Genomic DNA, 56,137 nt, shown 5'->3' on the forward strand with positions numbered 1-56,137 from the left:
CCGCTGCGCCTGCCGCAGTTCAGCCGGCTCGGCCTGCCGCAGGCGCATGCCGCGATCCACGGCCAGGCCGCGCCCGGCTTCGCCGGGCTGGTGGCGCCCGAGGGCCTGTGGGGGCATGCGGTGGAACGCGCCTGCGGCAAGGACACGCCGTCGGGCCACTGGGAAAGCGCCGGCGTGGTGCTGACGCAGCCGTTCGGGCTGTTCGAGCAGGCTGAGCAGTCGTTTCCGCCGGCGCTGCTGCAGGCCCTGGTGGAGCAGGGCGCGCTGCCCGGTGTACTCGGCAACTGCCATGCCTCCGGGACGGAGATCGTCCAGCGCCTTGGCGCCGAGCACGTGCGCAGCGGCCGTCCGATCGTCTACACCTCGGCGGATTCCGTGTTCCAGATCGCCGCCCACGAGCAGGCGTTCGGCCTGGACCGGCTGTACCGCCTGTGCGAGCTGGCGCGCCCGCTGCTCGACGACTACCGCATCGGGCGGGTGATCGCGCGGCCGTTCACCGGCGACGCCGCCACCGGCTTCAGCCGCACCGTGCATCGGCGCGACTATGCCTTGCCTCCGCCCGCGCCGACGCTGCTCGACGCGCTGCAGGCGGCCGGTGGCGAGGTGATCGCGATCGGCAAGATCGATGACATCTTTGCCCACCGCGGCGTGTCGCGGGTGGTGCACGCGTACGGCCACGACGCCCTGTTCGACGCCACCCTGGCGGCGCTGGCGCAGGCCGGCCCGCACAGCCTGATCGCGACCAACTTCGTGGACTTCGACATGCTGTACGGCCATCGGCGCGACGTGTTCGGCTATGCCGCGGCGCTGGAAGCACTGGACGCGCGGTTGGCGGAGTTGCTGCAGGCGTTGCAGCCCGGCGACCTGCTGGTGATCAGCGCCGACCACGGCTGCGACCCGGTCTGGCCGGGCAGCGACCACACCCGCGAGTGCGTCCCGGTGCTGGCGTTCGGGCCGGGGCTGGCGCCGCGCGCGTTGGGCCGGCGCGACAGCTTTGCCGACATCGGCCAGAGCATGGCCGCCCATCTGGGTCTGCCACCGCTGGCGGCAGGTCGCAGCTTTCTTCCCTCTGCATGATCGCCATCGCATGAGCACACCCCATCTCGACGCCGCCCCGGACATGATCGCCGACACCGTGCTGCTGCCCGGCGATCCGCTGCGCGCGCGGCACATGGCCCACGAGTTTCTCGATGACGGGCGCGAAGTGAACACGCGTCGCAACATGCTCGGCTACACCGGCTTCTATCGCGGCATGCGCGTGTCGGTGATCGGCAGCGGCATGGGCATTCCTTCCTGCGCGATCTATGCGACCGAGCTGGCTCGCGTGTTCGGCGTGCGCCGGATCGTGCGCGTCGGCACCTGCGGCGGCGTGGGCGATATCGAACTGGGCGATCTGCTACTGGCGCAGGCGGCATCGACCGACTCGAACTTCAACCGGCTGCAATTCGGCGGCCACGACCTGGCCGCGTGCGCCGATTTCGGCCTGATGCGCGCGGCCGTCGACACCGCCGCCGCGCAGCGCGTCGCCCTGCGCGTCGCCGGCGTGTTCAGCACCGACTGCTTCTACGGCGGCGACCCGCAGCTGCTCGCGCGGCTGCTGGCGCATCGCATCCGCGGGGTCGAGATGGAATCGGCCGGACTCTACGGCGTGGCCATGCGCGAAGGCTTCCAGGCACTGTCCGTGCTGACCGTCAGCGACCACCTGGAACATGACGCGCACATGCCGCCGACGCAGCGCGAACAGGGTCTGGCGCGGATGACCGCACTGGTGCTGGACAGCCTGCTGCCGGCGGCGGGTTGAGTTTCGGCCGGCGCGCCGGCCCGCTCAGTCCGGGCGAACGTCGGACGAACACAGCGCCTCGATTTGCGGGTAGCCCGTGAACGTCGCGCGGGCCGAGCATGCCGGGCAATCCGGGTTGCGCGGCAGCCGCGTCTTGTGGAACTGCATGCCCAGCGCGTCGAAGCTGAGCAACTGGCCGACCAGTGGATCGCCCAGACCCAGGATCAGCTTCAGCGCCTCGGTCGCCTGCAGCAGCCCGACGATGCCGGGCAGCACGCCAAGCACCCCCGCTTCGCTGCAATTGGGTGCGTCGGCTGCGGATGGCGGCAGCGGGAACAGGCAGCGGTAGCACGGTGAATCGTCGCGGCGCGGATCGAACACGCCGAGCTGCCCGCTGAAACGCTCCACCGCGCCGTAGATCATCGGCATCTTCAGGCGCAGCGAGGCGGCTGCCAGCAGGTAGCGCGTGGGAAAGTTGTCGGTGCCGTCGAGTATCAGGTCGTGGCCGGCGAGCAGCCGCTCCACATTGCCGGCATCCAGCCGCTCGGCCCGCGTCTCGACGCGGATGCGCGGGTTCAGCGCCTGCAGCGTCATCTGCGCCGACGTGGTCTTGGCCATGCCTACGCGCGCGTCGGCGTGGACGACTTGCCGGTGCAGGTTCGAGCGTTCCACCGTGTCGTTGTCGATCAGGGTGAGCTGGCCGACGCCGGCGGCGGCGAGGTACAGCGCTGCCGGCGAGCCCAGCCCGCCGGCGCCCACGATCGCCACTTTGGCCGCGCCCAGCCGGGTTTGCCCCTGCTCGCCGACCTGCGCCAGCTGCAACTGGCGTGCATAGCGCTCGGCGGCGTCCGGGTCGAGCGTGCCGGCCGCGATGGGCAGGCCTTCGGCTTTCCAGCGCGTGAACCCGCCGGCGACCGAGCTCACCTGGCGGTAGCCGAGGCGCTGCAGCGATTCGGCGGCGAGCAACGAACGTCGCCCGGATGCGCACAGCAGCAGCAGGGGACGTTCGCGATCCTGCTGCAGGTCCTCGATGCGCAGCTCGAGGTGGCCGCGCGACAGGCCCAGCGCATGGGCGGGCAGGCCGCCGGCGCGCTCGGCGTCCTCGCGCACGTCGATCAGCAGCGCGCCCAGGGCCTGTTGCGCCAGCGCCTGGGCCGGGGAAACCTCCGATATGCGCCGGCGCAGTTGCTCCAGCCAGGAGTCGCGGTTGGTCGGGACGCTCATGGCGGAAGTCTGTGCGCGGGGGAAGGGGTATGCAAGCCGGCGCCCGCAGCGTGGTGGAGCCGTGGCCCGGCTCAGCAGAACTGCAGCACGTGGCCTTCGCGATCGAAGGCGGCGAACTCGGCCACGCGTCCGTTGTTGATCGCGTTGACCATGAAGCGCAGCGGCTGCGCGGCTTCGTCGGTGCCCGGGGGCACGCCGGCGCGACCGGACAGGCTGGCGACGCACACGATGTCCCACGGCAGGCCGGTGGTTGCGGACTCTTCCACCAGGGCGGCGAAGCTGGCGACTTCCTCCGGCGCCTTGTCCACGCACAGGCTGGGCGACAGGTTGCCGCCTTCTCCCCGTGCCGCGCGTTCGCGCTGCGCATCGGTGGCCGCCTCCGGCAATTCGACGCGCGCGAAGACGAACAGCAGCCGTTGCGGCTCGGGCTGCCGGCGGCTCGCGTCAAGCAGATCCTGGAAGCTGGTCAGCGCCATGATGGTCGTGCGTCCCCGGGAGAAGTCTTGAAATTAGCATGCGATGCGCGAGCCGGCGCGGTGATCGTGACAACGTGCCGCACGGTGGTTTGACTCCAGTCAATGGTGCCCGCGTGCCGACACGCTAACGTGACTTGTGCGTAAACTGATGCAGATGCGGCACTCGCCTGTGGCAGCGGACACGTCGGTCGCCCGCGACGCGGCCGAAGGATCGCCGGATCGGCAAGTTTGCCAAATCGAAAGTGGAGCGGTAGTGCAGACCCTGGTTGACCATCATGGACGCTCATTTCCCTACCTGCGCCTGTCGTTGACCGAGGCGTGCAATTACCGCTGCACGTATTGCCTGCCCGACGGCTACCAGGTAAACGGCCACCCGAGCTTCCTCACGCTGGCGGAGATCGGGCGGCTGGTGTGCGGGTTTGCCGCGCTGGGCATGAGCAAGATCCGCCTGACTGGCGGCGAACCCAGCCTGCGCAAGGACCTGCCGGCGATCATCGCCGCCGTGGCCGCGGTGCCCGGCATCCGCCGGATCGCGCTGACCACCAACGGCTGCCGCCTGCCGCGGCTGGTGCGCGGCTGGCGCGAGGCAGGGCTCACCGCGCTCAACGTCAGCTTGGACAGCCTCGACGCGGCGCGCTACCTGGACATCACCGGGCATGACCGTTTCGCCGAAGTCACCGAGGGCATCGAACACGCGCTTGAGCTGGGCTTCGAGGCAGTGAAGATCAACGCGGTATTGCTGCGCGGGCGCAACGACGACGAGCTTCCCGCGTGGCTGGACTACCTGCGCGGGCGCGACGTCGCGCTGCGCTTCATCGAGCTGATGCGCACCGGCGAGAACGGCGAGTTCTTCGAGCGCCACCATGTGCGTGCCGAGGGCCTGCAGCGGCAGTTGCTGGCCGACGGCTGGATGTTGCGGCCGCGCGCGGCGGACGCCGGGCCGGCGCTCGAATACGCGCATCCGGACTATCGCGGCCGTATCGGCGTGATCGCGCCGTATGCCCGCGATTTCTGCGCCGGCTGCAATCGCCTGCGAGTCACCGCACGCGGCGACCTGCGGCTGTGCCTGTTCGGCAATTTCGGCATTTCGTTGCGGCCGCTGCTGCAGTCCGACGACGACCACCACGCGCTGGTGGCGCACATCGCCACCCAGCTCGGCCTGAAGGCCGCCGGCCACGGCCTGCACCAGGGGCTGACCGGCATCACGCCGCACCTGGCCTCGATCGGAGGATGACCTTGCCCGCTACCGAACACGTCGCCGCCTTCCACATGGCGGACATCCGCGACAAGCGCCCGACCCGACGCCGTGCCGTAGCCGTCGGCGAGTTGCAGGCCGGCCCGGTGGCTTGGCCGCTGATCGTCGAGCGCCGCCTGCCCAAGGGCGATGCGCTAGTGATGGCGGAAGTGGCCGGGCTGCAGGGCGCCAAGCAGGCCTCGGCGCTGATGCCGCTGTGCCATCCGCTGCCGCTGGAGCTGGTGCGGGTGCACTGCGAACCGGTGGCCGAGCGGCTGGCGATCCGGGTCTATTGCGAGGTGGCGACCGAGGCCCGCACCGGGGTGGAGATGGAGGCGCTGGCCGGCGTCAACGCCGCGCTGCTGACGCTGTACGACCTGAGCAAGCCGGTCGAGCCGGCGCTGTCGATCGGCGGCATCCGCCTGCTGTTCAAGGAAGGCGGCAAGAGTGGCCTGTGGCGGCACCCGGAAGGCATGAGCGAGGCGGAGCAGGCGCACTACCGCCCGCGCGACATCGCACGCCTGCAGGGCGTGTCGTGTGCGGTGGTCACGCTCAGCGACCGGGCGCACGAGGGCCGCTACGAGGATCGTTCCGGCCCGCTGCTGGTGGAAGGCCTGCGCCAGCTGGGCGCGCAGGTGGACCACGTCGACGTGCTGCCCGATGGCGTGCAGCCGCTGGCCGCGCACCTGCGCGCGCTGGCCGCGGCGCAGGTGCGGCTGTGCCTGTGCACCGGTGGCACCGGGCTGGGTCCGCGCGACCTCACGCCCGAGGCGCTGGCGCAGGTGGCCGATCGCCGGGTCAGCGGGCTGGCCGAGATGCTGCGCAGCGAAAGCGCGCGGCATACGCCGCTGGCGTGGCTGAGCCGGGCCGAAGCGGTGCAGCTGGGACGCATGCTGGTGCTGGCGATGCCGGGCAGCCCGCGGGCGGCCGGCCAGGGTATGGCGATCGTGGCGCCGCTGCTGGCGCATGCGCTGGCCATGATGGACGGCGAGGCACACCCATGATCGCCTACCACGAGGCGCTGGCGCTCATCCTGGCGCGGGCGCGCCGGCTGCCGGAGCGGTCGTGTCCGCTGGAGCAGGCGCTGGGTCGACTGCTGGCCCGGCCGGTGAGCAGTCCCGCCGAGCTGCCGCCGTTCGACAATGCCGCGATGGACGGCTTCGCCCTGCATGCCGGCGATGCCCGGCTGCCGGCCGGCAGCGAGTTTGCCGTGAGGGGCGCGCAGGCGGCGGGCGACGCCCTGGCGCGAGCCGATGGTGGCGCCTGGGAAATCATGACCGGCGCGCGCATGCCCGCGGGGATGGACACGGTGGTGCCGGTGGAACAGGTCGAGATCGTCGAGCACGATGGCGACGGCCGGCCGCGGCGCATCCGGCTGGGCGTCGCCGTCGTGGCCGGCCGGCACGTGCGCCGCCGCGGCGAGGACGTGCCGCTGGGGGCCGAGCTGATGCCGGCGGGCGAGCTGTTGCAGGCGCAGCACCTGGCGCTGCTGGCCGCCCTGGGCATCGCCGGGGTGCCGGTCGTGCGGCGCCCGCGCGTGGCCATCATCTGCACCGGGCGGGAACTGGTGGACGACCCCGGCCAGCCGCTGCAGAGCGGGCAGATCCGCAACAGCAACGGCCCATTCCTGGCCGCGCGCCTCGCCGCCGCCGGCGCGCAGGTGGTGTATCGGCAGACGGTGCAGGATGACCCGGCGGCCTTCGTGCGCGCGCTGGGCGAGGCGCTGCATGCCGGGGCCACGGTGGTGCTCAGTACCGGCGCGGTGTCGATGGGGCGCCATGATTTCGTGCCCGAGGCGCTGCGCGAGCTCGGTGCGCAGATCCATTTCCACAAGGTGCGGATCCGTCCGGGCAAGCCCTTGCTGTTTGCCAGCCTGGCGGACGGCGCATTGTTCTTCGGGCTGCCGGGCAACCCGGTGTCCAGCGCGGTGGGCCTGCGTTTCTTCGTCGAGCCGGCCCTGCGCGGCATGCTCGGCCTGCCGCCGGAGCGCCCGCTGCGGTTGCCGCTGCAGCAGCGCTTCGAGCAATGCGCGGCGTTGCGATGCTTCCTCAAGGGCAAGCTGGCGCTGGCTGCCGACGGGCGCTTGCAGGCCGTGCTGCTGGACGGGCAGGAGTCGTTCCGGATCCGGCCGTTGCTCGACACCGGCGGGTGGGTGGTGCTGGCCGAGGATGCGCAGGTGTGCGAGCCGGGCAGCATGGTCGAGGTTTACGCGCTGGGGCACTTGCAGCCGCTGGCGATCGGGAGCGGGGCATGAAGGTTGAAGTCAGCCTGTTCGGCGCGTTTCGCGACCACGAACCGGGTGCGGCGGTAACGCTGGAGGTGCCTGCGGGCGCGCGCGTGGCGGACCTGCGCAGCGCATTGGCGGCATACGGCCGCGCGCATTGGCCGGGGTTCCGGGAGGGCCTGCTGCTGCGCTCGGCCTTCGCCAGCCAGACCTGCGTGCTGGGCGAGCAGGAAGCGCTGCCCGAAAGCGGGCCGGTCGTGGTGCTGCCGCCGGTTGGTGGAGGTTGAGATGGGCGATTTTCTCCGCAGGATCGTGGATGTCGAGCACGAGCGCATCGATCCGGCCGCCGCGATGGAGTTCGTCGCCGACCCGGCCTTCGGCGGGTTCGCCATGTTCGTCGGCCGGGTGCGCGAGCAGAACCAGGGGCGGGCGGTCACCGGCGTCAGCTACGACGTGTTCGAGCAGCTGGCGCTGGTGGGCTTCGACGACATCATGCGGCGTGCACAGGAGCAGTTCGGGTCGCGCCTGAAGATCTATCTGGCCCATGCCCGCGGGCGGCTCGGCATCGGCGATGTCGCGGTGGTCGTGGCGGTGGGCACGCCGCACCGCGACGAGGCGTTTCGCGCCTGCCGCCAGGTCATCGAGGCGGTCAAGCACGGCAGCCCGATCTGGAAGCAGGAGCACTACGTGGACGGCAGCAGCGAGTGGAGCGAGGGCTGCTCGCTGTGCGAGTCACACGAACGGGACCGTGGACCGGAGTCGCGACATGACGGCCACGCGCACGGCTGAGCCGGCGCCCACGTTCGACGGCGTGGTGCTTGCCGGCGGCCAGTCCTCGCGCATGGGTACCGACAAGGCCACCCTGCCATGGCGCGGCCGCCCGCTGCTGCAGCACATGCGCGGGTTGCTGGAGCAGGCCGGCGCACAACGCGTGCTGACCTGTGGCCCCGATCCCGAGGCGCAGGGCCTGCCCGACCGGCAGCCCGGCCTGGGTCCCGTCGGCGGCCTGCTGACCCTGGCGCAGACCCAGGCGGATGGCATCTATCTGGTGCTGCCGGTGGACATGCCGCAACTGACCAACGGGTTGCTGCGGCGACTGGTCGGTGCACTGGCGGAAGCCGAAGAAACGCCCTGCGCGACGTTCGCCGGGCATGTGCTGCCGCTGTGCCTGCGCCTGGACGAAACGACGCGCGCGGCGATCGCGGCCGTCGCCGGCCAGGCCCCGCGCATGCGTTCGCTGCGCGCCCTGCATGCCCGGCTGCAGGGTGCGGAACTAGCCGTCGACGACGACGAGCGCCGCTGCCTGGTCAATTGCAACACGCCCGAACAGTGGCAGGAGGTGCAGCCGTGAAGTTGCAGATCGATGGCCAGCAATGGCGCCTGCGGATCGACGAAGACGAACTCGCGCGCCTGCGCGACGGCCGGGCGCTGGACAGTGTGAGCTACCTTCCCGATGGCGCCGCATTCGGCTTCTCGCTGGCGCTGCTGCCCGTGGCGCAGGCCGGGCTGCAGCGGCGCGGCGACAGCTGGTCGTTCGGCCTGCCGGTCGAGCGGGTGGAGGCGTACGTGCAGCAATTGCCGTGCAAAAAGGGGCTGGAATTCGCGCTGCCGGCCAGCGCCGCGGCCGAGTGGCGGCTGCTGTTCGAGGTGGACGTGCGCGACAGCCTGAGCCACCGCGGTGCGCCGCAACGCCCGCGCTGAGGAAGCCGCTGCGGCAAGGCGTCGCAGCGTGGCCGCGCCGGAGGCATGCGGCGGCCGGGGGAATGCCGTGCTCACGACGCCAGCGCAGGTGTGGTAACAGTTGTAGCGGAACTTGCGGACAGGTCGCGCCGACCGAGTCGAATCCGTACCGATCTGGTCGTGATTCCGTGCACTTGATCGGTGTCAATTTTACGGCGGCATCGCTCACCTAGGCTCCGTCCATCGGGCTGATGGAAGTGCTGCGCAAGCGCTGCTGACACGACGATGCCACCGACTGCCAAGAGGGCTTTGCATGAGTTACTTCCTTGACCGGCTGCAGTTCTTCAAGCGCAGCTCGGAGACGTTTTCGGCAGGCCACGGCACCACCCGCACGGACAATCGGGACTGGGAAAACGGCTATCGCGCCCGCTGGCAGCACGACAAGATCGTGCGCTCCACCCACGGCGTGAACTGCACCGGCTCGTGCAGCTGGAAGATCTACGTCAAGAACGGCCTGGTGACCTGGGAAACCCAGCAGACCGACTACCCGCGCACGCGGCCGGACCTGCCCAACCACGAGCCGCGCGGCTGCCCGCGCGGGGCCAGCTATTCCTGGTACCTGTACAGCGCCAACCGGCTGAAGTACCCGCTGGTACGCGGCGCGTTGCTGCGCCTGTGGCGCGAGGCGCGCAAGACGATGGCGCCGGTCGAGGCGTGGGCCAGCATCGTCGGCGACCCGGCCAGCGCGAAGTCGTACAAGAGCAAGCGCGGCATGGGCGGCTTCGTGCGCGTGCGCTGGGACGAGGCCAACGAGATCATCGCCGCGTCCAACCTGCACACGGTGAAGAAGCACGGCCCCGATCGCGTGATCGGCTTTTCGCCGATCCCGGCGATGTCGATGATCTCGTACGCCTCGGGCGCGCGCTACCTGTCGCTGCTGGGCGGCGCCTGCCTGTCGTTCTACGACTGGTACTGCGACCTGCCGCCGTCCTCGCCGCAGGTGTGGGGCGAGCAGACCGACGTGCCCGAATCGGCCGACTGGTACAACAGCCGCTACATCATCGCGTGGGGTTCCAACGTGCCGCAGACGCGCACGCCCGACGCGCACTTCTTCACCGAGGCCCGCTACAACGGCACCAAGACGGTGGCGATCACGCCCGACTACGCCGAAGTCGCCAAGCTCACCGACCACTGGCTGCACCCCAAGCAGGGCACCGATGCGGCGCTGGCGTTCGCCTTCGGCCACGTGATCCTGAAGGAGTTCCACGTCGACCATCCGACGGAGTACTTCATCGACTATTGCCGCCAGTACACCGACATGCCGCTGCTGGTGCGGCTGGAGCGGCGGGCCGACGGCCGCCTGGTGGCGGAGCGTTTCCTGCGCGCCAGCGACCTTGGCGGCTTGGGCGAATCGAACAACCCCGAGTGGAAGACGCTGGCGCTGGACGAGCACAGCGGCGAGGTCACCGTGCCCAACGGTTCGGTCGGCTTCCGCTGGGGCGAGCAGGGCAAGTGGAACATCGAGGAAAAGGACAGCCAGGGTCGGGCGACCCGCCTACGGCTGTCGCTCAAGGACGCCAACGACGGCATCGAGGCGGTCAGCTTCCCGTACTTCGGCGGCATCGAGCACGATCGCTGGACCGCCTCGAAGTTCGAGGACATCCTCGAGCGCAACGTGCCGGTGCGCCGCCTGCAGCTGGCCGACGGCAAGCAGTGGGAGGTGGCCACCGTCTACGACCTGCTGCTGGCGCACTACGGCGTCGACCGCGGCTTCGGCGGCGCCAACGTGGCGTCCGGCTACGACGACAACGTGCCGGGCACGCCGGCGTGGCAGGAGAAGATCACCGGCGTGCCGCGCGCCGAGGTGGTGGAGATCGCTCGCGAATTCGCCGGCACCGCGGCCAAGACCCGCGGCCGCAGCATGATCATCGTCGGTGCCGGCATGAACCACTGGTTCCACAACGACATGAACTACCGCGGCCTGATCAACATGCTGATGATGTGCGGCTGCATCGGCCAGACCGGCGGCGGTTGGGCGCACTACGTGGGGCAGGAAAAACTGCGCCCGCAGACCGGCTGGCAGCCACTGGCATTCGGCCTGGACTGGAGCCGCCCGCCGCGGCAGATGAACGGCACCTCGTTCTTCTACTTCATGTCCGACCAGTGGCGCTACGAAAAGCTGGAGATGAAGGAAATCCTGTCGCCGCTGGCCGACCCGGCCCGCTTCACCGGCAGCCAGGCCGACCTCAACCTGCAGGCGATCCGCATGGGTTGGCTGCCCAGCGCGCCGCAGCTGGACCGCAACCCGCTGGAGATCGTCAAGGCTGCCGAACAGGCCGGCCGTTCGCCCTCCGAATACGTGGTCGAGCAGTTGCAGCAGGGCAAGCTGGACTTCGCCTATGCCGATCCCGATGCGCCGCAGAATTTCCCGCGCGTGCTGTTCATCTGGCGCTCGAACCTGCTCGGCTCCTCCGGCAAGGGCCATGAATACATGCTGCGCCACCTGCTGGGCACGCGGCACGGCCTGCAGGGCAAGGACCTGGGCGAGCGCGGCGCGGTCAAGCCCGAAGAAGTGGCATGGCGCGACGAGGCGCCCGAAGGCAAGCTCGACCTGCTGGTGACACTGGATTTCCGCATGTGCACCACCGCGCTGTATTCGGACATCGTGCTGCCGACGGCGACCTGGTACGAGAAGAACGACCTCAACACCTCCGACATGCACCCGTTCATCCACCCGCTGTCCAAGGCGGTGGACCCGGCGTGGGAGTCGCGCAGCGACTGGGACATCTTCAAGGGCATCGCCCGCTCGGTCAGCGACATGGCGCCCGGCGTGCTGGGCGTGGAGAAGGACCTGGTGCTGGTGCCGACCCTGCACGACACGCCCGGCGAGCTGGCGATGCCGTTCGGCGTCACCGACTGGAAGAAGGGCCAGTGCGAGCCGATTCCCGGCAAGACCATGCCGTCAATCGCCGTGGTCGAACGCGACTATCCCAACCTGTACAAGAAGTTCACCTCGCTTGGGCCGCTGCTGGACAAGCTCGGCAACGGCGGCAAGGGCATGCAGTGGAACACGCAGGACGAGGTCGACTTCCTCGGCAAGCTCAACCACACGGTGACCGAGACGGGCGTCAGCCACGGGCGGCCGCGCATCGACACCGCGATCGACGCCTGCGAGGTGGTGCTGCACCTGGCGCCGGAGACGAACGGCCATGTCGCGGTCAAGGCCTGGGAGTCGCTGGGTAAGTTCACCGGGCGCGAGCACACCCATCTCGCGCGCGGCAAGGAACACGAGGCGATCCGCTTCCGCGACATCCAGGCGCAGCCGCGCAAGATCATCTCCTCGCCGATCTGGTCGGGCCTGGAGGACGAGCACGTCAGCTACAACGCGTGCTACACCAACGTGCACGAGCTGATCCCGTGGCGCACCGTCAGCGGTCGCCAGCAGTTCTACCAGGACCACGAGTGGATGGTCGCCTTCGGCGAGGGCTTCATGAGCTACCGCCCGCCGGTCGACACCAAGACCATCGAGCCGCTGCACAACAAGCGCAGCAACGGTCACCGCGAGATCGTGCTGAACTGGATCACTCCGCACCAGAAGTGGGGTATCCACAGCACCTACAGCGACAACCTGCTGATGCAGACCCTGTCGCGCGGTGGCCCGATCGTGTGGATCAGCGAGGACGACGCGCGCGAGGCCGGCATCGAGGACAACGACTGGATCGAGCTGTTCAACGTCAACGGCGCGATCGCCGCGCGCGCGGTGGTCAGCCAGCGCGTGATGCCGGGGATGGCGATGATGTACCACGCGCAGGAGCGCATCATCAACGTGCCCGGTTCGGAAATCACCGGCACCCGCGGCGGCATCCACAACTCGGTCACCCGCGTGGTGCTCAAGCCGACCCACATGATCGGCGGCTATGCGCAACTGGCCTGGGGCTTCAACTACTACGGCACCTGCGGCACCAACCGCGACGAGTTCGTGATCGTGCGCAAGATGGACAAGGTCGACTGGCTGGACGGCGAGCCGGGCCCCGCACCCTCCAGGCCGGCGGATGCCAAGGAGGTGGCGTGATGAAAGTCCGTGCCCAGATCGCGATGGTACTGAACCTCGACAAGTGCATCGGCTGCCACACCTGCTCGATCACCTGCAAGAACGTGTGGACCAGCCGCGAAGGCGTCGAGTACGCCTGGTTCAACAACGTCGAGACCAAGCCCGGCATCGGCTACCCGAAGGAGTGGGAGAACCAGGACAAGTGGAACGGCGGCTGGGTGCGCACCGGTGCCGGCAAGCTGGTGCCGCGCGCCGGCGGCCGCTGGCGCCTGCTGTCGAAGATCTTCGCCAACCCCGACCTGCCGCAGATCGACGACTACTACGAACCGTTCACCTTCGACTACCAGCACCTGCACCAGGCGCCGGAAGGCCGGCACCAGCCCACCGCGCGCCCGCGTTCGCTGATCAGCGGCGAGCGCATGCAGAAGATCGAATGGGGGCCGAACTGGGAGGAAATCCTCGGCACCGAATTCGCCAAGCGCGCCAAGGACCGCAACTTCGACAACGTGCAGAAGGAGATCTACAGCGCGTTCGAGAAGACCTTCATGATGTACCTGCCGCGCCTGTGCGAGCACTGCCTCAACCCGGCGTGCGTGTCGGCGTGCCCCTCCGGCGCGATATACAAGCGCGAGGAAGACGGCATCGTGCTGATCGACCAGGACAAGTGCCGCGGCTGGCGCATGTGCGTGTCGGCCTGTCCGTACAAGAAGATCTACTACAACTGGAAGAGCGGCAAGTCGGAAAAGTGCACCTTCTGCTACCCGCGCATCGAGATGGGCGAGCCGACCGTGTGCTCGGAGACCTGCGTCGGGCGCATCCGTTACCTCGGCGTGATGCTGTACGACGCCGACCGCATCCAGGAAGCCGCATCGGTGCCGGCCGAGAAGGACCTGTACCAGGCGCATCTGGACATCTTCCTCGACCCGTTCGATCCGGCGGTGATCGAAGCCGCACGCAAGGAAGGCATCCCCGACAACTGGCTGGAGGCAGCCAAGGGCTCGCCGGTCTACAAGCTGGCGATCGACTGGAAGCTGGCGCTGCCGCTGCACCCGGAATACCGCACCTTGCCGATGGTGTGGTACGTGCCGCCGCTGTCGCCGATCCAGTCCGCCGCCGAACGCGGCCGCGTGGGCATGAACGGCGAGCTGCCGGATGTCGCCTCGCTGCGCATCCCGCTGCGTTATCTCGCCAACCTGCTGTCGGCCGGTGACGAGGCACCGGTGGTGCGCGCGCTGGAGCGGATGATGGCGATGCGCGCGTGGCGCCGCGCGCGCAACGTCGACGGCGTCGAGGATCTGGCCGTGCTGAAGCAGGCCGGTCTGAGCGTGGCGCAGGCCGAGGACATGTACCGCTACCTCGCCATCGCCAACTACGAGGACCGCTTCGTCATCCCCTCCGGGCACCGCGAATACGCCAACGACGCCTTCGGCGAGCGTGGCGGCTGCGGCTTCACCTTCGGCAACGGCTGCAGCGGCGACAGCCCGGCTGACCTGTTCAGCGAGCGCAAGATCACCACCTTCACGGTGCAGCCGGTGCGCAAGGAAAAAGACGAGGTCGCGCCATGAGCCTGCTGAAACTGATCGGCGTGCTGCTGGACTACCCCGACGACGAGCTGTGGCGGCACGGCGACGAACTGCTCGACGCCGCTGCCGACCCGGCGCTGCCGGCGGCGCAGCGGAAGGCATTGACGGGTTTCGTGCAGGGCCTGCTCGATACCGACCCGCTGACCGCGCAGGACGCGTGGCTGCAGACCTTCGACCGCGGCCGCTCGATGAGCCTGCTGCTGTTCGAGCACATCCATGGCGAATCGCGCGATCGCGGCCAGGCGATGGTCGACCTGATCGAAGCCTACCGCAAGCAGGGCTTCGAGCTGGCGGCGAAGGAGCTGCCCGATTACCTGCCGCTGCTGCTGGAGTTCCTGGCGCAGCGCCCGCCAGCCGAGGTGCACGACTGGCTCAGCCACATCAGCCACATCGTCGGCATGCTCGCGGCGCGCGCCGGCGAGCGCGGCAGCCCCAGCCAGGTGCTGTTCGAGCTTTTGCTGGAGCTGGCCGACGGCAAGGTCGACCTGGCCGTGCTGCGCCAGCGCGCCAGCGAGGAGGCGCGCGACGACACCGTCGAGGCAATGGATCGGTTGTGGGAGGAGGAAGCGGTCCGCTTCGGCGCCGAGGCGCCTGACGACAGCTGCCGGCCGAACACGCACCGGCCCTCGCCATCCACTGCCGCCACGCAGGTGCAGCCATGAACTATCTCGACCAATTCGCCTTCCAGCTGTACCCGTACATCGCCATGGCGGTGTTCTTCATCGGCAGCTGGGCGCGCTTCGATCGCGCCATGTACACCTGGCGCACCGGCTCCAGCCAGTTGCTGTCCAGTCGCGGCATGCGCTGGGGCAGCAACCTGTTCCACATCGGCATCCTGATCGTGCTCGGCGGCCATCTGGTCGGCCTGCTGACGCCGCACGCGGTCTACGAGCTGGTGATCACCGCGCCGCAGAAGCAGTTGCTGGCGATGGTGGTCGGCGGCGTGTTCGGCGTGATCTGCCTGGCGGGCCTGCTGATCCTGCTGGTGCGCCGGCTGTTCAACCCGCGGGTGCGCGCCACCGGCACCACCGGTGACACCGTGATCCTGGTGCTGCTGTTGCTGCAGTTGCTGCTCGGTCTGTACTCCATCGTGATTTCCAGCCGCCACATGGACGGCAGCGTGATGATCGCGCTGGCCGAGTGGGCGCAGCACATCGTCACCTTCCGCTGGGGCGCGGCCAGTTACGTGATCGGCGTGCACTGGATCTACAAGGCGCACATCTTCCTCGGCATGACGCTGTTTCTGGTGGCGCCGTTCACCCGGCTGGTACACGTGTGGAGCATCCCCGTCAGCTACCTGTGGCGGCCCTACCAGGTGGTGCGCCGGCGCCAGGCGACGTTGCGCTACGGAGCGAGGGACTGAGCATGACGCTGGGCAAAGCCGGTGCGCGAGGCATCCCGCTGACCATCATCGATTCGGCCAAGCCGGTGACGCAGGAAGCGCACGAGCATCGGCAGGACAGCAAGGGCGATGGCCCGCGCACGCTGGGCCAGCCGGCGCCGTGCTACCTGTTCGTGGCCGAGCAGGCGATCAGTGAAGCCGAGATCGCGCAGGAGATGCAGCACCATCGTGCGCCGACCCCAGCGCACTCCCGCGCCGCTGCCGCCCGCGCGCTGGTGGTGCGCGAGCTGTTGCGCCGCGAAGTGCAGCGGCTCGGCCTGGCCGAGCAGGTACCGGCCAGTGGCCAGGAAACCGCGGAGGAGGCCGGCATTCGCGTGCTGCTGGAACGCGAAATCGAGGATCGCGTGCCTGCGGAAGAGGCTTGCCGGCGCTACTACGAGCAGAACCGCCAGCTGTTCCGCGCGCCCGACCTGATCCGTGTGCGGCACATCCTGCTGGGTGCGGCGGCCGACGATGTCACTGGCCGCATTCGTGCCCGCGCCGAGGCCGAGCGCCTGATCGCCGAGCTGAAGATCAACCCCGTACTGTTTGCCGATTTCGCGATGCGCCATTCCGACTGTCCGTCGAAGACGCAGGGCGGCGAACTCGGCTGGCTGCAGAGGGGCCAGGCCACGCCCGAATTCGATCGCCAGGTGTTCCGCCTGCGCGAGGGCCTGGCGGCGTTTCCGGTTGAATCGCGCTGGGGCTACCACGTGGTCAGCGTCGATGGCATCCAGCCCGGCGCCGAGCAGGCGTTCGACGCGGTCAGGGAGCGGATTTCCGACTATCTGGAATTGCAGGTGCGCCAACGCGAGCTGCAGATCTACCTGCTCGGCTTGCAGGAGCGTTACCCGGTGCGCGGCCTGGATGCGATCGAGGCACTGGCCAGCGCCTGATGCGCCGGTCGCACAGCTCCGCAACGACCACAGCCGGCCTTCCCGTGGGCCGGCCTTCAACGCCTCACATCTACCGGATGCACCCGCATGCATGAGCCCAGCATCGTGTCCCGTGGCGAGCAGCAGCGCGCCATGTGGCTAAGCACCTTCGCCTTCACCGTGTGTTTCGCGGTGTGGACGATATTTTCCATCATCGGCATCCAGATCAAGCAGCAACTCGGCCTCAATGAAACCCGGTTCGGCCTGCTGATCGCCACGCCCATCCTTACCGGGTCGCTGATCCGCCTTCTGCTCGGCATCTGGGCCGACCAGTACGGCGGCCGTCGCGTGTTCACCGCGGTGATGCTGTGTGCGGCCGTGGCCACCTGGATGCTGGGCTACGCGCACACCTACCCGCAGTTCCTGGTCGCCGCGTTGTTCGTCGGCATTGCCGGCGGCGCATTCTCGGTCGGGGTGGCCTACGTGTCGAAGTGGTTCCCGGCGAGCCGGCAGGGCACGGCGCTGGGTGTCTTCGGCGCGGGCAACGTCGGCGCCGCGGTCACCAAACTGCTGGCGCCGATGGTGATGGTCGCTGCGGGCTGGATCATGGTCAGCAAGATCTGGGCGATCGCCCTGGCGCTGACCGCCGTGCTGTTCTACCTGTTCAGTCACGAGGATCCCTCGCTGGCGCAGCGGCGCAAGTCCGGTGCCAGGCCGATGTCGTTCCGCGAACAGATGATGCCGCTGCGCAACCTGCAGGTGTGGCGTTTTTCGCTCTATTACTTCTTCGTCTTCGGTGGCTTCGTGGCGCTGGCCTTGTGGCTGCCGCACTTCCTGACCGGGGTCTACCAGCTGGATGTGAGGACCGCCGGCATTCTTGCTGCCTTCTATTCGATTCCGGCCAGCCTGTTCCGCATCGTTGGCGGGGTGCTGTCCGACCGCATCGGCGCGCGCAAGGTAATGTACTGGACCTTCGGCGTCTCCACCATCTGCACCTTCCTGCTCGCCTATCCGGACACCCACTATGTCGTGAAGGGCATCACGGGCGACATCAACCTGCACCTGGCGATCGGCGTGGTGCCGTTCACGGTGCTGGTGTTCGTGCTGGGTTTCTTCATGTCGCTGGGCAAGGCGGCGGTGTACAAGCACATCCCGGTCTATTACCCCCAGCACGTCGGCTCGGTGGGCGGCGTGGTCGGCATGATCGGCGGACTGGGCGGTTTCATCCTGCCGATCGCGTTCGGTGTATTGAACGACGTCGTCGGCGTGTGGACCAGCTGCTTCATGCTGCTGTTCGTCCTGGCGGCCGCTTCGCTGGCGTGGATGCATTTCGCGATTCGGCGCATGGAACGCCGGCACTTCCCGCAGATCGGCCGCGAGACGGATCTGCCGGAGGTCATGGATGCCGTGGCTTTGCCGCGGGATCGCTGAGCGCGTGGCGACTGCGGGGCGCGCTTGCCCCGGAACCGTGGTGGGTGTCCACGCCGGGTTGGTGGATAGGCGACCCGGCCGTCGCGTCGAAGGCGCCTGCAGGCGGAGTGCGGCGCAACGCCGGCAAACGCGGCGGACCGCGCCTGCCGGTCCGCCGCTTGCGATCAGGGATTCTTCACATACGCGTTCTTGCGCAGGTAGAACCACCAGTTGAGCAACAGGCACAGGGCATAGAACGCCGCGAAGCCGTACATCGCCATCTCGGGTGTCCCGAGTTTGATCTGCTCCCCGATCACCACCGGTGCGGCAAACGCACCGTAGGCGGCGACGGCTGAAGTCCAGCCCAGCACCGGACCGGCCTGCTGGCGGTCGAAGATCGCGCCGATGGTGCGGAAGGTCGAGCCGTTGCCGACGCCGGTAGCGGCGAACAGCAGGACGAAGAGCGCTAGGAAGGTGAAGAAATAGTCCTCGGGCGTCGCCGAGTGGTAGGCCTTCATCATCACGTAGCCGGCCGCCACCGAAGCGACGACCATCACCACGGAGACCCACTGGGTGACGATCGAGCCGCCGATCTTGTCCGAGATCCAGCCGCCGAGCGGGCGCGTCAACGCGCCGACGAAGGGGCCGATCCATGCGTAGGCGAGCACCGGCAACCCATTCGGATTCGGCTGCGTGTGGGTCATCACACCGTTCGCGTCGGGCACGTGGATGATGTCGAAGATCACCTTCATCGACAGCGGCAGCGCCATCGAGAAACCGATGAACGAGCCGAAGGTGACGATGTAGAGGATCGTCATCGCCCAGGTGTGCCGGTTGCGGAAAATCTCGAACTGCCTGGTCACGCCCTCCTTCATCGGGCCGAAGGCGGCGAGCTTCATCACCGTCAGCATCAGGATGATGTCAAGCGGGATCGCGACCCAGACGTTGAGCACGCCCAGGCCGGTCGGCGCCGGCAGGTACAGCCAGAGCATGAAAATCGACGGCACGAAGGCGAGCGTATACAGATAGGTGATCTTCGCGAACGCGACGAGCGGGTTGCCGGTGGCGGGCGAGATCGTCTTCAGGTTGTTCATGCCGAACCAGCACAGGATCGACAACGGCACCAGCGACAGCACCCAGGCGAAGCCCGAGTTCTGTATCCAGGTCGGCGTGCCGGCCGGGATCTTGCCGAAGATCCAGCCGCTTTCCTTGAGCAGGGTCTCGGGGCCGCCGCCGAGGGCGCCGAAGATGCTCACCGTCATGACCAGCGGAATGACGATCTGCATCGTCGTCACGCCGAAGTTGCCGAGTCCCGCGTTGAGGCCAAGCGCCGTGCCCTGCAGCCGCTTGGGGAAAAAGCCGGTGATGTTGGACATCGATGAGGCGAAGTTGCCGCCACCGACACCGCACCACAACGCCATCAGCTGGAAGGCCCACAGCGGCCAGTCCTTGTGCTGCAGCACGATGCCGGTGCCGATGGCCGGCGCCAGCAGCATCGTCGTGGTCAGGAAGATCGTGTTGCGCCCGCCGGCGAGGCGAATCAGGAACGATGCCGGGATGCGCATGGTGGCGCCGGCGATGCCGGCGATCGCGGTCAGCGTGAAGAGCTCGGCCTGCGTGAACGGAAAACCGAGGTTCAGCATCTGCACCGTGATGATGCCCCACATGCCCCAGATCGCGAAGCCGCACAGCAGGGCGGGGATCGAGATCCACAGGTTGCGATAGGCGATCCGCTTGCCGGTCGTCTGCCAGAACGCGGGATCCTCCGGGCGCCAGTCGTCAATGTCCGCACCGCTTGAGTGCGTGGCTGGCGCAGCGCCAGGGCCTGAATTCGTGTTCATGGTGGTCCTCGGGTCGTTTCGTGGGAATCAGCCGGCGAGGCTGAGCGTGGGGCTTGCTGCCTGTGTTTGACGTGGATCGTGGAGTCAGTGGGGTGCGTCATCGGGCAAACTGGATGAAGCGGTCACGTCGACGGCACGCGAACCGAACGCGAGGCGCCACAGGTTGCGCACGACGCCGATGAACGCGCCGAGCCAGGCGACCAGCGCGATCGCGAAAAACAGTTTCGGCAGGAAGCCGAGGAAACCGAAGCCCATCGCCCTGGTCATTTCCAGCGTGCTGGTGGCGTACATGCCCAGCGGGAAGACCGCGCCCCAGTACAGCGGGTCGTAGTGCAGCGGAAAGCGCTTGTAGATATGGCGCCACACGCCGAGCACCAGCAGCATCGGGATCCACCAGGTGCCGGTGGCCCAGTAGAACACCGTGAAACCCTTGATGAAGGGTTGCAGCGACAGCAGGTAGGGCGCATCCACCGCATTGATGCTGAGCAGCGAACCGGCCAGGGTGGAAATGGCCATCGCGCCCATGTTGATCCAGTATGGCGGCGACAGATCGGCCGGCGAGAACTCGAAGAACGTGTAGCGGTAGAAGATCAGCGACATCATCCAGATGTACAGCATGCCGCCCCACAGCCACATCGACAGTGCGAAGAAATTCAGCTCCAGCTTGTACGGCTGAGCCGTGTGCGCGGCGAGCAGGGCGCTCAGCACCGCGATCGACTGGGTTGCCACCACCGCCAGCAGCCAGCCGCCGCTGATGCCGCGGTCCAGCGTGGGTTTGCCTTCCTTGACGGTGAAGGCGGTGAACACCGTGTAGGTCAGCGCCAGCCACAGCGCGATCGCCACGCCCCACAGCAGCAGGCCGACGCGGACACCGCCGGCCAGCAGCAGGAACTGGCAGCCCAGGATGCTCGATGCGGCCACCATGGTGAAAAAGCCCGGCCCGCTCAGGTGGTCGGTCAGGTCGCCCAGGAATCGTTTCGGATAGCGCACCAGGCGCAAGGCGTAGAGCAGCCAGAGCAGTGCATAGACGCCGGTGTTGATGGCGAACAGGCCCCAGGCCAGCCGCGGCAGGCCCAGCCGCCAGGCACCGATCGAGACGATGCCGGTGGCCATGACCATGCCGAAGTAGGCCGGCGAGAGTCCTGCCAGGGCGGAAGGGGGGAAGCGCGATGCCTGCTGCATGTGGCGTTTCTCGATGGTCGCCGGCGTAGCCGGAATGGAGGGCGGGGAATCACGGTTCGACATCCGTGGTCGGTCATGGGCTGGACGCGGATCGCGGCACGGGGCGGCACCCTCGACGGCGTGCGTGCGTCCGTGTCTGCGGAAAGGTTAGGGCGGCCGGGCCGGGCACGAATTGACTGCAGTCAACCCGCCCGGCGAAGGCCGCAGGCACGATCGAATCGGGTTCGGCGCCGGGCCATGCCGCGGCGCGTTTCAGACCAGCAGTGCCACCGACTTGATCTGCGCCCACACGGCCAGGCCCTCGCGCAACTGCAGGCGCTGCGCCGACTGGTGCGAGACACGCGCCAGCAAGGGGAGGCCGCCGGCCAGCAGCTGCAACTGGAGCTGCCCGTTGGGCAGCGGCGACAGCGATTGCAGCACCGCCGGGACGATGTTCAGCACGCTGGTGTCGGTGTGCGCGCTCAGCGCGACGCTAACGTCACGCGCCTGCACGCGCAGGCGCACGCGGGTGCCGGCGGGATGGGCAGGGCCGTGGGCGTACAGCGTGCCGGCGGGCGTACCCAGCCGCAACAGGCCGTGCTCATCGTGGCCGAGCACGCTGGCCTCGATCACGGTCGCGGCGTCATCGCGCAGTGCCAGCGGCAGGTCGCCGCTGTTCAACACTTCCAGCGCCGGGCCGGCGATGCGCACCCGACCGGCTTCGAGCAGCACCAGATGGTCGGCCAGACGGGCGGCCTCTTCCACCGCATGGGTGACGTACAGCAGGGGGATGTGCGTCTCGCGCCGGATCGCTTCCAGGTACGGCAGGATCTCGCCGCGCCGCTCGACGTCGAGTGCGCTCAGTGGTTCGTCCAGCAACAGCCAGCGCGGCTGGCACACCAGCGCGCGGCCGAGCGCCACGCGCTGCCGCTCGCCACCGGACAGCGTGGCCGGCGGCCGCGCCAGCAGCGGCCCCAGCGCCAGCTTGTCGATCCACTCCTGCATGACGCTTGCCGGCGCGCCGGTGCGTCGCCAGCCGTAGCGCAGGTTGTCGTGCACCGACAGGTGTGGCAGCAGCGCCGCGTGCTGGAACACCACGCCCACCCGACGCCGGTGCGGCGGCAGACGCACGTGTGCGTCCTGCCAGGTCTCCGCGCCGACGCGCAGCAGTCCGCGGGCGCGCGGTTCGAGACCGGCGATGGCGCGCAGCAGGGTGCTCTTGCCGCTACCGGAGGGGCCGAACACCACGGCGACGCCCTGCGCGGGCAGCGACAGCGCCACGTCCAGCGCGAAATTCGTGCGCTGCAGCTGCAGGCGCAGCTCGATGTCCGGGGTCGGCTCAGTCATGCACGAGCGCCGTTCGCCGGCCCAGCCACTGCATCGCCAACAGCATGCCGAAGGAGAACACCAGCAACCCGGCCGCCAGCCGGTGGGCGTCGCCGTAGGCCATGGCCTCGACCTGGTCGTACAGCAATACCGACAGCACCCGCGTCTGGCCGTCGATGTTGCCGCCCACCATCAGCACCACACCGAACTCGCCTACCGTATGGGCGAAGCCGAACAGCGTGGCGGTGACCAGCGCCGGTTTCGACAGCGGCAACACCACGCTGATGAAACGGTCGAACGGGGACGCGCGCAGCGTGGCGGCGGCCTCCAGCACGCTCGCGTCGATCGCGCCGAAGCCGGACTGCAGCGGGTGCACCACGAACGGCAGCGAATACAGCACCGAGGCAAACAGCAGCCCCTGGAAAGTGAACGCCAGCGTGCCCAGCCCCAGTGCCGTGGTGAGCTGGCCGAGCGGTCCGTCCGGCCCCATGCCCAGCAACAGATAGAAGCCCAGCACGGTAGGCGGCAGCACCATCGGCAGGGAAACCAGCGCGCCGACCGGCATGCGCCAGCGCGAACGGGTGCGTGCCAGCCACCAGGCCAGCGGCGTGCCCAGCAACAGCAGGATCAGCGTGGTCAGCCCGGCGAGCTTGAGGGTGACCAGGATGGCGGCCAGCAGCGCCGTCATGGTCGTTGTTGCGATGCCGGTGCCGGCTCAGTCATACCCGTGGGCTGCGATGGTGCGTCGGGCGGTATCGTCGCGCAGATATGCCAGGAAACCAATCGCTGCCGGATTGCCACTGCCGTGCTCGAGCAGGACCGCACTCTGGATGATCGGCCGGTGCCAGTCAGCGGGAACCAGCCAGGTCGAACCGCCGACCTGGCGTTGCGCCTCCAGCACCAGTGAGCGCGGCAACAGCCCGGCCTCGGCATTGCCGCTCAGCACGAACTGGGTGGCCTGGCCCACGTTTTCGCCGAGCACCAGCCGCGGCTGCAGCGCGTCCCAGCGGCCGACGTGCTGCAGCACCTGGCGCGCGGCGGCACCGTAGGGCGCCAGCGCGGGGTTGGCGATCGCGAACTTGCGGAAGTCGTGCTGGCGCAGCACGCGCTCGCCGTCGGTGACCAGCGTGGCATCGCGACTCCACAGCACCAGCCGGCCGATGGCGTAGTCGTACAGCGACGAACGCACCGCCAGCCCTTCATCGACCAGGCGTTGCGGTGTGCTGTCGTCCGCCGCCAGCAGCACGTCGAACGGCGCGCCATGGCGGATCTGTGCATACAGCTTGCCGGTCGAGGCCACGCTGATGTCGATGCGGTTGCCGCTGCGGCGCGCATATTGTTCCGCCAGCAGGCGCGCCACCTCGCTGAAATTGGCGGCCACGGCGATCCGCGCCTGGGCCACCGGCGGCGTGCCCGCGGCGGCGTGGCCCGCGGGCCACGCCGCCATGCCGGCGATGGCCAGCATGGCCGGCGCCATGCGACGAACCAGCCTGTGGATGATGTCGAACTGCAAGGTCTGTCCCCCGCGTGAGTCGCGCCGGCATGCTCCGCCGATTCCGGCGCGCAGGCGGCCACCGGCATGGATGGGGTCGATTTATACACAACACCGCAGCGCGTGGGTTGACGCCGGGCAACTTGCCGCCCTCGGTTGCGTGCGGGGCGGGGCGTTCTTGCGGCGCCCCGGTATGGCTGGGGCGGTCGTTTGTCGCAGGCGCGTGCGGCATGAGCCGGATTGACGTGGGTCAGGCGCGGTGGCACCCCGGTGCGCTAGCCTTTCCCCACCCGCGGCAGCCGTGCCGCTTGCCGGAGTCTCCCGCATGAAATCGGTCAAAGCTGTTTTAGCACTGGCGTGTGGCCTGGGCCTGGGCCTGGCGGCACAGGCGTCCCCCCAGCACAGCCATGAAAGCCACCCGGCGCACGCCGCCACCGCCGCCGCGCCGGCGCCGGCACAGCGCTGGACGCCGGATGCCCCGCTGCGCGAAGGCATGCGCCGCGCGCACACCGCGGTGGCCGAGCTCGCCCACTACGAGATGGGCCACATGAGCGCGCCGATGGCAGCCGATCGCGCCGCCGAGGTGGAAAGCGCCGTGACCTACATGTTCGCCAACTGCAAGCTGTCGGCCGAACCCGATGCCGCGCTGCACGGCATCCTGGTGCCGCTGATGAGCGCGGCGCAGACGCTGAAGGCGGACCCCAAGAAGGTTTCGGCGGTAGCCGACATGCGCGCGGCGATCGCGCACTATCCGCAGTACTTCAACGACCCGGGCTGGGACAAGCCGGTCCCGGCCGAGCACGTGATGCACGACGAGCCGTGAGGCAGTGCGCTGCGGGCGGCGCGTGAAGCGCCGTCCGCAGCGCGTGCGCGACGCCGTCAGAGCCTGTGAAGAAAACCACTTCCTGTGGTTTTCTTCTATCGCTGAGCCCGGTACAGGCCCGGACTCGCTCACGCGAATCAGGCACTTGTGTGCCCGATCCGCGCCCGGCCATCCCTGGCCGGGCTTCGAGGCTGAAAAAATCACAACCTCTCAGAGTTTCACGTCGAGTTTCAGCCAGCCGGTGCGGCCTGGCTCGTTCACCCGCAGCGTGTTGACGTAGCCGACCAGTCCCGCGCTCGCCGCGTTGACGTGCTCGGCGTAGGTCTTGTCGAACAGGTTGTCGATCCCCGCGCTGAGCGTGAGCGTGCGGCTGAGGCGCCAGCCCGCGTTGAGCGAGAACACGCCGAAACCGTTGCTGGGCCCGAGGTCCTGGCCGACGATATTGCCGCTGCCGGGCGCCACCCGGTGCTGCGCCGTGGCCAACCGCCACAGCGCGCCCACCGACCAGACGCCGCTGTCGTAGGTGAGTCCGAAGCGCGCCTCCAGCGGCGGCATCTGCGGCAGTGGCCGGTGGTCGCTGCGGTTCTCGCCCCAGGCCCAGGCCAGCGTGGCGTCGCCCTTCCAGCGCGCGTCGAATGCGTAGACCAGTCCGGCCTCGGCGCCGGCGATGCGCGCCTGCACGTTGCGCGCCTGGCTCTTGCCCGCCGTACCGCTGCCGTAGTCGAGCAGGATGAAGTCGTCGACCACGCCGAGGTAGCCGGACACCCAGCCCTTCAGTCGCCTGCCGTCGCCGAACTGCAGGCCGGCGTCGAGCTGGGTGGTCTTCTCCGGCTCCAGTCCGCGGAACGCGGCGACGCTCTTGTCGACGTGCCGGCCGAACAGCTCCCAGTAATCGGGGAAGCGCTCGACATGGCCGATGCCGGCGTAGACCGTGGCCGGCGCGGCGGCCAGGTCGCGCTCGTAGCGCACGAAGCCGGATGGCAGGGTCGACGCGCGGCTGGCGGCGCCCTTCGCTGCGCCGCCCGTGCCCCCGGAGGTAGACAGGTTGTAGCCACGCGCCTGCGCGCGGTCGACGCGTGCGCCGCTGACCACGCGCTCTCGTTCGGCCACCGTCCAGCGCAGCTCGCCGAAGATGCCCACCGAGCCCATGCGCGCATCGCGCAGGCGGGGCTGCGTGCGGTAGTCCGGCAGCTTGCCGCCGGCCGGGCCGCCCATGCGGGCGGTGTGCGTGTTGGTGGAACCGTCGGCGCCGGCGACCAGCTCCAGCGACTCGTCCCAGGCGAAGCTGGCGGCGATCCGTCCACCGGACGTGCGGCGCGCCACGTCGTTGGCCATCGCCATCGACATCTTGCTGCGCGGGTCCGGGCTGCGCAGGGTGTAGTTGTCCATCACGTGGTCGGCGTAGTTGTAGTAGAGCTGGGCGTCGAGCTTCTGCAGCGCGCCGCCGGCGTAGCGCTGCTCGAACTTCAGGCCCACGCTCTCGCGCAGGAACTGCGCGCCGTCCATGCTGCTGAAGGCATAGGCCGCCTTGCCGTCGCCCTTGCCGGCGGTCAGCTCGACGCGGGTGTCGTCGTCCGGCGTCCAGCCCAGGGTGAGGTCGGTGTTCCAGCGGTCGTAGTAGGAATGCACGCGGCGGCCGTCGCCGTCCTCGTAGTCCTGGGCGTGGGTGTGGTTGGCGCTGACGCCCATGTAGACGTCCGGTGTGCCGGCGCGCAGGTCGACCATCTGGTCGTTGCGGCCGTTCGATCCGCCCAGCAGGCTGCCCTCGAACGTATGGCCCGGCTCGGTGTACCGCTTGAAATCACGCTCGAACAGCACCGTGCCGGCGGAGTTGCCCGGGCCGTACTGCACGGTCTGCGGCCCCTTGATCACGGTGACGCGGTCGTACAGCTGCGGCGAGATGTAGGCGGTGGGTGGGTCCATCCGCGACGGGCAGCCACCGCCGATCTGGCCGCCGTCGACCAGGATGTTCAGCCGCGAGCCGACCATGCCGCGCAGCACCGGATCGCCGTTGCTGCCGCCCTTGCGGATGACCGCGAAGCCGGGGATGGTTTTCAGGAAATCCGCGCCGTCGCTGGCCGGCACCGGCTGGCGCGGCGCCTTCGGGTTGGTGGTCACGGTGAGCGGTTCGTCCTGCATCACCGCGGTAACCACGATTGGCGCGAAGACCTGGACGGGCGGCTCGGTGGCCGCCGCGGTCAGCGGTGGCGCCAGCAGCAGGGTGAGCCCGATCGTGTGCGCCAGGGCGCGGCGGATGGGAAGGGGCACGGCGGGGGCGTGCGGCGACGATGGCGCAGCCGCACGGGCGCGCTCGCAAAAAATACGGGCAGACATGGCATTCCTCGATGTTCTGGCGGGGCGGCGGGCGCGGGAGTACGCCGGCCGCGGGTCAACGCAGATCAGCTGAGCAGGAAGGCCGGCGGGCCGCGCGGTACGGCGGTCAGCGTGGAACGTTCGGAGCCGCGCCGCGGTGCGGTCGGCACTACCGGGCGCGAGCTGGCCTGTTGCGGCAGCAGGCCGGGCAGCCAGGCGATGACCACCAGCAGCGGGCTGTGGCCGAGCAGGCCGCAGTAGCCGCACTGCTCCATCGGCATGCCGTCGTGGTCGTCGTGCGTGTCGCCGGATGGCTGCTCGCCGGCATCCCCGGCGGGCATCTCCATCGCCATGTGCATGGCGTGCGGCGCGTCGTGCGCGGAACTTGCGGCGACGCTGGCCAGGGTACGGGAAACTACCGGCGCGACGATGGTCAGGCCGAGCGCGAACAGCGCCAGCCAGGCAAACAGGACGCGGATTTTACGCGCGTGGCGCAAGGACTTCCCCGGCAGCCCGACGCAGGGCTTCGACAGGCGCATGCTGCCATGCGATGCCATGCAAGGCGTTGTGGCATGGCGCCGCAGCGGTTGCGGTTGGCCGGGTTCCGGCGGCGAGGCCGTGCAGCTCGCGGAGGTTCAGGCGTCGGCTTCGGGCGGCGCGGGAATCGCCAGGCTGTCGCCATCCGCATCGGCCAGCAGTTGCCGGTGCACGCGTTCGAGTTCCGCCAGCAATTGCGTGCGCGCTTCGGCCGCGAACGGGTTCTCGCGCTGGATCGCCGCGAACAGGTGGCCGGCATCGCCACGCACCGCGTCCAGCATGTGGCGCATGCTCTGGAACGAGGGCGGCGCCAGCGGCAGGCCATCGTCCACGCCGAGCTCGATCAGGCCCTTGGCGACGAAGAATGCCAGCGCGTGGGTCTTCGCCATGGCGCGGTCGTGCGCTTCCGGGTCCAGCTCGACCACCTCGCAGCCGAGTTCGGTGAACAGCTCGCGGGCGCGTACGGCGGCTGCGGGGTGATCCGCAGCGGGGCAGATCACCGTGCGCCGCGGACGCTCGTTGCGGGCCAGGCTGAGCGGGCCGAACAGCGGGTGCGTGCCGACGTGCGGAATGGCCGCGCCGAGCAGCTCGTCCATCGTGGCGCAGGGATGCATCTTGACGCTGCCCACGTCGAGCACGGTCTGTCCGGCATGCAGCAGCGGGCGCAGCGCGAGCAGGGTGTCGCGTAGCCGCGGCACCGGCATCGCCAGCACGATCCATGCTGCGCCGTCGATTGCCGCCGGCATCGACGCGGCGGCCAGTGCGGCGGGGATGTCCGCGTGCGGATCCCAGGCACGCACGCTATACTCCGCCTGCAGCAGCAGCCCGGCGAAAGCCTGGCCGAAGCGGCCGTAGCCGAGCACAGCCACCGCCGCGGCGGGTGGTGCAGGTTCGCGCGGCCTGGTCGCGCTCATGCGCTGAGCGGTGGGCGGCCGCAGGCCAGGCTGGCGCGCAGCGCGGCCGTCCATGGCGCGAGGTCGATGTCGTGGGCGGCCAGCCACGACGGATCGAACAGCGTCTGCGCGTAGCGTTCGCCGCGGTCGCACAGCAGGCTGACGATGCTGCCGCGTTCGCCGCGCGCGCGCATCGAGGCGGCCAGCTGCAGGCAGGCGACCAGGTTGGTGCCGGACGAGCCACCGTAGCGGTTGCCGAACAGGTCCTCCAGCAGCCAGGCGCCGGCGATCGAGGCGGCATCGGGCACTTCGATCACCCGGTCGACCACCTCGAAGATGAAGCCCGGTTCCACCCGCGGCCGGCCGATGCCTTCGATCAGGGTCGGCTGGCTGGCCACCGCCTGCGCGTCGCGGTTGCGCCAGCCGTGCACGTAGGCGCTGCCGGCCGGTTCGGCTACGCACAGTTGCGTGTGCAGGCGGCGGTAACGCAGGTAGCGGCCGATGGTGGCCGAGGTGCCGCCGGTGCCGGCGCCGCAGACGATCCAGGCCGGCTCGGGTTCGGCTTCCAGCACCAGCTGGCCGATGATCGACTCGGCGATGTTGTTGTTGCCGCGCCAGTCGGTGGCGCGCTCGGCCAGGCCGAACTGGTCCAGGTGGCAGGCGCCGCGCGCGGCGTGCTCGGCGGCGCGCGCATGCACCTGCGCGGGGTCGTCGACCAGGTCGCACTCGCCGCCCAGCGCCTGCACGTCGCGGATCTTGCCCGGCGCGGTGCAGGCCGGCATCACCGCGATGAACGGCAGGCCGAGCAGGCGCGCGAACCACGCCTCGGAGATCGCCGTGCTGCCGGAGGACGCGTCCACCACGGTCTGCCCGCCGCGCAGCCAGCCGTTGCACAGCGCGTACAGGAACAGCGAGCGGGCCAGGCGGTGCTTCAGGCTGCCGCTGGGGTGGGCAGCCTCGTCCTTGAAGTAGAAGTCGATGCCGTGGAAGCCGGGGAAATTCAGCTTGAGCAGGTGGGTGTCGGCCGAGCGTGCCGCCTCCTGCGCCAGCTTGGCCAGCGCGGTGTGCACCCAGCGCTGATCGCTCTCGCGTTGCGGGTTGACCAGTCGCAGGACGCTGTCCATCGGAGACTCCGTGATCATGGATGGGACTCCGCGCCAGCGTGCAGGGCGTGCACGCGCCGGGCGAGGAAATCGAAGTAGCGGTCGATGTAGCTGATGCCGTTCTCGTGGTCGATCAGGTACGGGTTCATCAACGTGTGGCGCAGGATCAGCAGGCGGTCCTCGTCCGGGTCGAGGCTGGCCGGGTCCAGACCCAGCGCGGCGAAGATGCGCGAGGTCTGCGCCGGACCCAGCATGTCCGGGCGCAGGCTGGTCACCGAGCCGAAAAACTCCTTCGTCTGCAGCGGCTGGCGCGGGTCGCAGCGCAGGCTGTCGTGCAGCTCGCGCACGAAGGCGTTCGCCGCGGCCACCGAGGTGTTGCCGCAGGGGTTGAGCGCGAGGCAGACCAGATTGCTGTCCGGCGCGAACGGCACCAGCGCATGCACGTCGTCGGCCAGTTCCAGCGCGAAGCGCTGCGCACGTGCGTGGAAGGTTTCCGCCGCGCGCACGGTGGCGCGCGGCAGGGCGCCGAAGTGGGCGTGGTCCAGCGGCAATACCTTGTGCGTCACGTACACCGCGGCCGCCGCTGCGCCGGATTTCGAGCCTTCCGGAATGAACTGTCCCAGGCTGCGGTAGCGCGCCAGATAACCGGCGGGTGTGGTGGCGTGGAACACGTAGTCGGCGCGCTCGGCCAGCAGCGCCATCGCGCGGTGGTCGCGGCAGATGAAGGCACCGCTGCCGTAGGGCAGGTAGCCGAGCTTGTGCGGGTCGACGGTGGCCGAGTCGGTGTCGCCCAGCGCGGCGAACGCCGCATGCACCGCCGGGGTGGGGAACTGCACGTAGTCGGCGGCCACCTCCTCGCGCGTGCGCAGCGAGCCGTCCTCGTGGCGGAACAGCGTGGCCAGGTAGCCGCCCCAGGCGGCGTCCACGTGCACGGCGAAATCCAGGCCGCTTGCGCGCGAGACCTGCCGCGCGGCGAGCACGGCGTCGATCGGGTCGATGGTGCCGTACTCGGTGCCGCCGAGCACGGCCACGCACATCAGCACGGGCTGGCGCTCGCGCGCGCAGCGCTCCAGCGTGGCGCGCAAGGCAGCGGGGTCCAGCCGCATGCCGTCGGTGGGCAGCAGCTCCAGCTGGTCGCGGCCGAGGCCGAGCAGCTTCAGCCCCTTGCTCCACGAGTAGTGCGCGGTGACCGGCGCCAGCACCAGCGGCACGCGCAGTTGCGGGTGCACGGCGAAGAAGCCGGCCAGGCCGCGCTGCTCGATGCGTTCGCGCTCCACCCGCTGCAGCCAGTGCGCGCGTTGCGCCGGGGCCTGCGCCGCCAGCCAGTGCTGCCAGGCTTGCAGCAGTGCGATGGCGTCGGCGGGGGCGAGGTTGAAGGCGGCCCAGTCGTCCGCCGGCAGCGCCAGCTCCGGCACGCCGGCAGCGCGCAGCGCCACCGGAAACGCCTTCAGTGCCAGCGCCAGGCGCAGCGCCTGGTAGTTGGCCAGGGTGCCGCCGGAGGTGAGGTGGCCGAACGCGCAGGCTTCCTGGGCCGGGTCATGCGGATAGCCGAGCATGCGCGCCAGCTGCAGGCCGGCCTGCACTTCCATGTCGACGGTGACCGGCGCGGCGTCCTCGCTGACGTTGTTCGGGTTGTACGGCAGGGTGAGCATCTGCGCGGCCAGTCCCGGCAGCAGCAGGTCGGAAGCCATATGGCCGATGTAGCGCGGGCTGTGGAACGGCACCGACTTCTTCAGCGCGGCGGAGAGCTGATGCAGCTCGCGGCGCATGCGCGATTCGAAGGCGAGGTAGTCCGGATGATGCGCGGCGGCGGTGGCGATCGCCGGCGGATCCTCCGGGTGGAAATTGCGCCGCCAGTAGACGTGGTCGCGCAGGAACTCGACCATCATCTTTTCGAGCAGCGTGTCGTTCTCGCCGTAGGGGCCGAGGAAGCAGGCGTCCAGCGTGTGGTCGCGCGGCTCGACGTGGTCGAACGGTTGCGCGGCGCTCATGCCAGCCACCCGTGCAGCCAGCCCAGCGGGTGATGCATGCGGGCCACGCCCAGCATGTAGACGTAAGTGGCCAGTGCTGCCATGAAGAAGCCCAGTCGTGCGCGCGGCGTGCGTGCCCGCTTCAGCGCCAGCGTGGCGAGCACCACGTAGGCCACCAGCAGCACCAGCTTGGTGGTCAGCCAGCCGTTGGCGAACAGCGCGCGGGGCAGGATGCTCAGCAGCATCAGCGCGGCGGTGAGCAAGGTGGTGTCGATGGCGTAGCTGAGCCAGCGCACCGGTTCCCATTGCGCGGCGCCGGCATGGCCGCCCTGCACCAGCAGGCCGCGCAGGGCGAACAGCGACCCGCTGGCCAGCACGCAGGCGATGTGCACCCATTTGATCTGCGGATAGAACTCGAGCATGCGGGTTCCGGAATTCGGGATTCGGGAAAAGCATCAGGGCGCGCCGTGCGGCGCGCCCTGACGTACGTCATGTGCGCGAGGAATCACGCGCTCTCGGGGACGCCTTGCGGCAATGGTGCGCCGGCCGTCCGCCGTTTCGGCCACAGCCACAGCGCAGCGACGAACACCGCGATCAGCAAGGCGCCGACGGCGAACAGGGTGTCGCCCGGCACGCGCATCCACACCAGCATGTGGATCAGCGGGCGGTCCATGAACTCGGCCGAGCGGGCGAACCAGTAGCCGTGTTCCAGCACCGCCTTCAGCTGCAGGATACCCAGCGGCAGCAGGGTCAGCACGGCCATCATCGACAGGCCGATGTTGAGCAGCCAGAACGCGCCGCGCAGCCAGCCTTCGCGCCACTCGGCCTGCGGCTTGATGCCGCGCAGGCAGAACAGCATCAGGCCCAGGCCAAGCATGCCGTACACGCCCATCAGTGCGGTGTGGCCATGCGTGGCGGTGAGGTTCAGGCCCTGCATGTAGTACAGCGCGATCGGGGTGTTGACCAGGAAGCCGAGCAGGCCCGCACCGATCAGGTTCCAGAAGCTCACCGCCACGAAGAACATGATCGGCCAGCGGTAGCGCGCCATCCACGGCGCGGCATGCTGCTTCTTCCAGGTGTCGTGGGCTTCCAGCCCGATCAGCGCCAGCGGCACCACTTCCAGCGCCGAGAAGCTGGCGCCCAGCGCGATCACCGCCGTGGTGGTGCCACTGAAGTACAGGTGGTGCAGGGTGCCGAGCACGCCGCCGGCCATGAACACGATGGTGGCGAACAGCACGTTGGTGGTGGCGCTGCCTACGCGCAGCAGGCCCAGCTTGACGAACAGGTAGCTGATCACCGCGGTGGCGAACACCTCGAAGAAGCCTTCCACCCACAGGTGCACCACCCACCAGCGCCAGTACTCGACCATCGCGATGTGGGTGTGCTCGCCCCACATCAGGCCGGCGCCGTAGAGCAGGCCGATCGCCACGGTGGAGAGGAACAGCAGGCCCACGATCGAGGCGCCTTCCTTGCCGCCGCGCATCGCCGGCCACAGCGCGCGGCCGACCAGGAACAGCCACAACATCAGCCCGATGAACAGGAAGATCTGCCAGAAGCGGCCGAGGTCGGTGTACTCCCAGCCCTGGTGGCCGAACCAGAAGTTGTACTGCAGGCCCATCTTGTCCATCACCGCGAACCACTGGCCGGCGAACGAGCCGACCACGATCACCAGCAGGCACACCCACAGGAAGTTCACGCCGAGCCGCTGGAACTTCGGCTCATGGCCGGAGATCAGCGGCGCGATGTACAGCCCGGTGGCCAGCCACGCGGTGGCGATCCACAGCACCGCCAGCTCGGTGTGCCAGGTGCGGGTGAGGCTGTACGGCAGGTAGTTGGCCAGCGCGAAACCGTAGGCCTGCTGGCCTTCCACCTGGTAGTGCGCGGTGGTGGCGCCCAACAGGATCTGCGCCAGGAACAGCGCCAGCACGGTCCAGAAATACTTGCCGGTGGCCTTCATTGAAGGCGTCGGCTTCAGCTCGGTGAGCGGGTCGCGCGAGGGGATCGGCGGCAGCGGCTCGTGGCTCACCTGGCGCGCGTGGTGCCAGCCGAGCAGGCCGATGCCGAAGATCAGGAACAGCACGCTGAACACCGACCACATGAAGTTGGCCGGCGTGGCGGTGTTGCCCACGGTAGTGTCATAGGGCCAGTTCTGGGTATAGCTGATGGTGCTGTCCGGCCGCTCGGCGGCGGCGGCCCAGCTGGTCCACCAGAAGAACGCGGTGACCATGCGGCGATGTTCCATCTCGGCGATGGTGTTCTCGCGCATCGCGTAGCCTTCGCGTAGCTTGGCGGTGGCCGGGTCGTTGCTGAACAGGCTCATGTAGTGCGCGGCCACCACTTCCATTGCCTGCGCACGCAGCGGCGACACGGTAATCGTGTCCTTGGCGGCGTCGTAGGTGTTGTGGCGCAGCTCGGGCTGGATGCGTGCCTTCAGCGCCGCCTGGCGCTCGGCGTCGAGCGAATCGAACGAAGCGGCGCCTTCGTCGCGCGCCAGCAGCTCCAGCATGGCGACCGCTTCGCGGTGCAGCCAGTCGGCGCTCCAGTCCGGTGCGAGCAGCGCGCCGTGACCCCAGATCGAACCGAGCTGCTGGCCGCCGATGCTCTGCCACACCTGGCGGCCTTCCTCCATGTCGGCGCGCGTATACAACGTGCGGCCATCGCTGCTGACCACGGCCGAGGGCAGCGGTGGCGCCTGCTGGTGGACCTCGTTGCCGACCCACAGCAACACGGCGAAGGAAGCTACCAGCAAGGCGGCGAGGCCAAGCCAGAGTTTTCGGGTGGTACTCATTGCGCATCTCCCTTGAAGGTGCGCGCATGCTCGGCGAGGCGGGCTCGGTTGATCTTGATGCAGGTCAGACGGCCCGGGCAGCGCGCCGCGCAAATTGTCGCAGCGGCGCGCCGGCGGCATGGCATGATCGGCGCAACGCGCAGCGCTGACGGAACTGCAGGCATGAACGATCGACGCCGGCCGCTGGCGAACAGCCGATTCCCGTTGCTGCTGCTGGCGGTTTTCCTGGCCGTGGCGGTGGCGCTGGGCATCGCGCCGCGCTACCGCCAGGACTGGCTGATGGAGAACGTGCTGGTGCTGCTGGCACTGCTGGCGCTGGTGCTGGGGTTTCGCCGGCTGCGCTTTTCGGATGCCAGTTATGCGGCGCTGTTCGTGTTCCTGCTGTTGCACGAGATTGGCGCGCACTACACCTATTCGGAAGTGCCGTGGGACCGCTGGTTCGCGGTGCTGAGCGGCTTCTCGCTGGATGCGGCGCTGGGCCTCTCGCGCAACCATTTCGACCGCGCTGTCCGTTTCGCTTACGGCCTGCTGGTGACGCCGGCGATGGTGGAGCTGGTGGCCGCACGCACGAGGTTGCCCGGCCTCTGGCACTGGCTGGTGCCGGTCGGCCTGATGACCGCCAGCTCGGCCCTGTACGAGTTGTTCGAATGGGCTGCCGCGGTGCACTTTGGCGGCGATCTCGGCGTGGCCTATCTAGGCACGCAGGGCGATCCGTGGGACGCGCAGCAGGACATGCTGCTCGCCCTGCTCGGCAGCCTTGCCGCGGTCGCGCTGGTCGCCACGGCCCGGCGTCGCCGTCGCCATGCCGCGGCGCCGCCATCGCGCCCACGCCGGGTGGGTCGTCCCTAGTGCTGCATCAGCACCGGGATGGTGGCTTCTTCCAGCACGCGCCGGGTGGCGCCGCCGAACACGCGCTCGCGCATGCGCGAGCGGCCGTAGGCGCCCATCACCAGCAGGTCGGCGTCGATGTTGCCGACTTCCTTCAGCAGGATCTCGCCGGCCATCGGGGAGGAGGCGCGCACGTAGCTGGGCCTGGCCACGATGCCATGGCGCAGCAGGTAGACGAACGGGTCGAAGCGCGGGCGCCCCTGGTCGCCGTCGCGCACATCGCCGTCGACCAGGGTGGCTTGCCGCGCTACCTTGAGGAACGGCAGCGCGGAGTGGATCGCGCGGATCGCCTCGAGGCTGCCGTTGCAGCCGATCACGATGCGCTCGAAGCGCAGTTCGCCCGCCCAGCGCGGCGGCAGCACCAGACAGGGTGTGCGGCAGTCGAGGATCGCTTCGCCGAGGATGTCGAACAGGCTGGACGCCTGCACCATGTCACGCTCGATCACCGCCAGGTCGTGCCGCGCGCCGAGCCAGCGCAAGGTGGGCGTGATGCCGGTGCGGGACACGACCCAGTCGGCGTTGCGCACGCCGGCATGGCGCGCGAACGAGCCGAACGCAGCGTGCTCGTCGGCCAGCTCGGCCCGCGGTTCGAGCAGCAGGCCGAGCACGGTGGGTTCGCCGCCGGTTTCGTTGCCGGCGAGTTTGCGCAGCGCGGGGTCGACGTAGCAGCCGGTCAGGTTGGCTCCCCAGCGCGCCGCGATGGCAACGCCGGCGACGGCGGCGGGACTCCACGGGGCGGTGTCGGTCACCAGCGCGAGGATGTCGCCCGGCCGCGTCACGCGCGGCATGGTTTCGGTGCTTGTCATGGCGGGTGGTCCGGCCTCGGCGGTGTTCAGAGTTCGAGGGAGTGGATGACCTGGGTGGCGTCCTGCGGATCGAGCCGGCGCTGGAAGCCCAGGAAGGCGGCCAGCTCGCGCATCGATTCGTTGGCGGCGGCGTCGATGGAGAACATGCGGCGGAATCCGTTCTTGCGCGCGATCTCGATCAGCCGCCGCATCAGCAGCACGGCCAGACCGCGGTGGCGCCAGTCGTCGGCCACGGTCACCGCGCATTCGCACTGCTTGTCGTCGCCGCTGGCGCTGTAGCGGCTGACGCCGACCAGGCGCAACTCGCCGTCATCGTGGGCGAGTGCGACGAAGGCCATGCGGTCGCGGTAATCCACGTCCATCAGGCGGTCGAGCAGGGCCGGGCTGGCTTCTTTCACCTGGCCGAGGAAGCGGAAACGGCAGGCCTGTTCCGACAGGCGGTCGATGAACTCCGCTTCACGCTGGCGATCCTCCGCGCGCAGCGGGCGTACCAGTACCGGGCTGCCGTCGTTCAGGGTCTCGATCCAGTGGGTACCCTCGATGGCGCCGAACGGTGCGGCGGAGGCGGGGGTAGGTTCGGTACGGCGGACATGCGACATGGTCTGCTCCCGCGGCGGATGAATCGTGGCTGGTGCCCATGCTGGAGCGGACGGCGATCGCGGCATGGCGGCTTGCGTGATCGAGTTCTACGCCGGCTCGCGGCGGCCCGAGTTGATTTCAGTCAATCGGCAGGAACGCAGGTGCGCGCCGCGTGCCGGCGAGCGAACCGCCGCGCGTGGCATCGGCCGGCGCAGCGCCGGGTCGTACAGGTCCGCGACGGTTCGATTTGCGGTTTTCTCAACCGGCGCCGTGCCGTTTCGTCGACGTCGTGCCGCTGTGGCAGAGGCTGGCGAGCAGGTCGGAGCGAAGTATGCGCACCGACTTGCGGTTGACTTCGAGCACGCCCATTTCCTCCAGCCGCGAGAACAGGCGGCTGACCGTCTCGACCGCCAGGCCGAGGTAGTTGGCGATGTCGTAGCGCGACATCGGCAGCGAGAGCGCGATGCCGTCGCGCTGCAACCGCTGGTAGCGGTCGGCCAGGCTCTTCAGGAAGATCGCCAGTTGCTCCTGCGCCTGCTGCCGGCCCATCATCACCAGGTGGCGGTGTTCCTCGATCACCTCGCGGCTGATCACCCGCATCAGCTGGCGCTGCAGCGCCGGCACCTCGCTGACGACCTGCTGCATCCTGCCATACGGCAGCTCGCAGATGCTGCTGCGTTCCAGCGCCTCGGCCTGGCTGACGTGCCGGTTCAGCGCCAGTGCGTCGAAACCGACAATTTCGCCGGGCAGGTGGAAACCCAGGATTTGCACGTCGCCGCTCTCGTCCTGCACGAACGTCTTGAGCGAGCCGGAGCGCACCACGTAGAGCGCCTCGAACGGGTCGCCGTCGCGGTACAGTGTGCCACCGCGGTCCAGCGTGCGCTTGTCGCGCACCGTGGTGTCCAGCCGGTCCAGGTCGGTGCGGTCGATGCCAGCGGGCAGGCAAAGCTCGCCCAGCGCACAGGAGGAGCAACTGCGCCGCAGCTGGTTCAGGTCGAATATGTTGGCTTCAGAAACCATCAACGCCCTCGCAAAGCTGGGGGAAAGGCGCCTGTGAACCGGCTTGCGACCGGGCAGGCTTGAACGTTAACACGGTGACATGCGAATTCCGCGTATTTGACTGCGGTCAAATGGCGCACGCGCGCGCCGTCGTAGGCTGTCGGCACGCCCCGGACCCGCGTGCTGGCGGGGCGGCGTCGCCCACCTTCACCCGCAGAGGTCGCCATGAACTGGAAGAACACTTCGGAGCGTTACGGCGCGCTCATGATCGGCATGCACTGGCTGACGCTGCTGCTGCTGGTTGCCGTGTATGCCTGCATCGAGCTGCGCGAGTTCTACCCGCGCGGAAGCGAGCTGCGCGAGGGGCTGAAGAGCTGGCACTTCATGTTGGGCCTCGGCGTGTTCGTGCTGGTCTTCGCGCGCCTGGCGATCCGCCTCGCGTCCGGGGCCAGGCCGCCGGTGCGGCCGGCACTGCCGGTGTGGCAGGAGCGCCTGGCCGCGCTGATGCACCTGGCGCTGTACGCCTTCCTGATCGTGATGCCGCTGCTCGGCTGGCTGGTGCTCAGCGCGGAGGGCAAGCCGATTCCGTTCTTCGGCATGCAATGGCCGGCGCTGGTGGGGCCGGACAAGGCATTCGCCGACTCGATGGAGGAGCTCCACGAGACGATCGGCACGGTGGGCTACTACCTGGTTGGCCTCCACGCGGCGGCTGCGCTGGCGCACCACTACGTGAGCCGGGACAACACCTTGCTGCGCATGCTGCCGCGACGTGGCCGGCCGGCGGCGTGAGAGGTGGTGAATTTTTCAACTTCTCAGGCCGGCCATGGCGAGGGCATGGATGCCCGAGTTGAGGCAACGCAGGAGCAGTTGCCCGATGCCCGAGTTGAGGCAACGCAGGAGCAGTTGCCCGCCGGCCGGATATGAAACAGTCACGCAAGACATGTTTCATGTGAGCGAGTCCGGGCGTGTACCGGACTCGCGATCGAAGAAGACCACAGGAAGCGGTTCGCCTCACAAGCTGTGAAACCGTGCGTAGATGCCGCCGGCATCAGCTGCGTCTGCAGGGGGAGCGGTACACGGCGAACGCGGGGATGTCGGCGGGCCGTGGAGCGACTCCGCCGCGGATGGCGCACCCCTATACCATCGCATCCGTCTGGTGGGAGGAAACCTCCAAAATCACCTTCGTGGTCAAGGATCTGGGCGACCACCCGCACCGCCTACACGAGCAGCTTCGCGTCGAACAGGCGGTGCGGGTCGAGGGTCCCTATGGGTGCTTCACGTTCGACGATGGCCGCGTCCACCAGATCTGGATCGGCGGCGGCATCGGCGTCACGCCCTTCATCGGGTGCATGAAGCACATGGCCTGGCAGAAGGAAGTGCAGGATTGGCCCGAAGGCCAGAAGATCGATCTCTTCCACAGCACCGCGGATGTCGATGACGAAGCGCTCGACCGGCTGGCGGGCGACGCCCGCTCCGCCGACGTGCGGCTGTACGTGCTGATTGACGCACGCGACGGCCGCCTGACGGGCGAACGCATGCGGGCTGCCGTGCCCGAATGGCGCGAGGCGAGTATCTGGTTCTGCGGGCCGGTGGGTTTTGGCGAGGCATTGAAGCGCGACCTGGCCAGGCACGGATTTCCGGTGGAGCGGCGTTTCCACCAGGAGCTCTTCGCAATGCGCTAGGTCGCGCCTGCCGGCGTGCCAGGACCGGTGTCGATGCGGTGGCGCAGGCGGGCATGAGCATGAGGCGGAATTCGATGACCGAGGACCAGCAAAAAGGCCGCCGGGGTTTCCCCCGACGGCCTTTTTTGTTGCTTCACATCACGGTATCCAGGGACCCGCCTGCGTTCAGGCTTGTGCGGGCAGCACTCTCAACAGTGATGGTGTGCTTGCCACGTTCGCGCGTGCCTCCATCGAGGCGAGGAAGCGCCATACGAACAGCAGGGTCACCAGCATCAGCCCCGGGTAGCCGACGCCGGCCAGCAGATAGGGCAGGGTCGGGTCGCCGGCCACGCGCACGCGCGGCAGGTTGAAGCTGAGCAGGCTGAGCGTGATGATCGCGCCGAACACCCACATCATCAGCAACCAGATGCCCGCTTCGAAGCCGCTCAGCGGGCGACCCCAGCGGGTGGCCGGGTGGATGTCAGCCGAAGCGCCGTGCACATCCGCGCCCGCCGGCACGCTGACACGACGCCCCAGCGTGATCAGGTCATAGGCCACGACCAGCGCCCCGATGGTGAAGACGACGCCGAACAGCGGCAGCAGCAGCTTGAACACGCCCATGGCGCGGGCGACGTCGCCACCGAACCAGTCCAATCCGAGGATGCGGTAGACGTAGATCTGCACGGTGCCGCCCACGTTGAAGGCGAACGCCATGCCGAGCATGCCCGTCAGCACCAGCCAGAAGCCGAGCTTGCCCAGTCGCTGGTCGTAGTTGGTGACCTTGCGCATGATCGGCACCGCGAAGTAGGCAGCCGCGATGCCCAGCATGCCGAAGGTGCCGAACAGGGCCAGGTGCCCATGCCCCGGCGTGACCCAGGTGCCGTGCGACCACACGTTGGTCAGCGCGAAGGTCATGCTGAAGCCCAGGATGCCCGCACCGATCTGCTCCAGCACCACCGAGCCCAGGATGAAGTAGAACGCGGGCGCATTCTCCAGCGGACGCTTGTTGACGTGCGCATCGAGGTAGATGTGCCAGAAGCAGAACACCAGTGGCAGCGGTTCCAGCGCGCTGAACAGCGAGCCCCAGAACTGCCAGAACTCCGGCGTGCCGATCCAGAAATAGTGGTGCGCGTTGCCGATCAGCCCGGACAGCCACACCAGCATCACGCCCCAGAACACCGCGAAGCCCACCGACTTGATGTCGACCTTGAACATCAGCACCAGCAGGAAGCCGACCAGGGTGATGTGGATCACTTCCCACACGCCCTCGACCCAGTAGTGCACCACGAACCAGCGGAAGTACTCCTGCAGGTCCAGTCGCTCCACGTAGAACAGGCCGAACACCCACACCGCCATCAGTGCACTGACACCGAGGCCGAGGCCCCAGTGGATCTCGTTCCACTGGCGCACCGGCGGGAAGGTGCGCAGCACCACGAAGGCGAGGATCGCGAAGCCGACCAGCACCAGCACACCGGCAATGCGCCCGGCCTCCAGGTACTCAAGTCCCTGCTGCAGCCACGGCTGCCCCTGCCACCAGCCGGCAATGCCGACCTGGGCCAGGCGCAGGGTGAAGAAGTTCCACAGCGCGATCACGATCAACGCGTAGAACAGCAGCTTGATCAGCCACGGTGCGACCATCTCGCGTTTGGCCAGCAGCGGCCCGACGAACAGGATCGCGCCGATGAAGCCGCACAGGATCCACAGGATGCCGAGGTTGAGGTGCTCGGCGCGGGCGACGTTGAAGTTCACCGTGCCGGCGAGCACGGTCGGATCCACCTGCTGGGTAGCCAGCAGCAGGCCGTAACCGACCTGGATGATGAACAGCACCAGCATCAGCATGAAGAAACGCATGCTCAGCCGTTGGGTCTGGTATTCGATCTGCATCACTGCTTCTCCAGGGAGTGGAGGTAGGCCACGATGGCGTTGACTTCATCGTCCTTGAGCAAGGTGCCATAGGCGGGCATCACGCCGGTCGGGTAACCCGCCACGATCTTCGCATTGGGTTGGAGTATCGATTCCCGCAGGTAGGCGTCGTCGGCGGTGACCGTGCTGCCATCGGCAAGGCTGACCTTCGAGTTGTACAGGCCGCCCCAGCCGGGTCCGACCAGCTTCTTGTCGTCGGCGGCGTGACAGGCCACGCAGCCGTTGTCCTTGACCAGTTGCGCGCCGTGCGCCACGGGGTCGGCGGCGGGTACCGGCGCCGCCGTCGTCGGGGCCGGAGCCGCCTGGGCGGTGGCGACGACGCCGTGCGCAAGCTGCACGCGGCGGTCGAAACCGTCCACTTCCACCTTCGGTGGCCAGCCTTCGGTATTCATCGCCGAGGTGTACTTCAGGTAGGCGATCAACTGGCCGATCTCGTCCTTGGTCAGCGGCAGGTTCGGCATCATCGTGGTGCCGCCGCCGCGTCGTTCGATGCGCTCGGCGGCGCCCGGGAACTTCTTCAGATAGGCATCGATCGAGTCCGTGCCGGCGTCGGCCGACTGGTTCGGGTCCTGCAGCTGCGCACGTACCGCCGCTGTCGTCGGCCAGCCACCGGCCGATGGCAGGAATGCAGCCAGCCAGGCGGGCCCGGCGTGCTTGTATTCCTCAGTGAGATCCGGCCCCAGATAGGCGCCGTTGCCGACCATGGTGTGGCAGCCCATGCAGTTGTAGGCCTGGAACACGCGCTTGCCATCGGCCGCCTGGTAGGGGCCGAAGGAAACCGTGTCCGGGGTGACCTGGCCACGCGACTTCAGGAAGGAGAAGATCGACAACACGATGAAGATCAGGGCCAGGATGGCCAACACCACAAATGCACCCCGGCGCCGGGGCGTCTCGCAGCTGCTACCGCCGGTTCCACAGCTCATGAGAGTTTGTCCTTGACGGTGATGGCGGCCTGCTCCTGAGTGTCGTGCAGGAACAGGATGCGCAGGCTGCCGATGAAGACGTAGAACACGTACACCGCCAGCACGAAGCCGGTGATGAAGTAGATCCACCATGCAAGATGCGATTCGGGCCAATACTCGAAATTGCGCCAGAATGGCCAGGACAACAGAGTGGCTGCCACGCAGGCCAGCACTGAAAGCGTCAGATCGGTGATCCGTTGCGTCGTGCGATTTTCCCCAGTGGGTTCGAGCCTCGTCGGATAGCACAGGAACCACCGAAACCCCACTCGGGGGATTCGCGTGCAAGGCGGGTGAATACTAGGTGTGGCATTTGCGCACACGTCTGACCCAGGTCAAGCGGACGCGTGATTTCGACGCACCGTCGGCGTGCGGGTGCGGCTAATCCTTGGTGTCGTCGCCGAGCTGGAGAATCCGTCGACGCACGCGCTGTTCCTCGGCCGGGCTGATCAGCCCCTCGTCCAGCAGTTCCTGCAGCACCTGCAGCTGGCGCAGCCGGCGCTGCGGCATGGTTGGTGCCGGGACCGGGGGCAAGCGGTCTGTTGATACTGCCGCTGGCGCCGGGCGTGCCGGCGGTGCGGGTGCTGCGGCGGTGCAGGCCAGGCGCAGATGCAGACCCTGCTTGAGGTCGTCCAGCGTCACCCGGTGGTGCAGCGGCTCGCAGTTGGCGTGGCGCAGCGTGACCGTGCCGTAGCGATCGGCGCGCGCATCCGGATAGCTGTTCGGGTAGATGTCGCGCTCGTTGACGGTCAACGGCGTAACGCCGGCCCTGCCGCTGATCAACTCGACCTCCGCCGCCGAAGGCGTCGATTCGATCCGCAGCGTGCCGACCTGCAGCGCCTGCGCATGGAGGCTGGCGGTGACGGCGAGCGCCAGCACCATCATGCCGGCGTGGGCCCATGGGCGCATCGGGAACAGGCGGGCCGGCATGTCAGAACGCGGTGTCGAAGCCGAACAGGATGTAGTTCTCGCTGCTCAGGTGGCCGGTGAAGTAGGGGCCGGTCGGTTTGGTCCTGTTCTTGAAGTCGACGTTGACCTCGACGATGCCCTTGACGTTGCGCATGAAGTAGTGGGACGCGGTCAGGCTCAGGCTGTTGATGGCGATGCCTTCATAGATGGTGTTGGTGCGCGCGAAGTCGCCGGCACCGGCGTAGTTGTACAGCGCCGAAAAGGCCCAGCGCTCGTTGGGAATCCAGTCGAGGCCGGCGAAGCCGCCGTTCCAGCGGTAGTTGCGCGTCGGGTCGGCGTCCAGGAAACCGCGCCAGTCGTTCCACAGGTATTGCGCGTACCAGTGCGCGTCGGCGCCGACGTCGCCGGACGCATCGAGACCGGCGACGCGCTTGTCGGTATTGCGCCGGCTCTTGTCCATGCCGGCCGGGCCGGCGGCGCCGCGCTGCTTGCCGCTGGCGCCGAAAAGCCCCACGGCCACCGGTCCGATGTCGGTGGCGACATGGGCAAAGGTGGTCTTGGAGTTGTCGTTGTCGAACATCCGGTCAGGGCGCGAGTACCCGGTGCCGTTGATCTTGAAGTTGTCGGTGATGCCGTTGCCGTTGGTGAAGCCCAGGGTGATGCCGAACGGTCCGACGTCGCGGTTGAACTGCACGCCGCGGTCGTAGGTGATGCCGGCCATGCGGTAGGCGGATCTCGCGCGGGAACATCGCATCGGACAGCGAGAACTGGCCGAGCATCATGCCGATGCCGCTGCCGAAGAGGTTGGCCTGGCGGAACCAGGCGTCCTCCACCACGATCTCGCCGTTGCCGCCCTTCTCGGCCATGATCGCGTAGAAGTAATTAGGTAATGTCCTTGCTCAGCGGCGCGCTGGACAGCAGCTTGAGCAGGTACGGTGACTGGAAATCCGTCGTCGCGGACTGGCGTGCGCCGCTGACCGGATCGATCGCCTTGCCCTGGCGGGCCTGCACGTAAGCCTGGGCGCGGATGGCAAGCGGCACGTGGTCGGGCAGCGCGAGCCGGTCGTCGCCGAGCTGGTCGGCGGTTTCCATCCAGTTCGGCAGGCGCATGTTGTTCTTGACGAAGACCTCGCCGAACTTGTTGAGGCGCGGGAAGGCGGAATGGCAGGCGGCGCAGCTGAGGTTGTAGCGGCGCGCGAACTCGGGCATCGCCGACGCGCTTTGCGTCGGCAGCAGCGCCAGCCAGGCGCCCAGCAGCAATAACGGCGCGCCGCGCAGGATCGCGCGAAGCAGGTGCCGGCAGGTGGGGTGGTGATGGAACGGTGACGCCGGCCTCCCGGCATGGGCGTTAGGCGCGGGAAGGGGCGGGGAGATGATCCGCTTCATGGTGAGTTGCTCCCAAAGTCCTGTTGGGGCTGCCGCCTTCGCCTCTGGTCGAATCCACTGTTGCGGTGGATCCAGTCTATGGGCGTCTGGGCCCGCGCGCTTGACCTTGGTCAATTGCGAGGCATGTCGCCGACCGGCGGATCGCGCCGCGACCGCCGTGCCGGCGGCGCGGCCTGCCCACGGCGTCCGGCGCTGCACATCGGAGCGCGCCAACGGGCATCAGTCGATCTTGATCGGCTCGTGCAGCCCGGACAGCTGGACGGCGACGCCGCGCGCTTCCAGCACCTCCTGCATCACCTGCATGCCGCGCTCGTACTCGCCGTGCACCAGGAACACCTTGCGCCGCGGCGCTTCGCCCAGCCAGGCCAGCAGCGAGGGCTGGTCGGCGTGGGCGGAGAAGCCGTTGATCGTCCACACCTGCGCGCGCACCGGGATTTCCTCGTTGAACACGCGCACGCTGGCCGCCCCGTCGATGATCCGCCGCGCCAGCGTGCCTTCCGCGGCGTAGCCGACGAACACCACACTGCTGCGCTCGCGCCACAGGTTGTGCTTGAGGTGGTGGCGCACGCGGCCGCCGTTGCACATGCCCGAGCCGGCCAGGATGATCGCCCCGCCGTCGACGTTGTTGATTGCCATCGACTCGGCCGTCTCGCGGGTGAAGTGCAGACCGGGCATGGCGAACGGGTCGCCGTGCTGCAGCTCGTCCAGGAAGCGCTCGTCAAAGCCTTCCGGATGGCGGCGGAAGATCTCGGTGGCGGAAATCGCCATCGGCGAATCCAGGAATACCCGCACGTGTTGCGGAATCGCGCCGCTAGCGATGCCGCGGTGCAGGTAGTAGAGGATTTCCTGGGCGCGCTCCAGCGCGAAGGTGGGGATCACCACGTTGCCGCGCCGGTTCACCGTCTCGCGGATGGCCCGGTACATCTCGTCGACCGAGTCGGGCACCGAGCGGTGCGGACGGTCGCCATAGGTGCTTTCCATCACGACATAGTCGGCGGGTGGCGCGGGCGTCGGGTCGCGCAGCAGCGGGCGGCCCGGGTTGCCGAGGTCGCCGGAGAACAGCATGCGGCGTTGCTGCTTGCCGTCGTCCAGCTCGAGCAGGATCGAGGCTGAGCCGAGGATGTGGCCGGCGTCGAGGAAGCGTGCGCTGATGCCATCGACGACTTGCACGGTCTCGTTGTAGCCAACATCGGCACCGAAGAAGTCCAATGCGTGCAGCGCGTCGTCCAGCGTGTACAGCGGCGGCGCAATCGCCTCGCCGCGGCGGTTGTTGCGCTGCGCGCGGCGCGCGTCCTCTTCCTGCAGGCCGGCGGCGTCCAGCATCACCACTCGCGCCAGCTCGCGGGTGGCGGCGGTGGTGATGATGCGTCCGCGGAACCCCTGGCGCACCAGCAACGGAATCCTCCCGCAGTGATCGAGGTGGGCATGGGTGAGCAGCAGCACGTCGATGCCGGCCGGGTCGAAGCCGAACGGTTCGGCGTTCGCGCGCTCGACCTCGTCGCTGCCCTGGAACATGCCGCAGTCGATCAGCACGCGGCGGTCGTTGCAGGTGACCAGGTGGCAGGAACCGGTAACCTGCTTGGCGGCGCCGTGGCAGCTGTAGATGATCATGCGTTCCTCGATGGTGCGGGTGGGGCCGTGCGGACGGCCGGGGGCAGACTCTGGCAGGGTACCCCGGCCGCCGGGTTGATCGTCGTCAATTCTGGGCCCCCGCCGACTGTGCCATGGTGTGTCTCGTGCCGTACTGCCGTGAAGGGGTGACGACAGGCATCCCCGGCATGGGTGGGGTCGCCATGAGTACCGTGCTTTTCCATCACGACTTGGGCGTTGTGCAGGGGTTCTTGCGCTTTTCGCGTGCCGTCGCCCTGCTGATCTGCGCGGTGGCGCTGGTCGTGCTGGCCGGCTGGTGGTGCAAGCGGCCGCTGCTGACCACAATGTGGCCCGGTCAGACCGCGATGACGGCGAACGCGGCGGTCGGCTTTGTGCTGTCCGGCAGTTCGCTGCTGCTTAGCCAGCACTCCTCGCCACGGCGGTCGAGCTTCGGCCGCTGGTTGTCGCTGGCCGTGCTGGCGATCGGCGCGGTCACGCTGGTGGAATACCTGTGGATGACCGATCTGGGCATCGACCATATGTTCGGCGGTCCGCGGACGCATGGGTCCGGCCGGTGGCCCGGGCGCATGGGCGAACCGGTCGCGGCGGGGTTGGTGCTGCTCGGCGGCCTGGGCCTGTTGCTGCCGGTTCGACGCTGGCTGTACCTGCGCGAGGGGCTGGCCATGGGCCTGCTGGCGATCGCCATGAGCGGCCTGGCTTCCTACAGCATTGCACTGGCCGGCAGGAACGACATGCTGTTCGGGCGGATGCCGATCCACACCGCGCTGCTGTTGCTGCTGGCGACACTGGGCTGGCTATCCGCCACCCCCACCCTCGGGCTGACCCGGTTGGCCACGGCAGATACGCTGGGCGGTGTGCTGGCACGTCGCCTGCTGCTGCCAGCACTGCTGTTGCCAGCCGTGTTTGCGTTCGTGTTCCAGCTGCTGCAATCCCGGCTGGGCCTGCCCGAAACGCTGGCCTTCGTGCTCATGGCCCTGTTCAGCGGCGGTGCGGTGGCCGGGCTGGTGTGGTGGGCGGCGAACCTGTTCGACAAGCTCGAGCGCCAGCGTCGCGAGAGCATCCTGCTGCGCAACGACGCGGGCACGGACATCCTGACCGGGCTGGCTAACCGGCGCGCGCTCGACGAGGTGCTGGCCTGCCTGCTGCGCAGTCAGCGCGAGCATGACCGGATGTTCTCGCTGCTGATGCTCGACCTGGACTGCTTCAAGACCTTCAACGACGACTTCGGCCACCTCGCCGGCGACCAGGTGTTGCGCGTCACCGGCCATCTGCTGCGTGCCGCGCTGCGGCCCGCGGACATGGCCGCGCGCTACGGCGGCGAGGAGTTCGTGCTGCTGTTGCCGGAGACCGACGTGGCCGGGGGCCGCGAAGTGGCGGCACGTGTTCTCGACGCATTTCGCGGCTTTGCGTGGCCGTACCGCGCGGTTACGGTGAGCATTGGCGTGGCGCAGTCTGCTTTCGGTGACGGCGCCGAGGATCTGATCCGGCGCGTGGACGCCGCTTTGTACGACGCCAAGCATGCGGGGCGGGACCAGGCGGTGGCGGCGGTCGCGTTGCCGACGGTGGCTCCGTCGAAAACCTGACGCGTGCTGCCCGGGTCCTTAAGACCCACGTAAGCCGCCCCGGTTGCAATGCCGTCCAAGGCAATCCTGCCGATACCGGAGACGCACCATGAAACGCACCGTCATCGCACCGCTGTTCCTCGCCGCCGCCGCGTTGTCGGCGTCCGCCTTCGCCGCCCCGCAATGCACCAATGCGCCGCGTGCGCAGTGGCTGACCGAAGCGGCGATGAAGCAGAAAGTGCTCGACCAGGGCTACACCATCAAGAAGTTCCAGGTCTCGGGCAACTGCTACGAGATCTACGGCAAGACCAAGGCCGGCAAGAACGTGGAGATCTACTTCGACCCCACCGACGGCCGCATCGTCAAGCAGAAGGGCGGCTGATCGATCACCTGAGCGAGGACAAGCCCATGAACGCCACGGTCAAGGTATGGGATCCGCTGGTACGCGTGTTTCACTGGTCGCTGGCGGGCTTGTTCCTCGCCAATTTCTTCACCGAGGGCGGCGAGCTGGTCCATCGCGGGATCGGCTACGCCGTGCTGGCTCTGCTCGGCGTGCGCTTCGCTTGGGGCTGGGTCGGCACGCGGCATGCGCGCTTCAGCGACTGGGTGCCCGGCCCGCGCCGCGTGCGCGATTACCTGCGCGAACGCCTGGCCGGACACTCGCGGCGACAGCTGGGGCACAACCCGGCGGCGGCGGTGATGATCCTGGCCCTGCTCACCGGCGTGCTGCTGGTCGGTGTCACCGGCTGGCTGCAGACCACCGACACGTTCTTCGGCGCCGGCTGGCTGGAGGAACTGCACGAGCTGCTGGCCTACGGCGTGCTGGGGCTGGTGGTGCTGCACGCGCTGGCGGCGGTGGGCGAGAGCGTCCATTACAGCGAGAACCTGGTCGCCGCGATGATCCACGGCCGCAAACGCACGCTGGAGCATGACGATGGCGGCGATGCAGGCGTGCGATGAATTGCCTCAGGCCCGGCGGGAGCGCGGGTTGCTGACTAGAATCGGGCCATGCGCATCCTGCTAGCCGAGGACGACCGGGCACTGGGGCAGGCGCTGGCCGACGGCCTGCGCCAGCTCGGCTATGCGGTGGACTGGATCACCGACGGCCAGCAGGCCGCCGCCGCGCTGGCCGACACCTCGTACGCTGCCGCGGTGCTGGACTGGAACCTGCCGCGCAGCAGCGGGCCGGCGATCATCGCCGGCATGCGCCGACGCCAGGACGCCACCCCGGTGCTGCTGCTGACCGCCCGCGACGAACTGGCCGACCGCGTCGCCGGGCTGGATGCCGGCGCCGACGACTACGTGGTCAAGCCGGTGCACCTGGACGAACTGGCCGCCCGCCTGCGCGCGTTGCTGCGCCGTGCCGACGGCCAGATCGAGCCGGCAATACGCCTGGGGTCGCTGGAAGTCACCCCGGCCGCACGCAGCGCCACGCTGGCCGGTACGGCGCTGGAGCTGACCGCGCGCGAGTACGCGCTGCTGGAGATGCTGGTGCGGCACCCCGGGCGCGCCTATTCGCGCGAGCAGCTGGAGGACGCGCTGTACGGCTGGGATCGCGAGGTGGCCAGCAACGCGGTGGAGGTGCACATCCATCATCTGCGTCACAAGCTGGGGCCGGGCTGGATCCGCACCCTGCGCGGCATCGGCTATGCGATCAACCCGCCCACCGGCCAGCCCGCATGACCCGTCCCTCGCTCAACCGGCGGCTGGTGCTGCGGCTGGTGGCCGGCATCGTGCTGGTGTGGTGCGCCGCCGCCGGCTGGCTGGCCTGGCGCAGCCTGCACGAGGTCGACGAGATCTTCGACCAGATGCTGGTGCGCAGCGCGGCCAGCGTGCTGGCGGTGATGCCGGCCGCGCCGCTGTCGGGTGTCGCGGCGCAGCTGCCGGATCGGCCGGTGCTGGACTCCGACGCCACCGCGCATCGGCCCGCCATCACCGTGCGCGATGCGCGTGGCCGGTTGCTGGCAGGCAGCACCGAGCTGCCCGCGCTGGAGTTCGATCCGGGCGGTGCGCACCTGCACACGGTCACCTATGCGCAGCGGCGCTGGCGGGTGTTCCAGCGCTGGGATGCGCAGCAGAAGTACTGGATCGAGGTCGGCGCGCCGCTGGACGAGCGCGACGAGCTGATGCGCAAGCTGCTCGCGCCGGCGCTGCTGTCCCTGCTGGCGTTGCTGGTGCTGGTGCCGCCGATGGTGTTCGCCGGCTTGCGCAGTGGGCTGAAACCGCTGCGCCAGCTGACCCGGCAGCTGTCCGCCGACACCCACGCGGCAGGTGCCTCGCTCACCGATGCGCGGGTGCCGGTCGAGCTGGCGCCGTTCACCGAGGCGATCGACCGGCTGGTGGCGCGACTCGAACGCAGCCTCGAGCACGAGCGCCGCTTCACCGCCGACGCGGCGCATGAACTGCGCCACCCGCTGGCGGCGCTGCGGCTGGAACTGGACCTGGCCGGGCGCGATGAGGATGCAGCGGCCCGCGCACGGCACCTGCAGCGCGCGCAGGATGCGCTGGACCGCATGCAGCGGCTGGTGGCCCAGCTGCTGATGCTGGCGCGGGTCGAGAAGCTGACCGAGCTGGACGACGCCGGTCCGCTGCGTCTGGCGAGCGTGGCCGAAGCCGCCTTGCGCGACGCCAGCGAGCGCGCGGCGGCGTGTTCCATCGAGTTGTCGCTGGATCACGACGGCAACGACTTCGTGCTGGGCAGCCGCAGCCTGCTTGGCATCCTGGTGCAGAATCTGCTGGACAACGCGTTGCGCCACGCGCCCGCGCACGGCCAGGTGAATGTGCGCGTCGGTGGTCGCGACGAGCGGGTGAGCCTGGAGATCAACGACAGCGGCGCCGGTTTTGCGGCGGACGACATGGCGCGGCTGGGCGAGCGCTTCCATCGCCCCGAGGGCAGCGTGGGCGAGGGTAGCGGGCTGGGCCTGTCGATCGCCCAGGCGATCGCCCACCTGCATCACGGCGAGCTGGCGTTCGGCCGTTCCGCGCTCGGCGGCGCGCGGGTCAGCCTCAGCCTGCCGCGCGTCGCGACCGACGCGCCGCATGCGCCTGTTTACGCGTGAGCCTGCGCAGGCCACGCCGCCATCGCTACGGCTTGCTGGCAACTCATGGCTGGCCCTGGAAATGCTCCCGGAACGGCTGGCGGAACCGCTGGTGGCAGCCCAGGCAGGCGCCCTGCAGGTTGGCGAACGCCGCGATCGCCGAAGCGCCGTCCTGCCGTTGCGCGGCCTGCGCAAGCTGCTGCGCGGCGTCGTGGGACTGGCGGTCGTAGTCGCGGAAGTGGCCGGCATCCTTGCCCATGAAGGCGAGGATGCGCAGCTTCTCCGCCAGCGGCGGCTGCGGGTGGTCGGCGATGCGCGTTGCGCGTTGCGCCACCGCGGGCCAGTCTTCGCGCGCGAGGCCGTCGGTGACGCCCTGCATGTCCTTGCTCAGATCCCGCATGATCGCGGTCAGCGCCAGCGGCGTGGCCTGATCCGGCGGATTGGCAGCGCTGGCCGGCAGCAGCACGCTGCCGGTCAGGATCACGGCCAGGGCCATGGCGGCGCGTTGCGTCGTGGTGCGTGGCGTGAAAGACATGGGCGATCTCCTCTGGGGCTGGGTGTTGACGGGTGTCTGCATGGCAAGCTGGCCGTGCGATCCGCACTGCGCGCCGGTTCTCGCGGCAGGGTGCGGCAAGCGGGCGACCCGCGCCGCTGCCGACGAAAAGGCGGCAGCGTTCGTGGTGCTCAGGCCGGCGGCTCGCCGCCGTAGAACGCATGCATGGTGGCCACGGCTTGTTCGGCGTTTTCGACCACGCTGAACAGTTCGGCGTCGCCGGCGTTGATCATCCCCTGCTCGAGCAGGAATTCCAGGTCGCAGGCGCGACGCCAGAAGGCGTTGCCGACCAGCACGATCGGCAGGCGTGGCATCTTGCCGGTTTGCACCAGGGTCAGTACTTCGAACAACTCGTCCAGCGTGCCGAAGCCGCCGGGAAAGGCGACGAGCGCCTTCGCGCGCATCATGAAGTGCATTTTGCGCACGGCGAAATAATGGAAGCGGAAGGCCAGCTCCGGGGTGATCCAGCTGTTGGGCAGCTGTTCGCGCGGCAGCGTGATGTTGAGCCCGATCGAGCGCGCGCCCGCCTCATGGGCGCCGCGATTGGCGGCTTCCATGATGCCTGGGCCGCCGCCGGTCACTACCACGAAATCGCGGCGACCCTCGCGCTGGAAGCGACTCGAGACGATTTCCGCGAAGCGGCGTGCTTCCTCGTAGTAGCGGGCGCTGGCCAGCCGGCGCCGTGCGGCGGCGAGTTCGCGCGCCAGCCCCGGCTCGTCTGGATGGGCCTGCGCGCGGGCCGCGAGCCGCACCACGTCGGCCTGGGCCTGCTCCGGCGAACAGGTTCGTGCGCTGCCGAGAACCACGACGGTCGAGCGGATGGCGTGTTCGTGCAGGGCGATTTCGGGTTTGAGCAGCTCCAGTTGCAGGCGCACGCCGCGCAGTTCGTCGCTGGCGAGGAACTCGATGTCCTCCTGCGCCAGCCGGTAGGCCTCGCCGTGCACGATCGCCTCCTCCCGCCGCTTGCTCTCGTCGGTGCCGTTCATGCCGGAACTCCGACCTTGCCGCCATGCCAGTGCACCTGTTGGCCCGCCGTGGGGACGGTCACGTTCCAGCCGGGACGGGCACGCAGCGCGGTGGCCATGGCTTGTGCCGCCGTCTCTTCGCCATGCACCACGAAGGTCTGCGCCGGCGCTCGCGCGAAGCCGGCGGTCCAGGCCAGCAGCGCCTTCCGGTCGGCGTGCGCGGACAGCCCGCCGACGGTGTGGATCGAGGCGCGCACCGGGATGTCCTCGCCGAAGATCCGCACCTGGCTGTCTCCATCCACCAGCCGCCGGCCCAGCGTACCCTGGGCCTGGAAGCCGGTGATCAGCACGCTGCATTCGGCGCGCCCGAGGTTGTGCCGCAGGTGATGCTTGATGCGGCCGGCGGTGCACATGCCGCTGGCGGAGATGATGATGGCGCCGGAGCGGATCTGGTTGAGCGCGATCGATTCCTCCACGCTGGCGGTGAATTTGAGGTAGGGCAGATCCTTGCCGCGCGCGTGCCAGTCGGCGAGGCGGGTGGCGTTCTCGTCGAACAGATCCAGGTGTCGCTGCGTGATCTTGGTGGCCTCGGTGGCCATCGGCGAATCGACGAAGATCCGCAGGTCGCGCAGCCGTCCTTCCCGGCTCAACTGGTGCAGGTGGTACAGCACCTCCTGGGTACGGCCCACCGCGAAGGCCGGCACGACCACGTTGCCGCGGGAAAGGGTGCGTTCGACCACCTCGATCAGCTCGTCCCGAGTCGCGGCAAGGTCCTTGTGCAGGCGGTTGCCGTAGGTCGATTCGACGAACAGGATATCCGCCTCGGTGATCGGCGTCGGGTCGCGCAGGATCGCCCGGCCGGGTTGCCCAAGATCGCCGCTGAACACCAGCTTGGTGGTGCGCTCGCCTTCGCTGACCCAGACCTCGATGATCGCCGAACCCAGGATGTGGCCGGCGCCGCGGAAGCGGCAGCGGACGTCCGCATGTGGTCGCAACTCGCGCCCGTAGCCGTGGGGCTGCAGCTGGCGCAGGCAGACGTCGGCGTCGCGCAAGGTATACAGCGGCGTGGCAACCGCCTGCGCGTCGCGCGACCTGGCGGCGCCACGCTGCGCACGCAGCGCCTCCATCTCCTGGATGTGCGCGCTGTCCGGCAGCATCACCTGCAGCAGGTCGGCGGTTGCCGCGGTGGCGTGGATCGCGCCGCGGAAGCCGGCGCGCGTCAATTTCGGCAGCAGGCCGCTGTGGTCGATATGCGCATGCGTCAGCAGCACGAAGTCGATCGACTGCGGATCGAATCCGAACGGTTGCTGGTTGCGCTGCGTGGCTTCGCGTCCGCCCTGGAACATGCCGCAATCGACCAGGAACCTTGTCGTCGAGGTCTCCACCAGGAAGCATGAGCCGGTGACTTCGCGGGCGGCGCCGAGAAAAGTGATCTGCATGGGGGTCTCCGGGTCGGTTCAGTCGCGCAGGCGGAAAGGGCGTCTGCCGGGCAGGAAGGGCAGGGTGGACAGCGCCGCCTCGATCTGGATGCACGGCCCGTGGTCGAGTGGCTCAGGGTTGCGTGGCATGCGTGGATTCCCGGGTGTCGTCGGGCTGTCCGTGGCCAGCCGGCGCGCTGGCCGTCAGCGGTTGCCAATCCGGATCGGTGAAGTAGCGGGGGTACAACTCGAGGGCGTCGAGCAGTTGCGGCAGTCCGTCGGCGGTGAGCACGCGGCCGAGCAGGAGGTGCAGGTTGGCGTCCATGCCGTTGCCGCGAGGGGGATGGTCGACGATGACGGCCACGCTGTCTTCGATCGATGCGGTGGCGGCGCGCGATTGCCGTACCGACAGCGGGCCGTCGGCCTGCGCCTGCTGCATCCAGAGCGCGACGGCGCGGATGCGCCGCATGCCTTCGCGCAGTGCGGCATCGGCAGGCCATCGCTGGCCGCGGTCGAGCTGGAGCTGACGCTGGGTGGCGGGGCGGGGGCGGTGCGTGTCCCCGGCCGCGGCGTGCGCGTGGGACGGCGGAGCTCCGGCCAACGCCGCAACCAGCAAGGACACGAGCAGGGCCCATCGCGGGCATCCGGAATGGATGCGTCCCGCCGCCATGCCAGCCCGGTGCGCGGCGGCGGCGCGCGGGCCGTGTCCGCGCAGGGGTTGCCGCGGCAGCCCTTCACCCACGGCTTGGCTCCTCGTGTCGTGCCGGCGGCTGCGGCCCGGCTACGCCCTGGCCGTGCGCATTGGTGGCGGCAGTGGCGGAGTCCCAGCCGCCGCCCAGCGCCTTGAACAGCGCCACCAGGTCGATCGCGGCGGCGGTATGCGTGCGCACGTAGCCGTCTTCGGCGTCGCGCAGCACGCGCTCTTCGGCCAGCAGCTCGGTCAGCGCGATGTCGCCGGCGGCGTAGCGCGTCTGCGCGTGGACGTAGCTGCGCCGCGCAGCGTCGCGTGCGGCCTGCTGGCGCCGCACCGCGTCCAGATCCAGCTGGTAGTCGCTCAGTGCGCGCTCCGCATCGCCCAGCGCCGCCAGCACGGCCTTCTCGTAGGCGAACGCGGCCTGCTGCTCGCGTGCCTCGCTGGCACGGATCTCCGCGCGTACGCGGCCGCCATCGAACACGCGCCAGGAGATCAGCGGCATGATCGAGAACGTCTGGCTGGCAGATTCGAACAGCTGGCTCGCATCCAGCGACTGGAAGCCGCCGCTGGCGCCGATCGACAGCTTCGGGAACAGCTCCGCCGTCGCCACGCCGATGTCGGCGCTGCGTGCCGCCAGGCGTCGCTCGGCCGCACGCACGTCCGGCCGGCGACGCAGGATGTCGGCGCGTTGGCCGACCGGGATCGGCGCCAGCGTGATCTCCGCGGCGGTCGTGTCGAGCAGGGCCAGCTCGCGCTCGGGCGGTGCGCCCAGCAACACGCCCAGGCCGAGCGCCGCGGCACGCAGGCGCGCCTGGATGGCAGGCAGGCCGGCAGAAGCGGCGTCCAGGCGCGCCTGCGCGGCATCGACATCCGCCTGCGCCGCGTCACCTGCGTCGAAGCGTTTGCCGACAAGGTCGGCCGTTTGCGCGAGCGCCTGCACCGAGGCTTCGCGTGCGGCCAGCTCGCGTTGCGCGCCGCGCAGGCTGAGATAACTGCGCGCTACTTCGGCGGCGATGCTGATGCGCACGCCCTCGGCATCTTCCTGTGCGGCCTGCATGCTGGCCTCGGCACTTTGCACGGCGCGCCGAGTGGCGCCGAACAGGTCGATTTCCCAGCCGGCGTCGAAGCCGGCGTCATGGATGGTCTGGTCCCGTGCCAGTCCGGGAATGGAGCCGATCGGCAGCGGACCGTTCTTGCTCTGCCGGCGTCGGGTCACGCTGCCGCTGACGTCGACGGAGGGCGCGTAGCCGCCGGCCGCGCGATCGCGCAGGGCACGCTCCTCGGCGATACGCGCCTGCGCCTGGCGCACGTCGAGGTTGTCCGACAATGCGGCAGCGACCAGCCGGTCCAGCGTCGGATCGCCCAACGAGGTCCACCAGGTCGACAGGGCGGCTGGCGCCTGTGCGGCGGTGTCCGGCTGCGTCCAGCCGCTGCCGGTATCGACCTTCGGCGGCCCGCGGTAGTCGGGGCCTGCCGCGCACGCACCGAGCAGCAGCGTGCCCAGCGCGACGGCCGCCACGCGTGGCACACGGCAGCGGCGATTCGATGAGCGGGTCATGGCAATTCCTTCATGCATGGCTTGGGGGATGGTCACTGCAGACGGCTGCGCACCAGCAGCGTGGCCAGGGTCAGCGTCGCCAGCGCGATCACGGCCAGTGGCCAGAGGTTGGCAAGGATGTCCGCCGCCGGCATCGTCTTGAGGAACGTGCCTTCGACGATGACCAGGAAGTGGGTGAGCGGAATCGCCTGCGCCATCCATTGCAGCGCCACCGGCATGTTTTCCACCGGCGTGGCGAAGCCGGACATCAGCACTGCCGGCACGCCGACGGCGAAGGCGCCGAGGATGGCCTGTTGCTGCGTTGCGCTGACCGCGGAAATCATCAGCCCGATGCCGACCACCGACAGGATGAACAGCACCAGGCTCGCCAGCAGCAGGCCAAACGAGCCGGTAAAGGGGATGCCGAACAGGAACACGCCCGCGCTGATCATGAACAGACCCAGCAGGGTGCCGATCGCCAGTG

The 56,137-nt window shown here is 68.9% G+C and carries 54 protein-coding genes (1 of these 54 cut by a window edge); 24 read left to right on the plus strand and 30 right to left on the minus strand.

Features of this window, described 5'->3' with window-relative positions:
* Both UUA_RS00330 and deoD read left to right on the plus strand, forming a co-directional pair.
* Positions 1-1,077 (plus strand): phosphopentomutase (locus UUA_RS00330; RefSeq protein WP_008433283.1); only part of this gene is annotated, 1,077 nt, incomplete at its 5' end.
* Positions 1,078-1,087: 10 nt separating this feature from the next.
* Positions 1,088-1,801 (plus strand): purine-nucleoside phosphorylase, encoded by a 714-nt coding sequence (gene deoD, locus UUA_RS00335; protein ID WP_008433285.1) that lies wholly within the window; start codon positions 1,088-1,090, stop codon positions 1,799-1,801.
* A 24-nt stretch (positions 1,802-1,825) separates the two neighbouring features.
* Here the strand turns inward: deoD and moeB are convergent, their stop codons facing one another.
* Together moeB and UUA_RS00345 are read right to left on the minus strand one after the other, a co-directional pair.
* Positions 1,826-3,004: a molybdopterin-synthase adenylyltransferase MoeB gene (gene moeB / locus UUA_RS00340; protein WP_008433286.1), complete on the minus strand. Its 1,179-nt coding sequence runs from the start codon at positions 3,002-3,004 to the stop codon at positions 1,826-1,828.
* 71 nt (positions 3,005-3,075) lie between these two features.
* Positions 3,076-3,480 carry a YbhB/YbcL family Raf kinase inhibitor-like protein gene (locus UUA_RS00345; RefSeq protein ID WP_008433287.1) on the minus strand — a complete coding sequence of 135 codons (405 nt, stop codon included), beginning with the start codon at positions 3,478-3,480 and terminating at the stop codon, positions 3,076-3,078.
* 253 nt (positions 3,481-3,733) lie between these two features.
* Here UUA_RS00345 and moaA point away from each other — a divergent pair, with 253 nt between their 5' ends.
* The 13 genes from moaA to UUA_RS00410 all read left to right on the plus strand — a co-directional run bounded on the left by moaA (position 3,734) and on the right by UUA_RS00410 (position 17,939).
* A complete protein-coding gene (gene moaA / locus UUA_RS00350) occupies positions 3,734-4,714 on the plus strand; it encodes a GTP 3',8-cyclase MoaA (RefSeq protein ID WP_008433289.1) in 981 nt (326 codons plus the stop codon).
* On the plus strand, positions 4,711-5,718 hold the full coding sequence (gene moaCB / locus UUA_RS00355; protein ID WP_008433291.1) for a bifunctional molybdenum cofactor biosynthesis protein MoaC/MoaB: 1,008 nt from the start codon (positions 4,711-4,713) through the stop codon (positions 5,716-5,718). The genes moaA and moaCB overlap by 4 nt, the downstream gene beginning before the upstream one ends.
* Complete coding sequence (locus tag UUA_RS00360; RefSeq protein WP_008433293.1) at positions 5,715-6,968, plus strand: molybdopterin molybdotransferase MoeA; 1,254 nt, start codon at positions 5,715-5,717, stop codon at positions 6,966-6,968. The genes moaCB and UUA_RS00360 overlap by 4 nt, the downstream gene beginning before the upstream one ends.
* Complete coding sequence (locus UUA_RS00365) at positions 6,965-7,225, plus strand: MoaD/ThiS family protein (protein WP_008433295.1); 261 nt, start codon at positions 6,965-6,967, stop codon at positions 7,223-7,225. The genes UUA_RS00360 and UUA_RS00365 overlap by 4 nt, the downstream gene beginning before the upstream one ends.
* A 1-nt stretch (position 7,226) precedes the next feature.
* The gene (locus UUA_RS00370; RefSeq protein ID WP_008433297.1) at positions 7,227-7,727 is read left to right on the plus strand and encodes a molybdenum cofactor biosynthesis protein MoaE; all 501 of its coding nucleotides are present in this window, start codon (positions 7,227-7,229) and stop codon (positions 7,725-7,727) included.
* Positions 7,705-8,289: a molybdenum cofactor guanylyltransferase gene (gene mobA / locus UUA_RS00375; RefSeq protein ID WP_008433298.1), complete on the plus strand. Its 585-nt coding sequence runs from the start codon at positions 7,705-7,707 to the stop codon at positions 8,287-8,289. The genes UUA_RS00370 and mobA overlap by 23 nt, the downstream gene beginning before the upstream one ends.
* Complete coding sequence (locus UUA_RS00380) at positions 8,286-8,639, plus strand: hypothetical protein (protein WP_008433299.1); 354 nt, start codon at positions 8,286-8,288, stop codon at positions 8,637-8,639. The genes mobA and UUA_RS00380 overlap by 4 nt, the downstream gene beginning before the upstream one ends.
* Positions 8,640-8,931: 292 nt before the next feature.
* Entirely contained in the window at positions 8,932-12,690 is a 3,759-nt protein-coding gene (locus UUA_RS00385; protein ID WP_008433301.1) for a nitrate reductase subunit alpha, read from the plus strand.
* Positions 12,690-14,234, plus strand: a complete 1,545-nt coding sequence (gene narH, locus UUA_RS00390) for a nitrate reductase subunit beta (protein ID WP_008433302.1) — start codon at positions 12,690-12,692, stop codon at positions 14,232-14,234. The genes UUA_RS00385 and narH overlap by 1 nt, the downstream gene beginning before the upstream one ends.
* Complete coding sequence (narJ, locus tag UUA_RS00395; RefSeq protein ID WP_008433304.1) at positions 14,231-14,914, plus strand: nitrate reductase molybdenum cofactor assembly chaperone; 684 nt, start codon at positions 14,231-14,233, stop codon at positions 14,912-14,914. Before narH ends, narJ begins: the two co-directional genes overlap by 4 nt.
* Complete coding sequence (gene narI, locus UUA_RS00400; protein ID WP_008433305.1) at positions 14,911-15,615, plus strand: respiratory nitrate reductase subunit gamma; 705 nt, start codon at positions 14,911-14,913, stop codon at positions 15,613-15,615. Before narJ ends, narI begins: the two co-directional genes overlap by 4 nt.
* A gap of 2 nt (positions 15,616-15,617) precedes the next feature.
* Complete coding sequence (locus tag UUA_RS00405; RefSeq protein ID WP_008433306.1) at positions 15,618-16,529, plus strand: peptidylprolyl isomerase; 912 nt, start codon at positions 15,618-15,620, stop codon at positions 16,527-16,529.
* A gap of 87 nt (positions 16,530-16,616) precedes the next feature.
* Positions 16,617-17,939 carry an MFS transporter gene (locus tag UUA_RS00410; RefSeq protein ID WP_008433307.1) on the plus strand — a complete coding sequence of 441 codons (1,323 nt, stop codon included), beginning with the start codon at positions 16,617-16,619 and terminating at the stop codon, positions 17,937-17,939.
* 164 nt (positions 17,940-18,103) lie between these two features.
* On the opposite strand, the gene UUA_RS00415 is transcribed toward UUA_RS00410, so the two are convergent.
* From UUA_RS00415 to modA, 5 genes are all read right to left on the minus strand, one after another.
* Complete coding sequence (locus tag UUA_RS00415) at positions 18,104-19,759, minus strand: MFS transporter (protein WP_008433308.1); 1,656 nt, start codon at positions 19,757-19,759, stop codon at positions 18,104-18,106.
* An 84-nt stretch (positions 19,760-19,843) separates the two neighbouring features.
* On the minus strand, positions 19,844-20,941 hold the full coding sequence (locus UUA_RS00420) for a tellurite resistance/C4-dicarboxylate transporter family protein (protein ID WP_008433309.1): 1,098 nt from the start codon (positions 20,939-20,941) through the stop codon (positions 19,844-19,846).
* Positions 20,942-21,193: 252 nt separating this feature from the next.
* Complete coding sequence (gene modC / locus UUA_RS00425) at positions 21,194-22,267, minus strand: molybdenum ABC transporter ATP-binding protein (protein WP_008433310.1); 1,074 nt, start codon at positions 22,265-22,267, stop codon at positions 21,194-21,196.
* Positions 22,260-22,934 (minus strand): molybdate ABC transporter permease subunit, encoded by a 675-nt coding sequence (modB, locus tag UUA_RS00430; RefSeq protein WP_008433311.1) that lies wholly within the window; start codon positions 22,932-22,934, stop codon positions 22,260-22,262. The genes modC and modB overlap by 8 nt, the downstream gene beginning before the upstream one ends.
* 27 nt (positions 22,935-22,961) lie before the next feature.
* Entirely contained in the window at positions 22,962-23,723 is a 762-nt protein-coding gene (gene modA / locus UUA_RS00435) for a molybdate ABC transporter substrate-binding protein (protein WP_235605973.1), read from the minus strand.
* A 340-nt stretch (positions 23,724-24,063) separates the two neighbouring features.
* On the opposite strand from modA, the gene UUA_RS00440 reads away from it, so the two are divergent.
* The gene (locus UUA_RS00440) at positions 24,064-24,561 is read left to right on the plus strand and encodes a hypothetical protein (protein ID WP_008433313.1); all 498 of its coding nucleotides are present in this window, start codon (positions 24,064-24,066) and stop codon (positions 24,559-24,561) included.
* A gap of 210 nt (positions 24,562-24,771) precedes the next feature.
* On the opposite strand, the gene UUA_RS00445 is transcribed toward UUA_RS00440, so the two are convergent.
* The 7 genes from UUA_RS00445 to UUA_RS00475 form a co-directional block, all read right to left on the minus strand.
* Positions 24,772-26,829 (minus strand): TonB-dependent copper receptor, encoded by a 2,058-nt coding sequence (locus tag UUA_RS00445; RefSeq protein WP_008433314.1) that lies wholly within the window; start codon positions 26,827-26,829, stop codon positions 24,772-24,774.
* A 131-nt stretch (positions 26,830-26,960) separates the two neighbouring features.
* Positions 26,961-27,371: a DUF2946 domain-containing protein gene (locus tag UUA_RS00450; protein WP_238532985.1), complete on the minus strand. Its 411-nt coding sequence runs from the start codon at positions 27,369-27,371 to the stop codon at positions 26,961-26,963.
* Positions 27,372-27,509: 138 nt separating this feature from the next.
* A complete protein-coding gene (locus UUA_RS00455; RefSeq protein WP_039953364.1) occupies positions 27,510-28,325 on the minus strand; it encodes a prephenate dehydrogenase/arogenate dehydrogenase family protein in 816 nt (271 codons plus the stop codon).
* The gene (locus UUA_RS00460) at positions 28,322-29,428 is read right to left on the minus strand and encodes a PLP-dependent cysteine synthase family protein (RefSeq protein WP_008433317.1); all 1,107 of its coding nucleotides are present in this window, start codon (positions 29,426-29,428) and stop codon (positions 28,322-28,324) included. Before UUA_RS00460 ends, UUA_RS00455 begins: the two co-directional genes overlap by 4 nt.
* 14 nt (positions 29,429-29,442) lie before the next feature.
* Positions 29,443-31,398: a pyridoxal phosphate-dependent decarboxylase family protein gene (locus UUA_RS00465; protein WP_008433318.1), complete on the minus strand. Its 1,956-nt coding sequence runs from the start codon at positions 31,396-31,398 to the stop codon at positions 29,443-29,445.
* Positions 31,395-31,799, minus strand: a complete 405-nt coding sequence (locus tag UUA_RS00470) for a SirB2 family protein (protein ID WP_008433319.1) — start codon at positions 31,797-31,799, stop codon at positions 31,395-31,397. Before UUA_RS00470 ends, UUA_RS00465 begins: the two co-directional genes overlap by 4 nt.
* An 83-nt stretch (positions 31,800-31,882) precedes the next feature.
* Complete coding sequence (locus UUA_RS00475; protein WP_008433320.1) at positions 31,883-34,165, minus strand: nitric-oxide reductase large subunit; 2,283 nt, start codon at positions 34,163-34,165, stop codon at positions 31,883-31,885.
* Between the two features lie 162 nt (positions 34,166-34,327).
* On the opposite strand from UUA_RS00475, the gene UUA_RS00480 reads away from it, so the two are divergent.
* On the plus strand, positions 34,328-35,014 hold the full coding sequence (locus UUA_RS00480) for a DUF2238 domain-containing protein (RefSeq protein WP_008433322.1): 687 nt from the start codon (positions 34,328-34,330) through the stop codon (positions 35,012-35,014).
* Here the strand turns inward: UUA_RS00480 and UUA_RS00485 are convergent.
* The 3 genes from UUA_RS00485 to UUA_RS00495 form a co-directional block, all read right to left on the minus strand.
* A complete protein-coding gene (locus UUA_RS00485) occupies positions 35,011-35,859 on the minus strand; it encodes a universal stress protein (RefSeq protein ID WP_008433325.1) in 849 nt (282 codons plus the stop codon). The genes UUA_RS00480 and UUA_RS00485 overlap by 4 nt on opposite strands.
* 26 nt (positions 35,860-35,885) lie before the next feature.
* A complete protein-coding gene (locus UUA_RS00490; RefSeq protein WP_008433326.1) occupies positions 35,886-36,458 on the minus strand; it encodes a GNAT family N-acetyltransferase in 573 nt (190 codons plus the stop codon).
* Positions 36,459-36,696: 238 nt separating this feature from the next.
* Positions 36,697-37,458 carry a cyclic nucleotide-binding domain-containing protein gene (locus UUA_RS00495; RefSeq protein WP_008433327.1) on the minus strand — a complete coding sequence of 254 codons (762 nt, stop codon included), beginning with the start codon at positions 37,456-37,458 and terminating at the stop codon, positions 36,697-36,699.
* A 204-nt stretch (positions 37,459-37,662) separates the two neighbouring features.
* Here UUA_RS00495 and UUA_RS00500 point away from each other — a divergent pair, with 204 nt between their 5' ends.
* Together UUA_RS00500 and UUA_RS00505 are read left to right on the plus strand one after the other, a co-directional pair.
* A complete protein-coding gene (locus UUA_RS00500; protein ID WP_008433329.1) occupies positions 37,663-38,226 on the plus strand; it encodes a cytochrome b in 564 nt (187 codons plus the stop codon).
* Positions 38,227-38,561: 335 nt separating this feature from the next.
* On the plus strand, positions 38,562-39,119 hold the full coding sequence (locus tag UUA_RS00505) for a ferredoxin reductase domain-containing protein (RefSeq protein WP_008433331.1): 558 nt from the start codon (positions 38,562-38,564) through the stop codon (positions 39,117-39,119).
* A 165-nt stretch (positions 39,120-39,284) separates the two neighbouring features.
* Here the strand turns inward: UUA_RS00505 and UUA_RS00510 are convergent, their stop codons facing one another.
* The 7 genes from UUA_RS00510 to UUA_RS00535 form a co-directional block, all read right to left on the minus strand.
* Positions 39,285-40,982 (minus strand): cbb3-type cytochrome c oxidase subunit I, encoded by a 1,698-nt coding sequence (locus UUA_RS00510; protein WP_008433332.1) that lies wholly within the window; start codon positions 40,980-40,982, stop codon positions 39,285-39,287.
* Positions 40,982-41,884, minus strand: a complete 903-nt coding sequence (locus UUA_RS00515; protein WP_235605956.1) for a c-type cytochrome — start codon at positions 41,882-41,884, stop codon at positions 40,982-40,984. Before UUA_RS00515 ends, UUA_RS00510 begins: the two co-directional genes overlap by 1 nt.
* Before the next feature lie 56 nt (positions 41,885-41,940).
* Positions 41,941-42,129, minus strand: coding sequence for a hypothetical protein (locus UUA_RS19920; protein WP_238532986.1), 189 nt, complete (start codon positions 42,127-42,129; stop codon positions 41,941-41,943).
* A gap of 232 nt (positions 42,130-42,361) precedes the next feature.
* Positions 42,362-42,910, minus strand: a complete 549-nt coding sequence (locus UUA_RS00525) for an SHOCT domain-containing protein (protein WP_008433337.1) — start codon at positions 42,908-42,910, stop codon at positions 42,362-42,364.
* A gap of 1 nt (position 42,911) precedes the next feature.
* Positions 42,912-43,610 (minus strand): hypothetical protein, encoded by a 699-nt coding sequence (locus UUA_RS19785; RefSeq protein WP_167316974.1) that lies wholly within the window; start codon positions 43,608-43,610, stop codon positions 42,912-42,914.
* Between the two features lie 161 nt (positions 43,611-43,771).
* The gene (locus UUA_RS19790) at positions 43,772-44,488 is read right to left on the minus strand and encodes a hypothetical protein (protein ID WP_153022831.1); all 717 of its coding nucleotides are present in this window, start codon (positions 44,486-44,488) and stop codon (positions 43,772-43,774) included.
* A 6-nt stretch (positions 44,489-44,494) separates the two neighbouring features.
* On the minus strand, positions 44,495-45,886 hold the full coding sequence (locus UUA_RS00535) for an MBL fold metallo-hydrolase (RefSeq protein ID WP_008433339.1): 1,392 nt from the start codon (positions 45,884-45,886) through the stop codon (positions 44,495-44,497).
* A 182-nt stretch (positions 45,887-46,068) separates the two neighbouring features.
* On the opposite strand from UUA_RS00535, the gene UUA_RS00540 reads away from it, so the two are divergent.
* From UUA_RS00540 to UUA_RS00560, 5 genes are all read left to right on the plus strand, one after another.
* The gene (locus UUA_RS00540; protein ID WP_039953313.1) at positions 46,069-47,469 is read left to right on the plus strand and encodes a GGDEF domain-containing protein; all 1,401 of its coding nucleotides are present in this window, start codon (positions 46,069-46,071) and stop codon (positions 47,467-47,469) included.
* Between the two features lie 88 nt (positions 47,470-47,557).
* On the plus strand, positions 47,558-47,830 hold the full coding sequence (locus UUA_RS00545; protein WP_008433343.1) for a PepSY domain-containing protein: 273 nt from the start codon (positions 47,558-47,560) through the stop codon (positions 47,828-47,830).
* Between the two features lie 26 nt (positions 47,831-47,856).
* Entirely contained in the window at positions 47,857-48,408 is a 552-nt protein-coding gene (locus tag UUA_RS00550; protein ID WP_008433345.1) for a cytochrome b/b6 domain-containing protein, read from the plus strand.
* 48 nt (positions 48,409-48,456) lie between these two features.
* A complete protein-coding gene (locus tag UUA_RS00555) occupies positions 48,457-49,131 on the plus strand; it encodes a response regulator transcription factor (protein WP_008433347.1) in 675 nt (224 codons plus the stop codon).
* The gene (locus UUA_RS00560) at positions 49,128-50,507 is read left to right on the plus strand and encodes an ATP-binding protein (protein ID WP_008433349.1); all 1,380 of its coding nucleotides are present in this window, start codon (positions 49,128-49,130) and stop codon (positions 50,505-50,507) included. The genes UUA_RS00555 and UUA_RS00560 overlap by 4 nt, the downstream gene beginning before the upstream one ends.
* 43 nt (positions 50,508-50,550) lie before the next feature.
* Here the strand turns inward: UUA_RS00560 and UUA_RS00565 are convergent, their stop codons facing one another.
* The 6 genes from UUA_RS00565 to UUA_RS00590 form a co-directional block, all read right to left on the minus strand.
* Positions 50,551-51,021 carry a cytochrome c gene (locus UUA_RS00565; protein WP_008433351.1) on the minus strand — a complete coding sequence of 157 codons (471 nt, stop codon included), beginning with the start codon at positions 51,019-51,021 and terminating at the stop codon, positions 50,551-50,553.
* A gap of 149 nt (positions 51,022-51,170) precedes the next feature.
* Positions 51,171-52,025 (minus strand): LOG family protein, encoded by an 855-nt coding sequence (locus UUA_RS00570; protein WP_008433353.1) that lies wholly within the window; start codon positions 52,023-52,025, stop codon positions 51,171-51,173.
* Positions 52,022-53,443, minus strand: a complete 1,422-nt coding sequence (locus UUA_RS00575) for an MBL fold metallo-hydrolase RNA specificity domain-containing protein (protein ID WP_008433354.1) — start codon at positions 53,441-53,443, stop codon at positions 52,022-52,024. Before UUA_RS00575 ends, UUA_RS00570 begins: the two co-directional genes overlap by 4 nt.
* A 112-nt stretch (positions 53,444-53,555) precedes the next feature.
* Positions 53,556-54,164, minus strand: coding sequence for a hypothetical protein (locus UUA_RS00580; protein WP_008433356.1), 609 nt, complete (start codon positions 54,162-54,164; stop codon positions 53,556-53,558).
* Positions 54,157-55,674, minus strand: coding sequence for an efflux transporter outer membrane subunit (locus tag UUA_RS00585; protein WP_008433358.1), 1,518 nt, complete (start codon positions 55,672-55,674; stop codon positions 54,157-54,159). Before UUA_RS00585 ends, UUA_RS00580 begins: the two co-directional genes overlap by 8 nt.
* Positions 55,675-55,706: 32 nt before the next feature.
* Positions 55,707-56,137, minus strand: the final stretch of a protein-coding gene (locus UUA_RS00590) for an ABC transporter permease (RefSeq protein ID WP_008433359.1). Its footprint extends 688 nt past the window's final position; the window shows 431 of its 1,119 coding nt (coding positions 689-1,119); its start codon lies off the right edge, out of view — the gene reads right to left on this strand; it ends in the stop codon at positions 55,707-55,709.

Origin of the sequence: Rhodanobacter thiooxydans LCS2 (assembly GCF_000264375.1) — a bacterium.
GTDB lineage: Bacteria > Pseudomonadota > Gammaproteobacteria > Xanthomonadales > Rhodanobacteraceae > Rhodanobacter > Rhodanobacter thiooxydans.

Excerpts from the sequence above, each read along its gene's own strand:
- UUA_RS19785 (WP_167316974.1), bottom strand. The coding sequence starts at position 43,610 with ATGGCCGGCATCACCTACGACCGCGGCGTGCAGTTCAACCGCGACGTC.
- UUA_RS00485 (WP_008433325.1), bottom strand. The coding sequence starts at position 35,859 with ATGACAAGCACCGAAACCATGCCGCGCGTGACGCGGCCGGGCGACATC.
- UUA_RS00415 (WP_008433308.1), bottom strand. The coding sequence starts at position 19,759 with ATGAACACGAATTCAGGCCCTGGCGCTGCGCCAGCCACGCACTCAAGC.
- UUA_RS00500 (WP_008433329.1), top strand. The coding sequence starts at position 37,663 with ATGAACTGGAAGAACACTTCGGAGCGTTACGGCGCGCTCATGATCGGC.
- UUA_RS00495 (WP_008433327.1), bottom strand. The coding sequence starts at position 37,458 with ATGGTTTCTGAAGCCAACATATTCGACCTGAACCAGCTGCGGCGCAGT.
- UUA_RS00555 (WP_008433347.1), top strand. The coding sequence starts at position 48,457 with ATGCGCATCCTGCTAGCCGAGGACGACCGGGCACTGGGGCAGGCGCTG.
- UUA_RS00465 (WP_008433318.1), bottom strand. The coding sequence starts at position 31,398 with ATGAGCGCCGCGCAACCGTTCGACCACGTCGAGCCGCGCGACCACACG.
- UUA_RS00365 (WP_008433295.1), top strand. The coding sequence starts at position 6,965 with ATGAAGGTTGAAGTCAGCCTGTTCGGCGCGTTTCGCGACCACGAACCG.
- UUA_RS00535 (WP_008433339.1), bottom strand. The coding sequence starts at position 45,886 with ATGATCATCTACAGCTGCCACGGCGCCGCCAAGCAGGTTACCGGTTCC.
- UUA_RS00585 (WP_008433358.1), bottom strand. The coding sequence starts at position 55,674 with ATGACCCGCTCATCGAATCGCCGCTGCCGTGTGCCACGCGTGGCGGCC.
- moaCB (WP_008433291.1), top strand. The coding sequence starts at position 4,711 with ATGACCTTGCCCGCTACCGAACACGTCGCCGCCTTCCACATGGCGGAC.
- UUA_RS00505 (WP_008433331.1), top strand. The coding sequence starts at position 38,562 with ATGGCGCACCCCTATACCATCGCATCCGTCTGGTGGGAGGAAACCTCC.
- UUA_RS00475 (WP_008433320.1), bottom strand. The coding sequence starts at position 34,165 with ATGAGTACCACCCGAAAACTCTGGCTTGGCCTCGCCGCCTTGCTGGTA.
- UUA_RS00440 (WP_008433313.1), top strand. The coding sequence starts at position 24,064 with ATGAAATCGGTCAAAGCTGTTTTAGCACTGGCGTGTGGCCTGGGCCTG.
- UUA_RS00420 (WP_008433309.1), bottom strand. The coding sequence starts at position 20,941 with ATGCAGCAGGCATCGCGCTTCCCCCCTTCCGCCCTGGCAGGACTCTCG.
- UUA_RS00385 (WP_008433301.1), top strand. The coding sequence starts at position 8,932 with ATGAGTTACTTCCTTGACCGGCTGCAGTTCTTCAAGCGCAGCTCGGAG.
- deoD (WP_008433285.1), top strand. The coding sequence starts at position 1,088 with ATGAGCACACCCCATCTCGACGCCGCCCCGGACATGATCGCCGACACC.
- UUA_RS00540 (WP_039953313.1), top strand. The coding sequence starts at position 46,069 with ATGAGTACCGTGCTTTTCCATCACGACTTGGGCGTTGTGCAGGGGTTC.
- UUA_RS00360 (WP_008433293.1), top strand. The coding sequence starts at position 5,715 with ATGATCGCCTACCACGAGGCGCTGGCGCTCATCCTGGCGCGGGCGCGC.
- UUA_RS00490 (WP_008433326.1), bottom strand. The coding sequence starts at position 36,458 with ATGTCGCATGTCCGCCGTACCGAACCTACCCCCGCCTCCGCCGCACCG.
- UUA_RS00410 (WP_008433307.1), top strand. The coding sequence starts at position 16,617 with ATGCATGAGCCCAGCATCGTGTCCCGTGGCGAGCAGCAGCGCGCCATG.
- UUA_RS00570 (WP_008433353.1), bottom strand. The coding sequence starts at position 52,025 with ATGAACGGCACCGACGAGAGCAAGCGGCGGGAGGAGGCGATCGTGCAC.
- UUA_RS00550 (WP_008433345.1), top strand. The coding sequence starts at position 47,857 with ATGAACGCCACGGTCAAGGTATGGGATCCGCTGGTACGCGTGTTTCAC.
- narI (WP_008433305.1), top strand. The coding sequence starts at position 14,911 with ATGAACTATCTCGACCAATTCGCCTTCCAGCTGTACCCGTACATCGCC.
- UUA_RS00565 (WP_008433351.1), bottom strand. The coding sequence starts at position 51,021 with ATGTCTTTCACGCCACGCACCACGACGCAACGCGCCGCCATGGCCCTG.
- UUA_RS00480 (WP_008433322.1), top strand. The coding sequence starts at position 34,328 with ATGAACGATCGACGCCGGCCGCTGGCGAACAGCCGATTCCCGTTGCTG.
- mobA (WP_008433298.1), top strand. The coding sequence starts at position 7,705 with ATGACGGCCACGCGCACGGCTGAGCCGGCGCCCACGTTCGACGGCGTG.
- UUA_RS00525 (WP_008433337.1), bottom strand. The coding sequence starts at position 42,910 with ATGCCGGCCCGCCTGTTCCCGATGCGCCCATGGGCCCACGCCGGCATG.
- UUA_RS00345 (WP_008433287.1), bottom strand. The coding sequence starts at position 3,480 with ATGGCGCTGACCAGCTTCCAGGATCTGCTTGACGCGAGCCGCCGGCAG.
- modB (WP_008433311.1), bottom strand. The coding sequence starts at position 22,934 with ATGACGGCGCTGCTGGCCGCCATCCTGGTCACCCTCAAGCTCGCCGGG.
- modA (WP_235605973.1), bottom strand. The coding sequence starts at position 23,723 with ATGGCGCCGGCCATGCTGGCCATCGCCGGCATGGCGGCGTGGCCCGCG.
- UUA_RS00460 (WP_008433317.1), bottom strand. The coding sequence starts at position 29,428 with ATGGACAGCGTCCTGCGACTGGTCAACCCGCAACGCGAGAGCGATCAG.
- UUA_RS00545 (WP_008433343.1), top strand. The coding sequence starts at position 47,558 with ATGAAACGCACCGTCATCGCACCGCTGTTCCTCGCCGCCGCCGCGTTG.
- moeB (WP_008433286.1), bottom strand. The coding sequence starts at position 3,004 with ATGAGCGTCCCGACCAACCGCGACTCCTGGCTGGAGCAACTGCGCCGG.
- modC (WP_008433310.1), bottom strand. The coding sequence starts at position 22,267 with ATGACTGAGCCGACCCCGGACATCGAGCTGCGCCTGCAGCTGCAGCGC.
- UUA_RS00575 (WP_008433354.1), bottom strand. The coding sequence starts at position 53,443 with ATGCAGATCACTTTTCTCGGCGCCGCCCGCGAAGTCACCGGCTCATGC.
- UUA_RS00455 (WP_039953364.1), bottom strand. The coding sequence starts at position 28,325 with ATGAGCGCGACCAGGCCGCGCGAACCTGCACCACCCGCCGCGGCGGTG.
- UUA_RS00405 (WP_008433306.1), top strand. The coding sequence starts at position 15,618 with ATGACGCTGGGCAAAGCCGGTGCGCGAGGCATCCCGCTGACCATCATC.
- UUA_RS00560 (WP_008433349.1), top strand. The coding sequence starts at position 49,128 with ATGACCCGTCCCTCGCTCAACCGGCGGCTGGTGCTGCGGCTGGTGGCC.
- narJ (WP_008433304.1), top strand. The coding sequence starts at position 14,231 with ATGAGCCTGCTGAAACTGATCGGCGTGCTGCTGGACTACCCCGACGAC.
- narH (WP_008433302.1), top strand. The coding sequence starts at position 12,690 with ATGAAAGTCCGTGCCCAGATCGCGATGGTACTGAACCTCGACAAGTGC.
- UUA_RS00370 (WP_008433297.1), top strand. The coding sequence starts at position 7,227 with ATGGGCGATTTTCTCCGCAGGATCGTGGATGTCGAGCACGAGCGCATC.
- UUA_RS00510 (WP_008433332.1), bottom strand. The coding sequence starts at position 40,982 with ATGCAGATCGAATACCAGACCCAACGGCTGAGCATGCGTTTCTTCATG.
- UUA_RS00470 (WP_008433319.1), bottom strand. The coding sequence starts at position 31,799 with ATGCTCGAGTTCTATCCGCAGATCAAATGGGTGCACATCGCCTGCGTG.